Origin of the sequence: Paenibacillus sp. FSL R7-277 (assembly GCF_000517965.1) — a bacterium.
In the GTDB taxonomy this organism is placed as follows: domain Bacteria; phylum Bacillota; class Bacilli; order Paenibacillales; family Paenibacillaceae; genus Paenibacillus_AQ; species Paenibacillus_AQ silagei.
Window position 1 is genome coordinate 1 of the sequence record NZ_ASPX01000021.1, and the last position, 57,671, is coordinate 57,671.

Genomic DNA, 57,671 nt, shown 5'->3' on the forward strand with positions numbered 1-57,671 from the left:
TGCTCCGGTCTCTCCTGTAAGCCCTGTTGCACCAGTCTCACCTGTAAGCCCAGTTGCTCCGGTCTCTCCTGTAAGCCCCGTCGCTCCAGTCTCGCCAGTCAGCCCCGTCGCACCAGTCTCTCCGGTGAGCCCTGTCGCTCCGGTCTCGCCCGTGAGCCCTGTCGCTCCGGTCTCGCCCGTGAGTCCTGTCGCTCCCGTTTCTCCCGTAAGCCCCGTTGCTCCAGTCTCACCCGTAAGCCCCGTTGCTCCGGTCTCGCCAGTCAGCCCCGTCGCTCCGGTCTCGCCAGTCAGCCCCGTCGCTCCGGTCTCTCCCGTCAGCCCTGTCGCACCAGTCTCTCCCGTCAGCCCTGTCGCACCAGTCTCGCCAGTCAGCCCCGTCGCACCAGTCTCGCCAGTCAGCCCCGTCGCTCCGGTCTCTCCAGTCAGCCCTGTCGCCCCGGTCTCGCCAGTCAGCCCTGTCGCCCCGGTTTCTCCAGTCAGCCCTGTCGCTCCGGTCTCGCCAGTCAGCCCTGTCGCTCCGGTCTCGCCAGTCAGCCCTGTCGCCCCGGTTTCTCCCGTGAGCCCCGTTGCTCCAGTCTCTCCCGTAAGCCCCGTTGCTCCAGTCTCTCCCGTGAGCCCCGTCGCCCCGGTCTCTCCCGTAAGCCCTGTTGCACCAGTCTCTCCCGTGAGTCCTGTCGCTCCAGTCTCTCCTGTAAGCCCCGTTGCTCCGGTCTCTCCCGTCAGCCCCGTTGCTCCAGTCTCACCAGTCAGCCCTGTTGCTCCAGTCTCGCCAGTCAGCCCCGTTGCACCAGTCTCTCCGGTGAGCCCTGTCGCTCCGGTCTCGCCCGTGAGTCCTGTCGCTCCCGTTTCTCCTGTGAGCCCTGTCGCACCAGTCTCACCTGTAAGCCCCGTCGCACCAGTCTCACCCGTGAGCCCAGTCGCTCCAGTCTCACCTGTAAGCCCCGTTGCTCCGGTCTCTCCTGTAAGCCCTGTCGCTCCGGTCTCTCCCGTCAGCCCCGTTTCTCCTGTGAGCCCCGTCGCTCCAGTCTCTCCCGTCAGCCCAGTACGACCGGTTTGCCCTGTGAAGCCTGTCGATCCAACGTTACCTCTTGTACCTTGACTTCCGCTCCTGCCTTGAATGCCGGTTGTGCCTGTTGGTCCGGTTGGTCCTGTTACTCCGGTTGGTCCTGTAGCCATTAGTTGTCAACTCCTCGCTGTCATTAATTTCCAATTATTTCAAAAAAAAAAAAAATCTTAACCTTATTTCTAATTCCCAAGATAGTAAGAAACGGGTACACATCCTTAGATAAGGATGGTATCCGTTTCAAATTTTATTTACTTGAGAGGAAAGTACATTCCGCAATTACATTAAGGCCAAAATAGTCACAGAAGCAGCTACAAAACCATTCGGAGAATTAATAATATCCGTTGATATTCTTGTACCAGCTTCAATGAGTACTACCTGCATACTTTTTTCTCCGTCTAAGGCATCTATAATTACCACCATAGTCACCGGAGTGACAGGTCTGGGACTTCCTGGAACTTCAGCTCCTGAATAAACTATATGAAAAGGATCAATATTACCATCCACTGATATTCCAATACCTGGCGACACAGTAGACGTATACTGAACAGAGGCTTGAACGGAGACATGATACATATGCCCTCCAGGCAATACAAAAGTATCGCCGCCCTGCAACCCAATTGACTCTGCAGGATCAGTTACTAGGGCATTAAAAAATCCAATAGGAGTATTAGCGGTACTCGCAACAGTGTACCCATTAACTACATATGTTCCAAAAATAGAAGTGATTGAACCTGTAATCCCGGTCATCCCCGTTTGTCCTGTAACTCCAGTTAACCCGGTTAATCCCGTAACTCCAGTAAAACCGGTTAATCCCGTTAATCCCGTTAATCCCGTGTTTCCTGCTCCCGTTGCTCCAGTCATTCCCGTGTTCCCTGCTCCCGTTGCTCCGGTCATCCCCGTGTTCCCTGCTCCCGTTGCTCCGGTCATCCCCGTGTTCCCTGCTCCCGTTGCTCCGGTCATTCCCGTGTTCCCTGCTCCTGTTGCTCCGGTCATTCCCGTGTTCCCTGCTCCCGTTGCTCCGGTCATTCCCGTGTTCCCTGCTCCCGTTGCTCCGGTCATTCCCGTGTTCCCTGCTCCCGTTGCTCCGGTATGACCCGTCACTCCAGTTACTCCGGTGTTTCCATCGCTACCTTTTGAACCAGGGCCTCCATTTATTCCACCCTTACCATCTTTCCCCGTAGTCCCTGTTGGTCCTGTTGGTCCTGTAACTCCTATAGGCATAATCTGTAATCCCCTTTCAAATTTCTTGGTTTAAATATCTGTTCTTTCTTGAAGGCTGTCTGTTCTTAAGTATAATAGTACTACTCCGGCTGACATCTCCAGGTAATGCTATAAGCTCTCCAATGATCGGATTGCAGCCAAGAACAGCCTCCCGTACCGCAAGACGATTCCTCTCTACCACCCAGTGTTCCTGTTCTACTTCACCAGCCTGCAAGCATAGATTAAGAGAGAACATGGAATACGGACTGGCTTGTGAAGTCTTCATTGCAGATAGTGCTTCCCTCTCCTCTTCCCTCACTTCTTCGTAGGGATTCAGCCATAGTACGTGGGAAGAGGTAAGGAGCCCTTCCAATCTTCCCCATAGCTGTGACTGTTCTTCCTCGGAGGGGAGAGGAAGAACATGTGCACTTAGTACACTGGCAAGCTTATCAGCGTCTGCGCCTATTCCACCGTCGAGCACGATCCATTGATCGGCGAACGGCTGCCACTTGGCTGCCCATTCCCGCAGAGCAGAGAACGGACCATCTCCCTTGCAGAGCATTACGATTACTGACCAGGCATTAGCAGGAGTCGTATTACAACGAAGGGAATTTTTCCGATGAGAAGGTACAGAGAAGCTGCGCACACCCGAAGGAACCTCTTCCACCGCTTGCAGATCATCTTCCAGATGAGCTAGCTTCTCCGCCGCTTCCTTGAATGAGGGGGAATACTCCAGCGCTCTGCGGTACCAGACTCTGGATTCACCAGACATACCCCTTAGCTCATAACAGTTCCCGATATAATAACAGGGGTAAAAGGTTCCCGCACCCTTGAGAACCATATAATGAAGAGCATTCTCTCCAAGCGTCAGACAATGCTCGAAAGCGGAAGTCGCAGCCTCTACCTGGTCGGTATGCATAAGAATGCAGCCCTTATACAGATGCAGGTCCACATAATCCGGGTAGAGACTGATGGCCTTCTCAATGCCGGGCCAGCCTTCTCTGAAGCTGCCCATCGCCAACAGACAGCCATACTTGAGCTTGTAAAAAAGCGATGGCGGCAATCTTCTCTGCCCCAGCGAAGCGGCAATGGCCTGATTAACCTGCTCGAAAGCAAGTGCATACTTCCCCACCCGCTGATACTCACTTGCTATATGGTAAAGACTCCACGGATCGGGGTTCGGATTGTCTGTTACAGCTTCCTGCAGCAGCTTCAAATTGCGTTCATGTTTCGATTTAAGAGTAGTCACGGACTGGAGATATCCATAATGAAATAGCCGGACTGGAAGCTGGAACGGAGTGCTGGTATCCTCCCGGGTATAGGTGTCGGGCCAGCTCAATTGTTCATGAATGCCTCCAGTGAAATGAACCCCCTCTCCGTTACGGAACAAGCGGCACTGAGCCAGCCGGTAAGCTTCATGCGCCTGAGGCCGGAACAGACCATTGAAATGGATCGTTTCCACAGAGGCCAGTTTGTGTTCCTGAAGAGTGCTCACCATTCGAAGCTTCAGCGCATCATTCACAGCGAGCTCTTCGTCGGCATCCATCCATAGTATCCATTCCCCTCTTGCATGAATGAGGCTATAATTGCGGGCTTCCCCGAAGCTCTCCTTCCAGGGAAATTGAAGAATGGTTGCGCCGAAGCCGCGGGCAATGTCCATCGTCCTGTCACGGGAGCCCGTATCCACAATAATGATCTCATCTACCCCTGCGCGTACGCTTGACAGACAGCGTGCAATCCAGGGCTCTTCATCCTTGACGATCATGCACAGGGAGATTAGTGGGACGGTCGCCCTCGCTGTGTTCTGCCATAACGGGACTGCCTCCTTCCATAATGGATTTACCGGACTATGCGGACGAATCCGGTCAGGTGATACACATTGATTGACATCACCTCTTAACCTTATGACGGTTTCTGCCCGCATAGAACATTGTCGGATAAAGTCGGACAATCTAAATATGAAATCCTTGGGCGTTACCGGCATCAATCGCCGGGAATGTATTCCTTCCGTTTTTCCTGGTCCGATGCTGGAAGCAAATGCTTCAGATGATCTGCTGCATCTTTACGGGCAACCAGAATACCCCCGGGACCCGCCGCTACGATCACATCATCCAGCCCGACAAGTATGACCGGAATATCCAGCTCGTTGACAATCTGGCAATTCAAGGAGTCCGCACTGATGTGGCCCCATCCCAGAACGGAGGAGGCCAATTCTTCAGAGAGCGTGTTCCAGGTCCCCAAGTCCTTCCATCCGTCGTGATAGGGCACACAGATCAGACGGTTGTTGCCTTCCAACACCTCAACATCGAAGCTGCTCTTGGGAAGGAGGTGGTATTGCCTCTGCAGCTCTGCATAATCCCTTGGGAAGCCTGCTGCTTCCAGCCGGTTGAGCTGATCGCATAACCGGAAAGCGAAGATGCCGCAATTCCACATCGCCTGCTGCTCTAGCAGTGCCTCTGCCGCCTGCCTGTCTGGCTTCTCCACGAAGCAATCGACCTGCACATAGGCCGGATTCTCCTGCTTCCCTGCTGAAGAGACAGCGGATAGGGCTGGAACAATGTAACCATATTTCCCTGACGGGCCTTCTGGCCTCGCACCAAGCAAAGCAATTTCCGCACCGGAGTGGCGCAGCGCCTCATCCAGTTCTGTCAGCTTGAAGAAGAATTCGTCGCTCACGTAAGCATCTACCGGCAGCACAATAACCGTCTCCTCGGGTGATATCTTCTCCACCGAGTATAGATAGGCTGAGGCAAGACTGACTGCAGGAAAGGTATCCCTGCGCCGCGGTTCAATAATGACCTTCGGAGCTGTGCGAAGTTGCTTGCGGATCAATGTCTCTTGTCCGCTTGACGTTGCAATATAGACTTCATGGCCGAGGCCTGCAGCCGACAACTGCCGCCAGATCCGCTGAAGCATGGACTCGCGCCCGCCTCCCGGAGCAGGCAGCACCTGAAGGAACTGCTTGCTCCGGATACTGCTGGAGAGCGGCCATAAGCGTGTGCCGGAACCACCGGATAGAAGCACTAGCTTCATGGTTCATTCCTCCTTCCCCTACTGGAAGTCATCTGCAGTCAGATTAACTGCGCTGAACTGCTCTTCGGTATCCCAAAAGGTCAGCATTCCGTACTTTTTGCGGTTATCCAGGTATTGGGGAATTCCCGCCTTTCTCAAACCGTCGCTCATAATGACATATTCGTAGCGGTTGGTGCCGTCACCGTACCGGACATGCTCCAGAATGTCACGGCGCATCACATAGGTGCAATGGATGACGTCAACCTGCACAAGACCTTTCACGTTCTGATATAAGTAATAGAAATACAAGTCGTTGCTCTTGAAGTAACCATCTTCATCCACCATATTATGATAGTTGGAATATAGACTTAACGGAGCCTCAGCCACAGTAAGCAGTGGCCCGACCACCGGCAGATTCGTAGAGAGCAGGCTCTCCAGCGTATCCGGGGCAATGAAATTATCGCAATCTGCTACAAAATAATGGGTATTTCTCGATTTAGCCCATTCAATTGACTCTTGGCGCAGCCTGCCGATTACTCTTAAGCGTTCATAAGTCCATTCATGCGGAGCATAGTCCTGTACAGGCTCTTCCACATCACTGGTATCCAAATGCACCTCATGGTATCTCTCGCCCACCCGTTCGACCCATTCTCTAAGGATCTCTTCAGTCCGGTCATTGTTGTTGTTGGTCCGAATGTACAGTTTGATCCTTGAGGCAGGATACGTCTGCCGCTCTATAAGTTCCAGATAGAGCGGCAGTACATGCGCCTTGTCCTTAGCTAATATAGCAACCGTTACCAGATCTTGTTCCATGATTGCCCTCCTGTTAAAATATTCTTCACCTTCTTATATTTCTATTGCCTGGACGCGGCAGTCTCTCGGTCTGCAGCAGTTAACCGGGTGCTGATGGTAGCATGGCTGACGATACCAAAGAATGGACTCTGCCTTGGCTGCTCAATATCCTCTGGATAGAGCTTGCCGCTATCCTGTCTGATCATATACCGGGCACCTTCCGCACAGCGGAGGGAGACCACTTGATATTGGTGAAAGAGGGACAGCTTAAGACCAATGAATCTCCGGCGCTCATCTGCAGTGAGCACATCACCCTCCTGCAGCCAGAGAATGTAAGGCTCCGTTGCCATATGGACGATCCATTCCCGCAACATCCGCATGTCCAGCTCCCCCTTCACAGTGTAGACCTGCCGTGTATAGCGGGCAGCGGTTTGCGCGATGCGTTCATTGCCGGAAGGGTCCACGACAATTATTTGTTCTGTTACCTCTGCAAACGAAGCGAGTGTCTCTTCCAGTGCGGCTTCATTGCCGGATGCAATAATTCCCACGCATACGCGCACGGGTGGACTATAGATCAGGCTGTGAATATCCGCACCCCATTTCTGAAAAGCCTTCTTCTTGTTCTGCTGCAAAAGCGTTTGAAGATCGAAAGAAGAGGTCTGCCCCATACTGGCATGGCCGATATGGTGGATGAATGAATCCTCCGCAATCAGGAGCTTATACCCATGCTGGATCGCCCGCAGGCACAGGTCGTCATCCTCGTAATTCCCCAGACCGTATCGTTCATCGAACCAGCCAATCTCATCCAGAACACTGCGCTTGACCAACAGACAGAAGCCGATCAGGCGGCGGACCTCCTGTACCTGCCCACGCTTTGCTTCACAGTACTCTGCCGCGAATGTCTCCATATCCTTAAGTTCACTGTAAGTCACCGGAATACGCTGATGTCCGCTGATATAATTCGTAACAGGTCCTGACATGCCGACCGCACTGTCACTGTTCAATGCATGGAGCATGGGAGCCAGCCACCCTGGGGGAACAACAGTATCATTGTTAATGAACAGAACTGCTTCGCCTTCTGACGCTTCTCCCCCTTGATTGCAGCCTTTGGCAAATCCCAGGTTCTCCTTGTTCTCAATCAGCTTCAGTTCAGGATAATGACTGTTCAGGAATGGCACGGTTTCGTCACTTGAGCCATTGTCAACAATAATAATCTCATGTTCTTCGGGAGTATTTCGCTTGATGCTCTCCAGACATTGAACTGTTAAAGACAACTGATTAAGGGTAAGAATGATAATGCTCGTCTTCACTGGAACAACTCCTTTTGTTCTTTTTGTACAGGGCAATTAAACTCTACATGCTTGCCTCCGAGCAGGTTCGTATAATAATCGCGGTTGTATATCGCACTGGGATTTGACGGATAGTGTGCGAAAGAAACCTCATTGCAATAGTCAGCGTATTGGTGGTCTCCCAGTTTATCGTAGCAGACACAGAGCTGCAGATTCGGGAGCCATGTACCGGCGGAATAAGCCTCCGTTCCCGGTTCACTGACCTTAGGGAGGGACGCTGCCATCTTGAACCAGTACACCGCCTGTTCATATTGTTGTAATTCCATGAAATAAAAGCCTATCTTACAGCAGGTTTCCGGACGCGGGAGATCATAGTCGAAAGTACGGCACATGGATAGCAGTTGCTCCTGTTTTTGCCCCAGCGCCGCATGGCTGTCCGCCAACCTCAAGCATGCCTGAATATTATCCTCGACCCAGCCTTCACCTTCTGACAAGAAACGCTCATAGTTCTCCAGCGCCTCATGGTAGTAGCCATGATCGTATAGCTCATTAGAGTAATAGATCCGGTCTCTGGCGGTAAACGGCTTGCCCTTGGCTATCATTTTGCGGAAGATATCAAGGTTACGCTGCGTATATTCCTTGTCTTTCTTATGCGTAACGCATACGTCGCTCTCAAGCACAGGCGGGGTGACTTCAATATATTCATGAACAGCCCCGGTCCACCTGAACCCGCAATCGCGTCTGATCAGACGGTTGCGTCTGAAGCTGTAGAGCGATTTCCCATGTTCATCCGTTATGAGAATATAAGACATAGATACCGCATGATATTCGGAAGTCATTGTAGCCTTCAGAGTCTTGAACCGCTCCCGGTCGATCTCCTCAATGACATCATCTGCATCCAGCCACATGATATACTCACAGGTCGCTTGGGCGAATGCATAATTGCGGGCGGCTGCGAAATCATCGATCCACTCAAAATCATAGATTGTGGCGCCATATACGGCCGCAATCTCTTTGGTACGGTCTGTTGAGCCGGTGTCCACGATGACGATCTCATCCATAATATCCGCGACCGATGACAGGCATCGTCCCAGGCTCTTCTCTTCATTGCGTACAATCATACACAAGCTGATCGTCGGCAAGTCTTCTCCTCCTTCTTGCAGATTCTGAATATCCGGACTTACCGGATTTCTCGTATATGTATATGCCGGCCCTGACGGATCATTCGGCCGGATTTGCCTGCATGAATTCCATTCCGGTTCATAAGCTAGTACAGACACCCCTGCAATGATCTTCTCACCCCAATTGAAGGAGGAGCATATGCATACGATTTCCCCCTCGCTCTACTATCGTTTATATCGTTACGGCACAGGCTCCAGGATTGCCTCGGACGGTGTGTTATCGTTACCAGAACAGACGGCAATCGGTACTAGTGTGCTGGTGCGTGAGGGTTACCGTTGGGATATCCCCTCTCCCGCCAAGAATGGCTCACCCCGTATCGTGATCGGGGACCGTTGTGAATGCAGCCGGTTCCTGACGATCACGGCAACAGGTAGAGTAGAATTGAAGGCCGATGTGATCACAGGTCCGCATGTGTATATTAATGACGCCAGGCAAGATTGGGAGAAGGGAGGTAACCCTTCTGACACGTTAATAATCGGTGAAGGCTCATGGATCGGAGCACACTCCTCTATTCTGGGCCCTGTGAAGATTGGCAAAGGCTGTGTAGTCGGTGCAGGCAGCGTAGTTCTTCGGGATGTGCCGGATTACTGTGTTGTTGCCGGCAACCCTGCTGAATTCCGCCGCATCTATGAGCCGTCTAGCGGAGAGTGGATCAGGGTAGATAGCGAGGCGGAGGCTCGTAGGGTATTGGACCGCAGAAGCAGGGAACCTCTGCTATCCATTTGCATACCCGTACGTAAACAGGCTGTAGAGCTAAGACGCTGTCTGGAGTCAATTTATGCTCAGGTGGATGATGATGGATTAATGGAGGTCTGCGTCCTGGACGACGCTTCGTCCGAGGAGACCGCAGAGGTGGGGCACCACTATGGGCAACTGTACCGCAGCTTCCGGTATCACAGCGACCCAGATCTTGCAGCAGGAGGTTCTCTTGCAAGTCAGGCTGCGGATAGGGGGCACGGGAAATTCATTATGCTGCATGAGCCGGGAGACTCCTTCATGCCTAACTCTCTTCTTCCTTTTCTGAACGTGCTGCATACCCATCCTGACTGTGCGATCATCCTGATTCAGCCCGTGTTCATCCGCAGCACTCCACAGCCTGAACAGCTGAAGGGACTATCTGAATTTGTCAGGCTTACAGCGTCCTCCTCGTCCCCTCCTCTCCCTGTTGTTCTGAACCGAAAGGATTGGGAGCGTACTGCCGATTCTGTACAAGCCACAAATTTTCTGGACCCATGGGTATCCCGGCAACATGCATTATTGCAATTGAATCCGCAGTTCTGCCTGTGCCGGTATACCATGACCGAAGCCAGGCGGCACATCGGATCAGCTCCGTAATTACGGCTATTGCCAAAAAAAAATGATCTTTGACCATTAACCGAATATATATAGACAATGAACAGGCAGAGATCTTAAGGCGTAAACTTCGGGTCCATGAAGTCCGGTAAATGACAGGGATGCCTGGTACTGAGGACAAAGGAGAGGATGTCAGCGACATGGATGAACGTAAAATTTGTTTTATCATGTGTGTGAATAATGAGGAATTAGCGGAACGCAGCCAGAAAAATCTTAAGCAATTACTCAAACCGGATGGATTCACCGTAGATCTGCAAATCGTCAGGAATGCCTCCGGCCTGGCAGCGGGGTACGATCAGGCCATGCGCCAGTCAGATGCCAAGTATAAGGTGTATATTCATCAGGATGTCCATATCCTGAATCCCCAATTTCTTGAAGACATCGTCCGGCTGTTCTCCCGTTATCCGTCACTCGGCATGTTAGGAACCGTCGGCGCTAAGACGCTTCCGTCTTCCGGTATATGGCAGGACGCATCACAGAAGTTCGGTAAAGTGATTGATAGCTATACAGGCGCACTTCAGCCTCTTGAATTGATGCAGCCGGTGGATGAATATGAAGCGGTGGAGACGCTCAGCGGACTGCTGATGGCAACACAGTACGACCTCCCCTGGCGCAAGGATTTGTTCACCGGCTCACACTTCTATGACGCTTCACACAGTCAGGAATTCATCAGCAGCGGCTATGAAGTAGGTGTTCCCAAGCAGCTTCTGCCCTGGTGTCTGCATAACTGCGGTATCCCTGACCGAAGCACTGCTATGGAGAAGGCCCGGCACATTTTCCTTGAATATTACGGCTATGGCAAACACCATGGCCAGCACCGGTTCCACCGGCTCGGCAGCGGCTGCAGCATTCATCCATCCTGCGAATTGTCAGGTACGGCCGGAATTGCTCTGGGCAATGAAGTCAAGCTGCAGGCAGATTGTTCTCTTTCGCTCCCCTATAATAATATTGTCAGCGAACCGCGTATCCAGATTGGTGCAGGAAGCGAGATCGGACGCCGGTGCAGCCTGTCGGCAGTCAACCGGTTAATTATTGGCGCCCAGGTCGCCATATCACCTAATGTGCATATATCCGATCACAATCCTGCTTATGAGAATATTCATCTCCCCGTCATGAAGCAGGGGGTGACTTCCTGGAGCCATACCGTAACCATCGGTGCTGGGAGCTGGATTGGCGCCAACACCGTTATAGCCGGGGAGGTATCCATCGGTAAGGGCTGTGTCATAGGCGCGGGGTCAGTCGTTGTATCCGGCACGGTAATTCCTGACTACTGCGTAGCTGCGGGTACACCTGCCAGAGTAATCAAGCAATTTGATCCCGACTCCAGGAAGTGGCTGAAGACTAACGGATTGCCCAGCGAGGAAGCTGAGCGTCACGCAATAGAGACTGTTCCGCAACCGCTTATAAGTATTTGTATCCCTGCCTATAACTGCGAACAAGAGCTCGACCTTTGCCTGAAGAGTATTTACAGTCAGAATGCCAGACAGGAAGATTTCGAAATCATCGTATCAGATGATGGCTCCACAGATCACACGGAAGAGCTGGTGCGGAAGTATCAGGCCAGCTATCCTAACCTTCACTACTACCGCAATGAACTTAATGAAGGAACTGACCGCAATACCCTGAAATGTGCAGGCTATGCCAAGGGCGAATTCATCAAGCTTCACGGCGGCGATGATTACTGGCTCCCCGGCTCCGTCGAAGCCTTGTATAACCTGATCGAACAGAACCGGAACTGTAGCCTGCTCTTCCTAGATATCCTTAGTAACACCGGAGTGATGAACCGGGGCTCGGGGATCAGCAAGTATGTTGAGCAGGTCTCGATCTATAGTACATTTCTGTCGGGAATCATTATGCGCAGGAAGGAATTCGAACAGATTGCCACGCCTGAGCTTTTCATCGATTCGAATCTTATCCAGGTCTATCTGGAGCTCTCTATTCTAGAGATTTCTCCGGATTATTGTGTGTATCACCGCAAGCTGCTGACCAGCAGCGACAAGATTGCAGGAGGTTACAGCTTCGCACGGACATTCATTCAATCATACCTTGGGATTCTTCATTACTTCCTGGATAACGGATTGGATGCAGCCGTATTGGCAGCCGAGAAGAAGCAAATCTCCCATACCTTCTTGCTCTGGTGGTACAACTACATGCTGGAGAAGAATCTTCAGCAGTTGCAGCCCGAAGATTTCCCGCAGATTTTTGTTGCAGCTTACCAGGATGAATCCTATTATCCAGAACTGCATGAACGGCTGCACAAGATTCAGGTTAAGCATCTAAATATCTGAGGCTACATAGCCGCCGGGCAGGCCGCAGCAGCAGGCTTGTCCGGTCCATTATAAGGAGGCATCAGTGCATGGAAGGTATCAGCCCGGAATTTCAACAACGCTTCAGTACCTTCGGACCCGGCAGTCTGATTGTGCTTAAGACCGATATCAACTGTCCGGAGAAAGTCGCTATCGGTCGCAATGTGCTTATTCAGGAGAATAGCTGGTTCACGGTAGTTCATCCCGGTAAGGAAGAACCGCCGGCCATTTCGATCGGAGACGGCTGCAGCTGCAGCCGCAATCTGATCATTACCGCTGCGAACAGCGTGACTCTGGAAGATAATGTCATCGTCGGGCCAGATGTCTATATTGCCGACACTAACCATCAGTACCGCCAGATCGGCATTCCCATTCGCGACCAGTGGATCACCACTGCCAGCCATCAGGTGAGGATCGGTGCAGGCAGCGAGCTTGGTGCCCACTGCGTCGTTGTGGGTAACGTAACGATTGGCAAGGGCTGCCGGGTTACACCTAACAGTGTGGTAACCCGGGATTTGCCGGATTACTGCATCGCGGCGGGCAATCCCGCCAGAGTGGTGAATGTCTATGATCCCGAAGCGGGAGTATGGCAGCTGCCCGGCGAGGGCTGATGTTGATCGTAGAATAAAAAGCACCTTATAGGGAGTACTTCAGGTTGGACGAGATTCTGATCCCCTGATAGTCAACGGACGGCTGGCTATTCATAGATTGCGTACTCTTCGGCTGCTGCCGTTCCACCGACTTCTTCGGCTGCTGCCGTTCCGCCGTCTTCTTCGGCTGCTGCCGCTCCGACGCTTTCTTCGGCTGCTGCCACTCCGCTGCCTTCTTTGGCTGCTGCCACTCCGCTGCCTTCTTCGGCTGCTGCGGCTCCACTACCCTCTTTGGCTGCTGCGGCTGGATAGCAGGCTTCAGCTGTTGCCGCTGCTGCCGCTTGCGTTCGCTGGCTGCGCGCACTCCTACTGTCCGTCCTCGCTTCTTATGGGACGTCCGCTTGCGCGTGGCCTGCGCGGAGCGCCGCTGGATGAACCGGACGGACTTACCCGTATTATAGAGATATTTGCCCCCGGATACATAGGCATCTGCAGGACGGATTGTCTGCTTGATAACGGTGGATACCTGCTCCCGATGCTCCGGTTCTTGCCTCTCAGCCTCCCGGCCTGTGGACTGAGCTCGTTCAAGCAGCCGTTCTGTCTCGCGCATGAACAGCGCCAGCTCGTCATCCGCATTGACCGAGAGCCGCAGACAAGCCTGCTTCAGCTGCTCCATCTGTCCCATTGTTTTATGAATCGCCTCTACCAATAGCTCATCCTCCGATTTCCGGGCTTCAGCCTTCATACCCATTTACCTCTCGCACCAGCCGTCTGCTGGTTTCCAGCGTCCGGCAGATCATGGCCTGATGCTGGGCCAGGGCCGTGATGATTCTGGCCACCGCCTCCTGCAGGGCGTCAAGCCCCCCCATCTCTAATTCTTCTTCCCAGCCGTATTCATCATCATACATATATTCCAGCTTGCGGATTTCAACCGCGATCAGAGCCGAGACCGCTTCTTCCTCCAGCGCCGCAGCCAGAATAATCGCTTTGATCAACCGTTCCCGCTGTAGCATCGCTTCATCCCCCCCGCTGCCTGCTTTGATTTAGTTACTGTTATATATATGTGCTTTTGACTTGTCCCTATCACCATTTGTCCCAGGTATATCGGATTTGGCGGATTTCAGAGAATAACAGGAATAGGACAATCTGTGCCTGAAGTATACATAGCTATGACTAGATAATTAAGCGCAAAGCAACCTTTCACGTTTTGGAGGAGATCTGCATGTCAATGCCCCACATCCCCAATATAACTCCCGATATCTCGCTTACGCGGGAGGAAAGCATCTCTCTCCTGCTCACCTCTATCGCAATCAACGAGATGTCTTTGTCTCACATTATCAATGCAGAAGCAGAAGCGATGCAGGCCTTCGTGCTGTCTAATCCCGGAAATATGAACTTTGTCAACATGATCCAGTTGAATAATACAACCGCCAGATTGCTCGAAGAGATTACCAAGGGCCAGTGGCTTAGTCTCAGCAAGATGGACCGGATTCTGCGTTTGCTGAGTGACTCTGGTGCCTTGTCGGCGCGATTGCTGGAAGAAGAACTAACTACTGAAATTGAGGAAGATGAAGAATAGCGGGCAACCGTCATTCTTTCTCGCGGCTAGAAATGGACAAGCCCTGATCATGAAGGGAGCCGCTCGCAGAATTCTCCCAAGTTTGTGCAGCCTATTGAACCTTCCAGTGATTGAGATGATCCGCAATCCGGATCAGCTCATTGGCCAGGGAGGAGAGCGAGGCCACAAGCTGCTGCTGTCTGTCCGGCTCCGGGGCCTCGTCCATACGGTTTTCCGTTCGCTCTGGTACGGGAAGCTCTTGTTCACTTTTACTGTACATCGGGAATCCCTCCTCGATCAGCAGGCGCACAATGGTGCTTAGATGATAGCGTTCCATGCGCAGCTCACTGATTCGTTTTAACAGTTTCAGAGTTTCATAGGGATAGAGCACCTGATCTCCTTGGCGGGTCCCCGGGACGAAGTAAGAGAAATATTCCAGCCATCTCTTCACTGTGGTCGGAGGCAATTTCGATAAATTAATGATTTCCAGTTGGGTGTAATGGCGTACCATAACATCACTCCTTTATTTTAGGTGGACTTATTTACTTTAATGGTATTCATGTGCCTCGCAATAAATGTGTAAAAATACCTATTTATCTAATTATCGTCCTGCAAAATAAATAGACAGGCCCGTTCCGGAGAACGTTGCCTGTCTATTATGCAGCCTTGGAAGCAGCAGATTACCTGCTTAAGAGACTTTAAATAATTCGCTGAAGGAATCACCCAGGAGTTCTTTATAATATTTCCGGTTATGCAGCATACTTGGGTGTGTAGGATAATAGAATAGTGCTGTCTCATTATGATAATTAGCCTTCATGTACTGACCCAGGCGGTCATAGCATACGCACAATTGCAGATGTGGCACCCAGGTGGTAGAGGTCATATCCTGAAGTCCCAGGGTAGATCTTCGCGGCAGCGTAATCGCCTGTTCGAACCAGTAGATCGCCCGCCCGAACTCTCCAGCTTCTACGAATTCACTTCCCAGGCGGCAGCAGAATTCGGAACGGGGGATATCATAGTTCAGGGTACGATACAGCGCGCTCATTTTCCCGGACTTGTTGTTCAGATGCCCGTGGCATTCCGCCATCTTCAGGCAGGCCTGATAGTTATCCTCAACCCAGCCCTGGCCGGTCTGCAGGAACTTCTCGTAATATTCCAGCGCTTCTTCATGGATCGCATGATCTCGGAGCTCGTTCGCGAAGTAGTAGAGATCACGCGGCGAGAACTCCTCGCCCTTGGCCAGACGCCCACGGTAGATTCGCAGGTTGCGGTCCGTATGAACCTTATCCTTCTTATGAGTAATACAGACATCGCTATCTATGGTATTGCCGGCAACCGCCAAATACTCATGCACCGGTCCGATCCACTGGAAGCCGCAGTCCCGGCGGACCAGCCGGTTGCGTCTCAGGCTTGAGGTTACTTTGCCCTCGCTGTCGAAGGCCAGATTGTAGGGCATAGTCACAGACTGGTACTGCGGAGATAATGTCTCCTTCAGCTTTTTGAAGCGCACCCGGTCGATTTCCTCAATGGTATCATCTGCATCCAGCCACAGAATATAATCCTTAGTCGCCTTGCTGAAGGCTTCGTTGCGTGCTGCCGCGAAATCGTCAATCCATTCAAAATCATAAATCACTGCACCATATTCCGCAGCAATCTCCTTGGTCCGGTCCGTGGAGCCTGTGTCGACAATGACGATTTCGTCCGCAATATCCTTCACACCATCCAGGCACCGGCCCAGGCCGTTCTCTTCATCGCGCACAATCATACATAGACTGATAGTAATCATTAGTGCCCTCCTATAGGTTCTGTGTCATATATTCGCGAATCTGCTGCTCGCTGATGTTCCGCATATCCTGCCCTGCATCCAGCGCTCTCTGCCATTCCACCGTCTTCTGCAGAGCCTGCTCAACACTCCAGCGGGAGCGCCAGCCCAGCAGGCGGCGGGCCTTGGTGCTGTCAAGCTGCAGTTCACCAGCCTCATGCAGCCCGGAGATACCAGTGATATCAATACCCGCTCCCTCTCCCCAGAGCGCTGCGAGCCGGACGGCCACCTTCTCGACACTGTGAACGCTCTGCTCCTCAGGGCCGAAATTCCAGGCGGCAGCATACTCCGCCCCCTCCTGCACCAGCTTCTCGGCCAGCAGCAGATAGCCGCTAAGCGGCTCAAGCACATGCTGCCAGGGTCGCGTCGCCGCCGGGCTGCGCAGCAGCGGCCTCAAGCCAGCGGCGAATGACCGCAGGCAGTCCGGCACCAGCCGGTCCTGGGAATCATCGCCGCCCCCGATGACATTCCCCGCCCTGGCGGTAGCGACAGCCACGCCATGCTCGGCATAACGCGCCGGATGGAAGTAGCTGTTGCGGTAAGCCTGCGTCACCAGCTCGGAACACGCCTTGCTGGAAGAGTAAGGGTCATAGCCGCCCAGCGGATCGGTCTCGCGGTAACCCCAGATCCATTCACGGTTGTCATAGCACTTATCCGTCGTAACGTTAACGACAGCTTTAACAGGGATCCCGGAATCAACCGAGCTTGCGACCGCCTCCAGCAGATTCACTGTTCCCATCACATTCACCTCGAAGGTATCGGCCGGGAACTGGTAAGAGGTGCGGACCAGCGGCTGGGCAGCCAGATGGAATACCACCTCCGGGGCCGCTTCCCGCAGCGCTGCATCCAGGCGCTGCCGGTTCCGTACATCCCCCCAGACCGTATGGACCTCAGGCGCAGCTCCGATCAGCGGGAAGAGCTTATACTCATCCCGGTCCCAGGCATAACCGCTGACGCTTGCGCCCAGCATCGTCAGCCACCGGGTGAGCCAGCTTCCCTTGAAGCCGGTGTGTCCGGTTACGAAGACACGCCGCCCCTTCCAGAATCTCGCCGCTGTCAGTTCGTTCTCATCCACGGGAGTCCTCCCTCCCGCCACAGCTCCTCCAGATAACGCTTGTCGCGGAGTGTATCCATCGGCTGCCAGAACCCGTGATGCTTGTAAGCCCTTAGCTCATCCCGCGCTGCCAGCTCCCGGAGCGGCTCCTGCTCCCAGACGGTGCTGTCACTTTCGATTAGAGAGAATACCTCGGGCTCTAGTACGAAGAAGCCGCCGTTCACCCATCCTTCGTCCCCTTTGGGCTTCTCTACGAATCCGGTTACCTTGGTATCCTCTGCTAGGTCCAGCGCACCGAAACGGCCCGACGGCTGAACAGCAGTCACAGTCGCCAGCTTCCCGTGAGAGCGATGGAAGTCCAGTAACTGCTGTATATTAATATCCGCAACACCATCCCCATAGGTCAGCATGAACGGTTCATTTCCGATGTATTTCTGGACTTGCCGGATTCTTCCGCCAGTCATCGCTTCTTTGCCTGTGTCCGCGAGCGTTACCTTCCAGTTTCGCAGCTGACGGTTATGGCGGGTGATCTGGTTGCCATTACCGAAATCGAAAGAAATATCCGAGCTCTGGAGATAGAAGTCGGAGAAATATTGTTTAATGACATGCCCCAAATATCCCAGGCAAATGACAAAATCATCGAAGCCGTAAGCAGCATAATTCTCCATAATATGCACCAGCAGCGGCTTGTCGCCGATCTCAATCATCGGCTTGGGCTTCACATCGGTCTCTTCACTGATCCGGGTCCCGTAGCCCCCGGCCAGAATGACTACCTTCATCTTGTTACCTCCTTACCTTTCAGCAAGCCCAGCAATACCTCGGCAGTATAATCCAGCATCTCTGTCGAAAGTCCCGGATAGATTCCCACCCAGAACGTATCGTTCATGATCCTGTCCGTCTGAATGAGCGGCGCGGCGACACGGTGCGCCACACCGGAGTAGGCAGGCTGCTTGAGCAGATTCCCGGCGAACAAGAGCCGGGTGCCAACCCGCGCCTTCTCCAGCCTGCGCACGATTTCATTGCGCGTGAGGGGCGCATCCTCCCTCACGGTCAGCGGGAAGCCGAACCAGCTCGGATCACTGCGCGGCGTCGCCTGTGGAAGAATAAGCCATTCCTCCGCAGGCTTCAGCGCTGCCTTCATATAGTCAAAGTTACGTCTGCGTGCAGCATGGAACCCTTCCAGCTTCTCCAGTTGGGAGACTCCGATGGCGGCCTGCATATCTGTAGCCTTCAGATTGTAGCCAATGTGGCTATACGTATATTTGTGGTCGTATCCGGCAGGCAGGTCTCCCTTAGTCCAGTCAAACCGCTTGCCGCAGGTATTGTCGGTTCCCGGCTGGCACCAGCAGTCCCTGCCCCAGTCACGGAGCGATTCGACAATTTTTTTGAGCCTGGCACCGGAGGTGAGTACCGCTCCGCCCTCGCCCATGGTCAAATGATGGGCAGGGAAGAAGCTGACCGTGGCCAGATCGCCGAAGGAACCTGCCGGCCGGCCTTCATACAGTGATCCGACAGCATCGCAGGTATCCTCAATCAGCCACAGTCCATGCCGGTCCGTGAATGCCTTAACACTGGCCAGATCGAAGGGATTGCCCAGTGTGTGCGCCAGCATGACCGCTTTGGTACGGGGGCTGAGCGCGGCGTCCAGCTGAGCTGTATTTATATTGTAGGTGGGCAGCTCAACATCGACGAATACTGGAATAAGTCCATGCTGTATCAGCGGATTGACCGTGGTTGGAAATCCGGCGGCAACGGTGATCACCTCATCGCCCGGCCGCAGCCGGCGTTCGCCGAGCAGCGGCGAGGTAAGTGCTGCGACAGCAAGCAGATTCGCGCTCGAACCCGAGTTAACCAGCAGGGTATGCTTTCTCTCCATAATCTGGGAGAACCTGCGCTCGAATTCGCCAGTATACCTGCCCGCTGTCAGGTGGAAATCAAGTGAAGCATCCACCAGACTCATCAATTCTTCGCCATCGAACACCTTGCCGCTTACCGGCACGTAATCGCGTCCAGGTACGAAGGACCGGCCGGGCCAACGAATGTCGTAATATTCTCCTGTCAGCTTCAGAATTTGCTCACGTAAGGTTGCAGCTTCTGTGGGCAAAAGCTCCCCTCCTTTAACTAATGGTTTTCATTTAGTGGTTTTGTCGGACTTGGTACATCATTTATATGCAGACCGGAGGTTAAATACGATTAGAATTAACTGGAATTTTAATTCCATTTTTGTTCAGTTCTTGTCTATGAGGGTTCTCTATAATGGGCTTGACTTGAAACGATACCGTTATGGAGGGATGCATACATGGGAAGACTCAGAGCCATCAATGAAAGAAAATGTACGAAAGAGGACTGCAACAGAAGACACTATGCGAAAGGGCTGTGCAAGCAGCACTATTGGCCTGCCTGGAAAGCAGGACAAAAGAACGAGTCTGATTCTGACATAAACCGCCAGGATCATTCACAGAAGCCCCTCCGGATTGTCACAGAATTTATTTAATTTTTTTAGAGGTTCTGCCTTTGCTTTGTCGAATTCTTACTGAATGATGAATAAAAATTCCAAATATTACATGAAGCATCTGACGTTAATCGTGATATATATGACTCTGTTATTGGGGATGCAAAGGGCGTGGCAGCAGATTTTTGCCTTGCCGGAGCAGCCCAGTGCGGATGCAGGCGTGCTTGATTTACGCGGCTGGACCTTCAAGGATGCCCATTCGCTTGTCCTCGACGGGACATGGGAATTTTATCCTAACCGTCTGGTCAGCGAAAGCGATATCCGCTCAGGCGCCGCCGGAGCCGCTGTCCCTGTAGAGGTACCCGGCAACTGGAAGGATTCCCTGTCCGGTTCCTCTCTGGGCTATGGCACATTTGCCCTCCGCATTCTGGTCGATCAGCCGCTGGATGAGCCCTACAGCTTCTGGGTCCAGCAGATCCAGGCTTCTTCCCGGATTGAGATTAACGGCCGCCCCCTTCAGGCTATGGGTCAACCCGCAGCGCGCAAGGAGCTGTACCATCCCATGGCCATTCCCTATGCCGTTCACTATCTCCCCCCGGAAGGGACGAAGGACATGCTTGTCCTGATCCAGACTGCCAATTATGAGCATGGGGAGAAGGCAGGCATTTCCTATTCCATCCGTTTCGGCGCCCAGTCTATGGTTCAGAAGGAGCGCTGGTACTCTACCTCTTTTCAGTTAGCTACGATCATCATCCTTCTTCTGCACGCGCTGTATGTCTGTATTCTGTACCTGCTTGACAAAGAACACCCGTCTCTGCTCTTATTTGCGCTTATGTTGATCATCATAGCCGTCTCCATCGCAGCGGATAATGACGTCCTGCTGTTCCTTGTGCTGCCGCTGAACTATACCTGGGGAATCAAGGTCAAGCTGCTGTCTTATGTATGGATGGTCTTTTTCATGCTGCTGCTTACCTACAAATTCTACAGTGCCCAGGCAGTCAGCCGGGCCTTCAAGGTGTACAGCTTGCTTCTTCTGCTCTATACACTTTGCCTTTGCTTCCTTCCGATTCATATCGTTCTGTCCAATGCCACTATTTATTTCAGCCTCCTGTATATGATCCCCCCCTGCTGGATGTTTGTGCTATTCGGAATTATGGTCTATAAGCAAAAAAAAGACGTCGGGTTCCTTACCTTCATCGGCTCCTCGATTCTATCCGGGGTGATTTGGGGAACCACGGTGAATAGTTACCGGAAGAATCTTCCGTTCTACTCCATAGATATCCTGGCTGCTATCGCCGGTTTCTCTGCCTATGCCCTGAAGCAGTATATCCGGCGGTCCAATGAGAACAGGCAGCTCTATGAACAGCTGCTGCAAGCGGACAAGCAGAAGGACCGGTTCCTGATGAATACCTCGCATGAGTTGCGGACACCGCTGCACGGCATGATGAGCATTGCCCAGTCGGAATACGACAAGAAGCGGGCAGCCTCCCCGGATGAAGAAGCCGGAGACCTGGAGCTGCTGGTACGCATCGGACGGCAAATGTCACAGCTGCTGGATGATCTGCTGGATCTCACCCTGCTGCGGGAGAACCGGATGGTCCTTCATCCGGTGCCGTTATCTGTCTATACTACAGCGGCAGGAGTTGCGGATATGCTCCGTTACTTAACGGACGGCAAGAACCTGACGCTTCATGTAAGCGTATCCGCTTCGCTGCCGCGTGTATGGGCCGATGAGAAGCGGCTGATCCAGATTCTCTTCAACCTGATACATAATGCCGTGAAATGGACCGAGCAGGGAAGTATCCTTGTGACTGCCGAAGAAGCGGACGGGAAGCTGCTGATCAGCGTGGCTGACACAGGTGCGGGGATGGAGGAAGAAGCGCTCGCGCGTATCTTCCTTCCTTATGAACAGGCAGGCGGACAGGACCGTGGTGGCCTGGGTCTGGGCCTCGGCATTACCCGGCAGCTGGTGGAGCTGCACGGGGGAAGGCTGACCGTGGAGTCCAGGCTTGGGGAAGGCTCGGTCTTCCGCTTCACCCTGCAGCTGGCTGACGAAGCCTTTTTCACGGATGAGCAGTTCGGCAGGATGGAAGCAGTGGAAGCGCCGGGCGCTGCATACACCGGCCGGAGTGTCCATGTGCGCAATAAGGACGAAGAGCCATTCCTTGCGGGAGTGCCTCCGTCCCCCTCCGGCTTGGATACGGAGGGAGCCGAACTGAAGATACTGGCTGTTGACGATGACCCGGTTAATCTCCGGGTGCTCGCGACCATTTTGCATGAGGATATCTATCAGTTGACCTCTGTGTTAAGCGGGGAGGAAGCCCTGATCCGGCTGGAGGAGGAATCATGGGATCTGCTGATTACCGATGTGATGATGCCCGGCATGTCCGGCTATGAGCTTACCCGCCGGGTAAGGGAGCGTTATCCGGTGTCAGAGTTACCGGTGCTGCTGCTGACGGCACGTGCTATGCGTGAGGAGATCTACTACGGATTTCAGCAGGGGGCTAATGATTATGTGACTAAGCCGGTAGACAGCCTGGAATTGAAATACCGGGTTACCGGGCTGGCGCGGCTGAAGCAGACCGTCGCTCACAGCCTGCGGCTGGAGATGGCTTACCTCCAGGCGCAGATCCGCCCTCATTTCCTGTTCAATGCCCTGAACTCCATCGCCACGCTCAGTACCATTGATCTCTGCCAGATGCAGCAGCTGATTGAGGCCTTCTCCTCCTACCTGCGCTCAAGCTTCGACCTGATGAATACCGGTACACTGATTCATTTGAAGCAGGAGCTATCGTTAGTGGAGGCCTATTTATATATTGAGAAGGTGCGGTTCGGCGAACGGCTGGAGGTCAAGTGGGAACGGAATTATACCGGACTGCTGCGGGTTCCCCCGCTGATCTTGCAGCCGCTGGTAGAGAATGCTGTCCGTCACGGGCTGCTCAGTCTTATAGAGGGAGGCCTACTTACTATCCGCATTGAAGAGGAGGAGGAGCATGTCCGGCTTGCGGTGCAAGACAATGGCAGAGGCATGGAGCAGGCGCACATTAACCGCCTGCTGATGAAGCATAAAGACAAGAGCTCCGGTATCGGGATATGGAATACGAACCGGAGGCTGATTGAACGCTACGGGCAAGGCTTGTCCATTCAGAGCCGTCCCGGCTTTGGAACCACCGTCTCCTTTATGATTCCACTCCGGCGTATCGAGTGAACCATTCTCCATCCGCTATATCCTGTACAAGGAGGTGCTACAATGCTTAGGGTAGTGCTGATCGATGATGAACGACTCGCCCTGATTCAGCTGGAATCGACGCTCAGGGCGCTGGGATCGACCATTGTAACGGCAACCTATACCAACCCCCAGCTGGCTATGAGCGAAGCGGCCGGCTGGGAGGCAGATATTATCTTTCTTGATATTGATATGCCGGGGCTGAACGGCATGGAGGCTGCGAAGCAGCTGGAGGAGAGCTGTCCCGGCTCAGCCATTGTATTCGTCTCCGCCCATAACAGCTTCGCGCTGGAAGCCTTCGAGGTCAGCGCGCAGGATTATCTGCTCAAGCCGGTCTCCAGGGAACGGCTGAGCCGGACCCTCCAGCGAATCAGGAGCCGGAAGATCAACCAGCTTCACACGGACAAGCCGGACTCGCTGCTGATCCGCTGCTTCAATGCCATCCAGTTCGAACGGGGAGGTGTTCCTATCCGGGATTTCCGCTGGCGGACTTCCAAAGCCCAGGAGCTGTTCGCCTTCCTGCTGTATCATCATGACCGGATTATCGTCAAGGACAAGCTGGTCGAGCTGCTCTGGCCCGAGGCATCATTCAAGCGTGCCTCCACTCATCTGTATACGGCCATCTACCAGATCAGGCAATCGCTGAAACGGGCCGACATCGGCCTTGTGATCAGCAATGCGAGCGTAGGCGAGGGGTATATGCTGGAGAGCGGCGACGCGCAGATCGATGCGGTGCTGTGGGAGGAAGGTGTCGTCTCCCTGGACCCGGTGGATGATTATAACGCCGCGGAGCATGAGGAGCTACTGAAACTCTATACCGGCGATTACCTGGGGGATTATGAGTATCTGTGGGCCGAGAGTGAACGGCAGCGGCTGAGAAACCTCTCCCTGCAGCATGCCACAGAGCTGGCTGACTATTATACCGTCAAGGATAATATCACCAAGGCGGTCAACACCTATCAGCGGATTGTGGAGCTGCATCCCTACCACGAGCCAGGTTACCTGGCACTCATGGAATTCTATAACCGGCTGGGCGAGCTGAGCTTCGTACAGGAGCAATATGAGAAGCTCCGCAGCCTGCTCTGGCGGGACCTGAAGCTCACTCCATCCGCCAAGGTCGAGCGCTGGTATGCCAACTGGAAGCGTCTATATACTTGATTCCGTGCCGGAACTTCGGCGATTACAGAATCCATACAAAAACGGTATGCCGCCCCCCGGTCAGGGGTTAGGCATACCGTTTCTTGTTGCACCCGCAGCTTCCATTATAGCGGCAGGACCTGCGCATGCGCGCTGTCCCGTCCTTTCAGTGAAAAGCTGCAGGACATGCGAATCCGCTGACATCACCGGTGTACACTAATTCTTGTGCAGTAGCTACCCATGCCAGTCGGACCCTCACTTTTTCAATGTACCCGTTATGGGGAACTTAAAACGCTCTGGCGCAAGATTTAGAAATTCATGTAGACCACCGTATAATCGGGAAAACCCTCCATCCATTTCACAATCGTCTTCGGCAGCTTGCTGGTGCCAGGAACATTCGTATAGAACCGCACGAAGGTCTCGGGAATCTCCTCTGAATCAGAGGCTTCATCCGAATCGAGCGCAGCTGCCCAGAAATGCCCCTGCTTATCATACATGATGATGGCTTCCGTAAGGGTGAACAGCCCTCTCACGCCGCCCTCTACCACCTTTGCCCCCTTGCCGTCCAGATCCTTCGGTTCATCCAGCAGCTGCATACTGTACAGGAACAAATCATAATCTTCTCCTACCAGCTTACGGAAGGCTTTATCATCTGCGGCCGTCTTGAAGACACCGGTATCCCGCAGCGTGTAGACGGTCTCTTGCGGGTCTCTTGTATAGTGGCCGGTGTAGGTTACATTCGCCCCGGCAGAATACACCGGCGAAGGGCTGGTGACATACAGATTGCCATTCAGCAGATAGAAAAAGACTACGGAACCGTCCTCTTCCTTGTAGACAGCCATCCGTTTGCGGATTACTGCCGATTCTTCATACAGCTGACCGGAATGGGCGCCATCGTAAGCATCCAACGAGAAGATCAGCTTATCACTCTTCACATTGCTGAATTCAACATAAGATCCGAAGAAGGGCGAATAAGTCTCCATATACCACTCTCCGCTCCAGTCCGCTGCTGCCGGCACCTTGGCGCTGGCTGCGGCGGCAGCCGTCAAAGCTTCTACCGGCAGCTGGCGGGTGCCGTCCGGGTTGCTCCATACTCCGGCGAAGCCGGTGCCGGGAATCCACCAGCCTTCGAAATGGCCTGTTTCCTTGCCCTTCGCATCGTATTCATACATATTCGCGTATTTGCCGCTGACTGTACCAGTGAGTCTGATTGTCTTCTTGTATTTATCATAATAATAACTTCCGGTCAGCTTCCCGCCGCTCTCCACCTTAATGGACATATGAATCGGCAGATTTCCGTTGATCGCGCCGGTCAGCGGCACCAGCCCGTTCGTGGCCAGACTCTGGGCGGGTGAAGCGGCAGCGGCCACCGTCCCGGCCGGTGCAGCCTTCGCCTCGGCGGGAGCAGCCTTTGCCCCCGGCGGCACCAGAATGGCAGGCAGCAGCAGCGCGGCCGCCAGCAGGGTACTGATTTTACGGATAATTCTCACTATAACCCCTCCCTTTCGCAACCATCTATAACAGCTACGTTACACTGTATGCCATCAATTACCCTTTTACAAGCAGGTAGAAAATAGCCCCGCTATATTAATTGCACTTATAATTTCACCAATCACAGGCTGAGGACAATCGAATGTTGAATAAAGGCCAGTTTTCATCCAGAACACAACATTCCACTGTATGAAATACAATAGAATCCCATTTTGCGGTCAGTTATGCATTTTCTATTGCAGGAAATACAATCAACTACTTAAATTTATGAGTAGAAGTCAGCTACGGGTGCGGTATCAGCCTAATGTTAGCTCAACGTTCATGCTCAGCCTTTAACGCCCCTGAGGTTCATTCTTACAGTTTTAAAGCTGATGTTGTACCATCAATACCTGGGATTCTCACCTTTTAACGAAATTTATTTTCAGAAGTTACATTACCAACCTTAGGGTAATTCTATATACATATACCAAAATTCACGTAGGAGATGATCCGTATGTCAGAACATAACTCTACAGGCCGGGAGCAGGACGAATCTATAATTAAGCTCAGCTTCGAGCCGGATGGACTGCTGCCTAATAATCCTCAGCTTCCTGCTGTGCTGTATAAAGGGGTTCTCCGGGACCACCCGGAAGACACTGAACAGGTCTTCAATAACAACGGCTGGCTGAATAGCTGGGTGAATGGCGTCTTCCCCTACCACCACTATCACAGCAACGCGCATGAGGTGCTTGGGGTGATCTCCGGCAACGCCAAGCTCCAGCTTGGCGGAGATGCCGGATACACAGCCAACGTGGAGGCCGGTGACGTTGTGGTGCTGCCTGCCGGGACGGCACACAAGAAGCTCACGGCCACGCCGGACTTCCGTATTGCAGGCGCATATCCCGGCGGCATGGACTATAACACCCGCCAGGCGGGTCCGGATGACTTCGCTGCGGCGCTCCCCGAGATCCGCGAAGTCCCGCTGCCGGAGCGTGATCCCGTATACGGCGAAGCAGGGCCGCTGTTGCGGCTGTGGAAGTGACAACTGTTCCTGGGGCTTACGCTCAAACAGCGGAGCGGGCGGAACGCCCCGCGTAAAAGCGAAGCGTTCGCCTTGATCTCCGGATTTTCACCGCTCCCCTACCGCAGTCCAGGGATTAACTTATGCGTTTGGCCCCCTGATCTGCTCATTCCCCTGGACAATACTATATAATGTTGTGTACAAATATCTGCTTAGGCATTGAGCCGGAAGTGAAAGGGGGCCTTTGGATGTATCGGGTAGCGATATGTGAGGATGAAGAACAGCAGCGGGAGCGGGTGAAGAGGATTCTGGTCGGGTTATCCGTCAAGACGGATACCGAATTTGAAATCGAGCTGTTTTCTTCGGGAGAAGACCTAATCTCCCACTATGAACGGGGCGGAGCCCCCTTCCATATCCTGATTCTGGATGTGGAGATGGGCGGCATGAACGGGATTATGGCGGCGCGCCGCTTGAGAAGCCAGAAGCATTTTGACGAACAGATCATATTCCTGACCAGCTATCCAGAATATATGGTGGAGAGCTTCGACGTGATTACCTTCCAGTATCTGATCAAGCCGGTCGCCCCGCAGCTCCTGGAGGAGAAGATCCTTAAGCTGTGTGATTACTTCCAGGCCCAGGATAAGAAATTCATGGTCATCAAGTCCGGGTATGAGGAGGTCGTCTTGCGGCATGATGATATTATCGGGATTGAGGCGGCCAAGAGTCTAACGGTCAAGAGCAAGCTGCATGTGATTACCACCACAGGAATCTATGAGACTAGAGGAATTATTGCCGAGTACGCTTCAGCCTTACGGGACAGCCATTTTCTGCATATCCACCGTTCGATTATCATCAACCTGCTGCATGTCCACAAGTTCGCGGGCGGCTCCGCATTGATGTCGGGCGGGCAGGAGTTCCCCATCGGCCGGTCCAAAATCAAAGAGGTTAAGGACTTCTACACCAAATTCATGATCATGAAGGGTAGCTCGTATGACTCACTATAATCTGACCCTTATCGTCTGTGTGCTGCTGGTGATGTGTTTTCAGACCCAGTTCTTCTTCGCCTCGGTATTTGACAAAGCTGCCAGGAAGCCCAACCGGATCATATACTTCCTGATCTACGGGGTACTCTGCTTCCTCTACCTGGTCACCCCGCTGTCCCCTCTATTCTCCTCCGGCGTAGCTTTGCTGATGATCTTCAGTATGGCGCAAGCCTATAAGGTGGAGGTGAAGACCCAGGCGATCTTTTCCCTGCTCTACGCTGTGCTGATGACAGTGGTCAGCTTTATCTCGCTGTATATTTTCTCAATGATAGATTCGGTTGACTATACCAGCATGAACTCGGGTGCGGGGATTGACCGGTCGGCCTTCATCAAGGGGCTGATCCTTAGCTGCATTATTATGTTCCCGGTGATTCAGATCATCCGGCTGATCTCCAAGCGGCGAAGCGTCTCCCTGCCCTACCTGTATTATGTGATGTTCCTGCTCGTCCCGCTTATCAGCACCTATCAGATCAATGTCCTCACCGAAGACTCGAAGAAGGATATCTATTATTTCATTGCGATTCTCGGCTTCCTGTTCCTGAATGTGATGATCGTCTATATCTTCGATACCATTACCGACAAGTTCCAGTTCATGCATGAGAACGCCCAGCTCCAGCACCAGATGAACTATCAGGACGCCAACTATGAGAAGACGGTCCACAGCTTCAAGTCGATCAAAAGAATTATCCACGACACCCATCAGCAGTTCCTCTACATTGAAGAGTGTATCCGGCGGGATGATCCGGCGGCGGCTCTCGAACATATCAAGCTTACGCTGAATAAAGTGGAGGATGCCTACCAGCGGGTCAACACCGGCCATCTGGCGGTGGATGCGCTGGTCACGAACACGCTGAATATCGGACAAGCCAACGGCATCCGAATCGATACCCGGCTTAAGCTGCTGCCTGGTGAGCTTCATATCGACCGTTATGACCTGTGCGTCGTGCTGGGCAATATGCTGGACAATGCCATTGAAGCCTCCAAAAAAGTACGGCTCGCCGAGGACCGCTACATTCTGATCCAGATGCACTCCAGCGAATCCGCGTTGTTCATCCGCATCCTGAATCATACCGCCCCGGAGACCACCTCTTTGCGGAGCCGGAAGCCCGACCCGGAATACCACGGCATCGGCCTGACCAATATCTCCAGAATCTGCGAGAAGTACGGCGGCAATATGACGATTGAAGCCGGGCATCGGGAATTCAACAATATGGTGGTCCTCCCCTTCTCACGCGAAGCTTCTATATAAAGTGCACTTTAGGGATCGTTATTAACGTTTCAGGGTTATTCGGCCACGCTCCTCTCTTCTGCCTGTATGATAACTTCAGGAAGATTATCTAAGAGACACAAGAGGAGGAGTTCAAGATGAACAAGTTAACTTCAGTCGTACTGGCGGCCATGCTGGTGATCCCCGCAGCCCAGGCGTCTGCGCAGGAAAAGGAGAGCCCAGTGCAAGAAACGGCCCGCCTGCTGGGCTCGAAGATCGTATCCGACTACGGGGTAAGCGGCATGCAGTATGCTATCAGGGATCAAGGTAAAATTACGGTGTCCGGCGGCTACGGTCTGTCCGATAAGGCAGCCGGGACCCCCGTCACGAAGGATACCATGTTCGGCATCGGCTCTGTTAGCAAAATGCATGTCTCCGCAGCCACAATGATGCTTGCCGAAGATAAGGTGATTGACATTGATCAGCCGCTGACTACGTATCTGCCGCAGTTCAAGATGGCCGATGAGCGCTACAAGAAGATCACGCCGCGCATGTTAATGAACCATTCCTCGGGCCTGTACGGCAGCCACTACGGGAACAGCATTCTGATGGACGATAGCGATACACAGAATCATGATGACCTGCTGACCAGGCTTCAGTCCGAACGGCTGAAATCCGATCCGGGAGCCTATTCCGTATACTGCAATGACGGCTTTCAACTGCTGGAACTGATGATTGAGCAGGTAACCGGCAGCAGCTATACAGAGTTCCTGGACCAGCATATGAGCAGCCCGCTGAAGTTAAGCTCTACCAAAACGCCGCTGGATACCTTTAACCGGCAGCAGCTTGCCAAGACCTACTTCCCTGGCCTTAAGCAGGCAACGCCCGCCGAGAACGCCAATATCCTCGGAGCAGGCGGCCTCTATTCCACAGCCGAAGATCTGACCACATTCGCCGAGATGCTGAACGGCAAGCACCCGGACATTCTGTCGGAAGCCTCCGCCGAAGCGATGCGTAAGCCGGAATATAAGAATGGACTCTGGGTACCCGAGGAGACCAACTCTTTCAATTACGGTCTGGGCTGGGATGCCGTAGATCTGGCACCATTCGGTGATTACGGAATCAAGGCCTTATCCAAAGGCGGAGATACCATCATGTATCACGCTGACCTGATTACCCTGCCGGAATCCGATATATCCATCGCAGTGCTCTCGTCGGGGGGAAGCTCCATCTATAACACCATTTTTGCCTCCAATGTGCTGCTGGCCTACCTGAAGGACACCGGGAAGATTAATAAGATTCTGCCGGACGCCACCTTCACTCCTCCAGTCAAAGCGGCGATGCCTGCCGAGTTGGAAGCCTATTCTGGATTATACGGGACTGTCGGCGCAACCACTGCCATAGCCATTAAGGACGGAGCGCTCAACCTGCCTGAGCTGGAGGGCGGACTCATTCCAGCGCAGAAGTATATTTATACCGGCAAGGGACACTTCACAAGCCCGGACGGCAGTGCAGCCGTGAGCTTCGATCAGCAGAAGAACGGCAAGACTTATCTGAAGCTGAACACCCATGTGACTATCCCCGGTATCGGTCAAATGCTGATGGTCACTTACGAGTACCAGAAGCTGGACGCTAATCCGCTGAATGCTTCTACGAAGCAGGCCTGGGCGCAGAGAGACGGGAAGCATTATTACGCTGTGGATGAGAAAATCAATTCCTTTTTCTACCTCTCCCCTTCCATCTTGACGAAGACTATTGAGGTTGAACAAGGCTACGCCACCGGGACGCGGATTGTGGACGAGAACACCGCCGTCAATGCGCCTGAAATCCCGGTCATGAACGGCAGAGACGCCTTCGATCTGACCTTCTCCAAGCAGAACGGTGCAGAATATCTAACCATCGACGGCAATGCGTATATCAGCGGCGATGCGGTGAAGCCGATCTACGGAGGCCCGGCCTCAACCAGCACCGTTCCTGCGGGCGGCCAGAGCGTATGGTTCAAGATTGACAAGAAAGCTGCCGGCAAAACCATGACCGTGACAGCTCCTCCAAGCGGCGGATTCGTTGTATATGATGCCGACGGGATGATCGTAAGCCACTCCAGAGTGAGCAAAGATCCTTCAGTCCGGTTGCCGCAGGGCGGAATGGCCGTCTTCGGCGGGCAGGCGGGCGATGTGTTTAAGATTGAGCTGAAATAACGCTTTCATATTTTCATCCAAAATTTCTCCCTTCTCCCAAACTTGCTTAATGGTATATAGGTGTGTTTTAATGTTATCAAATTGAATAATACTCTTATCCAGAGTTCGGTGGAGGGCTTCGCCCGATGATACCGCTGTGACCGGCATGCTATAAGCAGAACGGGCACAGCACTAGAGGCATCCCGGATGCCTTGCAAAGATGAGAGGGTGCTGACAGTTGATGAGACTGCCCCCTTTAATTAGGGGGCTTTTTGTTTGAGAAGGGAGAGAAATGCATGACAGAATGGATCACAGAATTTATACTCTTTTTCAAAGATTTGTCGTATGCAGGCATCGTTATCGCCTTGTCGTTTGAATTCGTACCTGCCGAAATCGTGCTGCCGCTTGCCGGCTATTGGGTGTATCTGGGGGACATGAAGCTCATTCTTACGATTCTGGCCGGGACTGTTGGAGGCACCTTCGGTCCGCTGACATTGTACGCGCTGGGCCGGTTCGGGGGCAGACCTGCGATTGCTAAGTACGGGAAGTATTTTTTCATCCGTCCGCATCATCTGGAGGCCTCCGACCGTTTCTTTGATAAATACGGCAGCGGTGTAGCCTTCTACGGGCGCTTCATCCCCGGTGTGAGAACGCTGATCTCCATCCCTTGCGGGATTGCCAAGATGAATGTGTTCAAATTCAGTCTGTACACTTTCCTTGCCATGCTTCCGATCACTTCGATCTATGTCTATCTGGGCTATAAGCTGGGCTCGCAATGGGAGCATGTGGACGAAATCGTCAAGCCTTACATTCTTCCGGCGGCCACCCTGTTCCTGCTCGGCTTCGGGTTGTACGTCTTTTCCAAGCGGCTAAGAAGAAGACAGGCTTAACGAAATTGCAGTTTATATTTAGGAGGAACTCATGGAGAATTGGTTCGATTGGCTAAAATACTTATTGTTAGGGCTCGTACAGGGAGTGACGGAACCGATCCCCGTCTCTTCCAGCGGGCATTTGATCATCGTACAACGTCTGCTCGGCATGGAGCAGAACGGGCTATCCTTTGAAATTTTGACGAACACGGCCTCATTGATTGCCATCTGCTTCATCTTCCGCAAAGACATCCTGGATCTGATTACAGGCTTCTTCCGTTACCTGCAGACGCGCGAACCCAAGTACCGGTCAGAGTTCATGTTCTGCATCTATATTGTAATCGGTACGATTCCTGCTGCCGTGGCCGCCGTGTTCTTCAAGGATACGATCGAACGCGTCTTCACCTCTGTACATACCGTATCCATCAGCCTACTTATTACCGGGGTAGCCCTCTGGCTGATCCGCAACCTGCGCGGCCAGAAAAGAGACGGCAACCTCACCGTAAGAGACGCGATCATCGTCGGGCTGGCTCAGGCGGTGGCGCTGATTCCCGGCATCAGCCGTTCCGGTTCTACTGTGATTGCCTCCATTGCCGTCGGCATGAAGCAGGAGACCGCTTTGAAGTTCTCGTTCATGCTCTACATCCCGATCAGCATCGGGGGACTAATCCTGGGTGCATCCGATATCGTGCATGACCCTAACCGCTCCGCGCTGGCGATGCCCTACCTGATCGCTTTCCTCACCACGCTCGTCGCAACCTACTATGCCATGAGATGGTTCATCGGCATTATGGCGAAGGGGAATCTGATTTACTTTTCGTACTACTGCTTCGTGGTGGGTACGCTACTGCTGATCTTCCTGTAACAGAAACGGATGCCCTTACTATTCACTCCAAGGCAACAGACGGGGATGCTCGTCAAGGATGGATTGATATTGCTCCTTCCAGCCGTACTTGCCATCCGGGTCCAGTTGCATATAACGTATATACTTTTCCAGCCGAAATTCCTGCTTCGACCAACCGAGATGCTTAATCCGCAGGTTGCTCAATTGATGAGGCAATTCCCAAATATTCTCTGGCAACCGCCCGGAGTGTTGCGGTAGATCATTCCAGAGATAGGTAAAGTCTTGGCGGTAGCGGACCAGGAACGGCCGGTATCTCAGGTGGGCCCGCCAGTACTTATCCTCGCGGTAATGGTTGTCATCCCAGAAATCGTAGAGGCGGAAGCAGAATAAGTCGCAGTCTTCCGTTCTCAGCAGGGAGTCCACTTCTTCGGCAAAACCGGATTCAAACATCTCATCCCCGTCCAGATTAAGAATCCATTCCGGTCCGGTCTCAACCACCGCTTCCCACTGCTGCTTGCGCAGCTCGGATTCATTGTTGAAGCGGGAGACCGGATTATGAATCAACTTAAGCGGAATTCCCCCAAGAACCTCCTTAACTAATTCTGCTGTCCCATCTGTGCTGCCATCATCGATAATAACGGCCTCGTCGATATATTTGCGGTGCTCTTCCAGAATCTGCTGCAGGAACCTTGAGGCTTCATTCTTAACGATCATCGTGAGAGTCAGCTTGGGTCGGCGTTGTGCCGCTGCCGGGGTGGTGGCATGCGCCGCATCAGCCGCTTGCAGCTTAATCAGATTAGCTTCTTCGCTCCGCTCCAGCTCTTCATCATTCCGTTTCCCGTCATGCTCGCTTGGCTCCGTCCCAGGAGTTGCTGTTGACTGCCGTACGAACTCCTCCACTTTGTCAAGATCACTGTCTCTATAGAGATGTAGTGCCGGATAGTGAGTATCGACGAAAAGAGGAATATCAAGTGCTGCTGCACGGATACAGAAATGACGATCCTCTCCCCAATAGGAGAGATTTCGGACCTTCTTGTAACTGACACCGGACTTAATGGCCTGTGTGCTGATCAGAGTGCAGGCCCCAAGTCCGCCGACTTCATAGATTCCCGGTTGTCTCATCTTAAGCAGAAAAGCATGCAGGCGGCGCTTGATCTCCTCAGGTGAAAGCTTTTCTCCCGGCAACGCTTCCCATTGGTTGTATTCGTCATGCATCCACACCTGCGGCTGTTCCAGCTTGCCCGGCTGCCACTGGGTCCAGAACACTTCAGCGATAATGTCCTTGCCTGAACTGATCAGCTGTTCCAGCGTACTTGGATGAAGAATAAGATCAGAATCAACCAGAAACAGATAATCATAGCCGAAAGCTTCCGCACGCCGGATCATCTGATTTTTGAACTCGGCCACCTTCCAGACAAGGCTGATACGCCAGGCATGAGCATTGTCATCGCGTATATAGTCATCATGGTAACCAGAGGATTCCAGGAAGACTGTTCTCCCGCTTTGGGCGAACTGCTGCAGAAGTTCACTGGAAGCTGTATCCCCATTATCATCAATCAGATAGTAATGCAGCTCAATATTGTTAAGGTTGAGCCGCTGCAGCGACTTCAGAAAATGCTCCAGAATCTCCGGTTTCTGATGGATCGGGCTGCCAAGCAGCACTCGTTTTATCTTCTGATTCATATGAGCCCACTCCAGAGTAAAGTCATCATTAATACAACACTCCTTAGATTTGAACAAAAGTGATATAGCATAGTATATTAAGAGTAGTATCCAGATAAGCCTATTTTCCTGAAATAACAATCTTAGGACCAGCCGGGTAAATCGACAAACACCCCTTAGAACGAATTTGTTCTAAGGGGTGTTTGCTAGTGGGGATCTATTGTTGTCCCATCAGTATCTTCGCATAAGGCGAATCGATCGGGATCATGATGACCGGCTCATTCTTCAGCGTGGTCACATAACTCTGCAGCGTGCGGTAAAAGCTATAGAACTGGGGAGATTTTCCATAGGCCAAGTTATAGATCTTGGCGGCTTCTCCTTCACCTTCGGCGATGATCTTCTTGGAGTCGGCTTCGGCCTGGGCCATCAGCTCTCTGGAGGCGCGGTCCGCCTTGGAGGTGATCTTCCTGGACTCCTCATCCCCTTCGGACAGATAACGCGCAGCAATGGACTGGCGGTCCGAGATCATCCGGTTGTACACACTCTGCTTGTTCTCTTCCGGCAGGTCGGTACGCTTGATCCGTACGTCAATGACTTCTATGCCGTAGTTATCACGGGTCAACGCAGCTACTACGTCCTTAGTAATCTCATCATTAATATTGCCCCGTCCGGTGTCCTCACTAATAATATTCTCATAATTGACCTCCGACAGCTTGCGGCGTACCGAGTTATATACCGCTTCATCAATACGCTGCACCCCGCCGCTTACCGATTGAACGGTTCTCAGAAACTGTGAGGCGTTGGTAATTCTCCAGACGGTATAATTATCGACCACAATCGGCTTCTGGTCCTTGGTCAGAATGCTGGTCGGCGAGCTCTCGTACGTCATCTGATACTTGGGAAGCTCCGAGACATTCTCGACAAAAGGAAGCTTGAACTTCAGCCCCGGCTCCTCCACCGCACGCATCGCTTCACCGAAACGGAGAACGACCTTATATTCCCCTTCCTTCACAATATACATAGAGCCGGCCAGCAAAATAATCAGGACGATAGATGATATCAATAGGATAATCGGGTTTCTTTTCACTTGGCATCTCCTCCTTGCGGTGCGGCTGAAGGTGCCGGATTCACAGCGGCAGGAGCAGAGGGGCTATCCTTGGTGCTGCGCATCAGCTCATTCAGCGGCAGATAGTTCACAGTGTCACTGTTCGAGTTCGTAATGAATATTTTGGCGTTAGGCAGGATCGTCTCCAGTGTCTCCAGGACCAGCCGGCTCTCGGTGACGCTCTGATTATTGGCATATTCGGCAAAAATCGCATTGAAACGCGCCACATCCCCCTGCGCATTCAGGATACGTGACTTCTTCTCGCCTTCGGCACGCTCCAGCAGGGCCTGTGCTTCACCGCGCGCCTTTGGAATGATATCGTTCTCATACTTCTTGGCGTTGTTGATCTTCGTATTCTTCTCTTCACGGGCGTTCGTCACCTCGCGGAAGGCTTCCTCCACCTGGCCGCTTGGCGGCTCAATATCCTGGAACTTGATATCGATGATCTGAATGCCGGTGTTGTATTTCTTCTGCAGATCCACCAGCAGCACGCGGACCTTATCCTGAATGACCGTCTTCCCGTCGGTAATCGCATAATCCAGCTTCTCGGAACCAATGACCGCACGGATCGAGGAGCTGGCCGAGTTACGCAGGAATTTGTCCGGGTCATCAATGTTATACAGGTAATCACGGATATTGCTGATTTTCCATTGGACTACAGCATCGGCAGAGACAATGTTCTCGTCACCTGTAATCATCATCGCTTCATCATCTACCGGGACAGCCCCGTCAGCCTCCTGGCGGTATCCGATATGAATCCGCTGGGTCAGCTCGGCAGGCACAGTAATGACATCCTGGATGGGATAAGGCCATTTGAAATGGAGTCCGGCCGAGCTCTCATTCGTATACTTGCCGAAGGTCAGAATTGCTGCACGTTCCTGCTCCTGCACCGTATAAAATGAGGTGGCGCCGATATACAGCAATACAGCCGCAGCGGCTACCCCCACCCCTATCCTTTTGTACATGCCCGGCTTCAACTTCGGCAGCTTGAACCCTGGGATATTATCGCCATTCTGGTTCATGAAATTCAAGATGCATCGCTCCTTTTGGCGTATTTTAGTCGTATTAAAGGTTTATATACGTGAATAAATCAAAAAAGTCGCAACTAATTCAGCTTTGTTCAAGCTTTCTGCATTTTGCTGCGATTCTCGCGGATTCGGCTGGATAGTTACTAATTCATCCTGATAAGTGAGTCACGCTGGTGCGTCCTTTATGCGGCACCCGGGTAATCAGAGATGTGATCGGTTTTTCGACTACATTCCACTCACACAAAAACCCCCGGAAAAGCGCAAACCTGCGCCCTCTCCGGGGGTTCTACTATAGTGCTCTTAAATACTCGATTTATTACGGAAATAATTCTGAAGGAATTCCTTGGCGCGCTCGGACTTCGGATGATTGAACACCTCGTCCGGCGTCCCCTCCTCGACGATTTTACCTTTGTCCAAGAACAGCACCTTGTTGGCCACCTCATACACAAAGCTCATCTCATGGGACACGAGAATCATCGTCTGACCGGTAGACGCGGTCTTCTTGATCGTCTGCAGCACCTCGCCCACCAGCTCAGGGTCAAGCGCTGAGGTAGGCTCGTCCAGCAGCAGCAGCTTCGGATTCATCGCCAGCGCGCGGGCAATGCCTACCCGCTGCTGCTGGCCGCCAGACAGATGCTTCGGATAATAATGAGCACGCTCAGCAAGACCTACCTGCTCTAGCTGTTTCTGTGCAATCTGCGCGGCCTCGCGGTCGTTCATCCGCTTCACAATCTTCAGGCCTTCCTTCACATTATCCAGCGCCGTCCGGTGCTGGAACAGATTGAACTGCTGGAAGACCATCGCCGTCTGCTTCCGCAGCTCCAGCCGCTGCTTGTTCGTGATCGTGCTGAAATCGACCTTGAAGCCTTCGAGATCCAGCATTCCCTGATCTGCCTGCTCCAGGCAGTTAAGCGCCCGCAGGAAGGTGGACTTGCCTGCACCGGACGAACCGATCAAAGCAACGACATCGCCCTTCTCAATTTCCACCGACAGATCGTCCAGAATCAGATTACCGTGAAATGACTTGGATAAATGGCTTACCTTTATCATCAGATTTCTCTCCTTCCCCAAGAGAACCAGCCGCGGTTCATGGCCCCGGCAGCGGAGTCCGGAATGGAGAAGCGCTTCTCCAGGAATCTCAGAATCTGCTCAATCAGAATTGTCATGATCCAGTAGATGATCGCCAGCGCTAGATAGACCTCGAAGAACCGGAAGTTGCTGCCGGAGATGATTTTCCCCTTGGCGGTCATTTCGATCACACCCGCAACGAAGGCCAGAGAGGTCCCCTTGAGCAGCCCGATCAGGGCATTGCCCAGCGGCGGAATCGCCACCACCAGCGCCTGCGGAACGATGACTCTTCTGAGCACCTGAAGATACGTCATCCCCAGGGATTCAGCGGCCTCGATCTGGCCCTTGTTCACCGATTGCAACGCAGCGCGGATCGTCTCCGAGTTGTACGCCGCTTCATTGAACGCGAAGGTGACCAGCACGAAGATCATCGCCGGAATGGCATTGATATTATAATCCGTCCCATACTGCTGATTAATGAATTTGAGTAACAACGGAATTCCGTTATAAGTCAGGTATAGCTGCACAATGATCGGCGTTCCACGGATGAACGAGATGAAGACTGTGACCAGCTGGCTTAACACAGGAATTCGGCGCATACGGATAATGGCAAATAACAGAGCAAACACAAGGCCGACGATCATCGAGATGACCGTAATCTGCAGACTCACAGGAAGGACCTCTAACAGGCGAGGAATCGCTGAGAACACCGCGTTGATATCAAAAATCTCTCCCATACCGATTGACTTCCTTCCACGTTCAATTTACAGGGCGACAGCCTAACACGGTCTCACGATTAACCGTCTGCCCTCATAGATAATTTCAGTATGATACCGTTCGTTGCTTACCCCGTTCAGCCGCTCCACCAGGGAGGCCGCCGCTTCATCGGATGCCAGTACAGGCAAGCCACGCTTGGTCACTGTCTCATGGGTAAGCCTGAGATCAATCGGAATCAGCTCATAGCTGAACCGCTTGTCCTCCACACTCAGATCAAACATGACCAGGAAGTTCTCCGAGAACTTGCGGTCGCTGTAGAAGCCCTGCCAGTTCCCTTCGCTGTCCTTGGTTCTGTTCTTGTGCAGGGTAGAAGGAGCTTCATTCTCGGCATATCCGTAGGCGGTGAACATCTCTGGAGATACAATTGACTCCCCTGCCTCGAACTCCATGAACAGACTGCCTATGTTATAAAAAATAGGTTGGCCCTTGTACAGCTCCACCCCTCTGGTGAAGTGGGCGCCATGTCCGAAGACACAGCTCGCCCCGGCATCCACCGCCCCCCGCGCGAAGGTCTCGATGAACTCTGCGGGATAATCGGAGTACCAGTTCTCATTCTCCCCTTCATGCGTGTGCAGACTGACAAAAACATAGTCACTGCGCTCTGCGGCATCCTGGATGCTGCGGTAGATTTCCTGCTGATCCTGTTCATGCGCTGCTGTCTTGACGCGGGACTGTTCACCCTTCTCGAAGGTTAAATAGCCTTCAAAAAATGAACCGAATTCATAGTAATTCTCCGATTTACTCTTGAAGGTCTCAATCCGCTTGCCTTCCTCCATGCTGGAAGCGATGCCGATGCGTTCACTGATCTCCTTCAAGGTGCTGAAGTCCTGATCATTCACGACATACGTACGCGACCAGCGCAGCGGGTTGACCCCCGGACGGGCCGGAACGCCGTTCCCCGGATTCGAGGCAGCGAACACCTCGCTTCTCGTCACATCGATAGTGATGATGGCAATCCGGCCGTCTGCCGTATCGACGAACACCGGCTTGCGCGCTTCATGCAGGCTCATGCCCACTCCAAGCGGGGTCAGACCACGGGCTTCTGCCTCTTCGATCGTATCCACAAGACCCTGGGTTCCGTAGTCCCCCGTATGATTATTCGCAAAGCTCACATAACGGATATTGAGCTTCCCGAATTCGTCCAGCGCCTTGGGGCGCACACTGGTCTGGTAGCCGCGGCCTGCCGCCGGAGCGGTATTCAAGCGCGGGGTCACGAACTCTGCATTGGTAAAAGCTTCATCGGCCCCTTGCAGCAAAGCCAGCAGCTCCGGGTCCATCGTCTTATCTAAATTACTGCTGGAGAATAAGGCATCTCCCGAGACTAGAAATTTCATGCGATCACCTTCCTCCGGTTACTCCATTAGTTCTTTTTTAGGCAAATAGTCGCCGCCAAGCTGCTCTTGGCTAATCTTCAGCAGGGTGCCGTCCGCATACATTTCCTTGATTCTCTTGTTGACGGTATCCAGCAGGGTGCTGTCCGCAGACTTGGAGAGCAGGATATAGGATCCTGGATCGCTATTCTCTGTAGAGAAAGCAACCACCTTCAGGTTGGTCAACCCATGCTCCTTGATTGCCTTCTCAGCAGAGACACGGGAAATGATGCGCACATCGTATTTGCCGGCTTCAATACCTTCGAACTGCTTCACGAAATTCTCGTCGGTGTAGATAATCTCTGCTTTTGCATCCGGGTTCGCTTCATTATAATTCTCCAGCAGTGTGGCACCGGAGTTGCCTACTTCTGTTACGGCTTTATAGCCCTTCAGGTCTTCTACCGCCTTAAGGGTATTATCGTCCTTGCGGACTACGAATACATTCGCATTCTCAATAATCGGGAGTGAGAAATTGTACTTGCCGCGTCTCTCGGGGTTGGAGCTGAAATTGTTCGCCCCCAGCTGGAAACGTCCATTGTCCAGACCGGTCAGAATCCCTTCGAATTCAATCGCTTGAACCTCTAGCTTATATTCCGGAAGGTCTTTGAAGATCGCCTTCATTACTTCCACATCGTAACCTGTCAACTGCCCGTCCTTCTCGTAGCTAAAAGGGTTACTGACCCCGCTCGTAGCAGCAATAATGGTCTTCGTACCTGCTCCAGCACCATTTGTCTCAGCTGAGCCTGCGTTATTCTTATTTCCATTACCGCAGCCTGCAAGGACCAACCCGAGCAACACAATCAGAACGCCTGGCACAAATTTCTTCTTCATTATAACTTCCCCCTCATCTAGTAAAAGCTCTCTCTCGTTGTCCTATGATGTCCAACTTATCATAGTCATTTAGTCTGGAATTATTATGTCATGGGGTATACAGTGTGTCAAGGTAAACGGGTAAAGGATTGACGAATGCTGACGAACGAAGTCGATTGATGGCTGGGGTGTGCTTGGTTGGTTACCTAATATAGGTATCCCCCCAGCTGATGGGGAGTATTCCCCTGGCTGCTAAGAAGACCGCACCACTCTCTTCCGGCGCGCCGGAACCTTGACGCCCTCCTTCTGAAGCTTGCTCCAGTTGCCGGGATTGGTCAGGTCCGGGATACGTTGCTCCAGAATAGCCTGATATTGAAGGGCCTTCTCTTCCAGATGGGCAACACGCTGCTTGGCCTCTTCCAGCTGAAGGAGCGCCGCTTCCCTGTATTCCATCATCATAGCAAAGCGCTGTTCAATCGTCGAATCCCCTTCGAGGCAGAGATCGACGTAGGTTTTGATGCTTTCAATGGGGAGGCCGGTCTGCTTGAGGCACCTAATCCCGTACAGCCAGTTGATCGATTCATCGTCGAACAGTCGGATGTTGTTCTTATCACGCTGAATGCTCGGCACCAGCCCTTTATCCGTATAATAACGCACAGCATGTTCAGTTAGTCCCGTCATGGAAGCCGCTTCTTTGACTGTATACATGTTAATCCTCCTTAAAAAAAGATAATTTAGCTCCGATATCTTCACGGAAACAACTGACTATCTGGAAAATCCACAATGTCCAGCAAATCCGGTATTTTTCAGTATACTCATCATACTTTAGGAACCGGCCCCATATGAATTAGAAGACAGAGCAGCGGGTACGAATCCAGATTTGAAGTATGGAAGGAGAATCAGCCTTGGCCTTATACATTCCGCTTGAATTCTCTGAGCGATTTGCGCATTTCGGAAGCAACACCTTTGTTCAGCAGGGAGGCATATTTGAGTCTCCAGAGCTAATTTCTATAGGAAACAACGTCTCTATTCAAGCTCCATATGCTATCCAGCCGAATGATGTGAATCACGGAATTTCTGGCGATAGTCCAGTTATCTCTATAGGAGACGGTTGTCAAATCAACAGAAGTGTCCAGATCACAGCTCACCCCAGGATTATCTTAGAGCCAAATGTTCTGATCCATTCCAACGTTCTAATGGAAGGGGATATTACCATTGGAGAAGGCTCCTGGATCGGAGCAAACTGCCGCCTATCCGGGAATATACGTATTGGAGCTGGGAGCGTAGTTAAGGCAAACAGCATGGTTTTGGACAATGTTCCCGACTATTGCGTGGTTTCAGGTAATCCCGCATCAATTGTGCAGATTTATGAGACTTCCTCCGGGAGCTGGGTGGATGTGTCTGCTCATGATCAGGCCCAGGCTATTCTTACTGCCCGAAGCCGCCTTCCCCTGTTATCAATCTGTATCCCAACTTACAACCGCGCGCCTTATCTTGACGCTTGCCTCCAGTCGATTTATGCTCAGATCGGAAATAATGAGCTGATCGAAGTGGTAGTATCCGATAACGCCTCCACAGATGCCACGCCAGCGATCATAGACAAGTATATGGCCCTGTACTCCAATATGAAGTCAGTACGCAATGACACGAACATTGGCGGAGATCCTAATATTCTTCATGTATTACAGCTGGGGAGAGGGAAATTTGTAAAAATGCAAGGCGATGATGATTATTTTCTGCCCGGCAAGCTTATGCCCCTGCTTCATGTACTGCACAGCCATCCGGAATGTGGAGTCTTCCATATTAGTCTAATTAACGGAAATAGGCCTCCCCGCCTGGAATCCGGCATGAGTAATTTCCTGGCCGCAACCACCCTTTATGCGGCTTTTATCAGTTCTGTTGTTCTAAGACGTGAGGATTTGGAGAAGATCGAGAACCCGGCGCTATTCATGACCTCTAAATTCAATCAGTTATATCTTCAATATTCTATATTAAAGGATAACCCGAACTTCTGCATCATGTACGATAGTATCTTCGGTTATGGTGGTGCTTACAATCCTAAATACAGTTTTGCTGAAGTTTTTTTTAACGGGTATCCGTCTATCCTTAGCCATTTCTTGGGCACTGGTTTGACTGCTGAAGAAATTTCCAGAGAGAAAAAACAAACATTTTATCACTATACCATTCCATGGTTTCGGAATAATAAGGCAACTGTGACTACTGATGAGTTTGAAGAGATCTACAAAAAATACTATCAAGATGAACCCTATTATGAGGATGGCCTTGCCATCATGAAAGCAATACGCCAATCCTAATTTAGGAAGGAAGTTAATGGGTTATGTCGCACTCTTTAGAGCCTAAACCAGTTTCTAGTTTCTTTTACTGTGGCAAAAGCACAGATATCTCTCCCATCGGACAATTTCATCATCCCGAGTTCGTTCTCATTGGCGACAGGGTAACAATCAAAGATGATTACTGCATACAGTCCACATTACAAGATTCTTTGCCTGTACCCAAAATTATTATAGGAGATGATTGCAGATGTGAGCAAGGACTCACTCTTCAAGCCCTAAACCGTATTGAAATCAAGCCTCGTGTCACTATTGGCAGTAAAGTTAGTATATCAGACGCAAGGCATGAGTATCGTCAGGTAGGATTGCCGGTGTTAGCACAAGGATGGATGGACAGCACTGGAGAAGTTATCATCGGAGAAGGCACACAAATAGGTGATGGAACTGTTATTGCAGGTAATATCCGAATAGGCAAGCACTGTGTAATCCAGCCTGGAAGTGTTGTTGAGCAAGATCTTCCGGATTACTGTGTGGCAGGCGGATCCCCGGCACAAATTCTGCAGCAGGAGACGGCTAAGCTCCAACCGCGAACTGCGGGCTTGAGTTCCGGCACACCGGAATCTACTCCGCTTCTCTCCATTTGCATTCCGACTTATAACCGCGCAATCTACCTTGATCTCTGTCTTTCTTGCATATTCAGTCAATTACAGAACGATAGCCGGGTAGAAGTAATTGTCTGTGACAATGCCTCCACCGACGCTACTCCACAAGTGATTGCACGTTATGCCAGCCGTTATCCTAGCCTCAAATCCTTCAGAAACAGCACGAACATAGGGGGCGACCGCAATATATATCTTGTAGCCCAACTGGCAAGGGGCAAGTTTATAAAATGGCAGGGTGATGATGATTATTTTGTGGAGGATTCAATCCCTTCTCTACTTGATGTCATCCATGATCATATGCAGTGCGGAATTATATATTTGAATGTGCATAACCATGATGGCCAGGTTTATACTGCAGAAGGTGCACCCGCCTATCTTCGAACCTCAGGTATTATGTGTACCTTTATTTCCGGCATCATTCTACGAAGGGAAGATTTTGAACAAATTGAAAAGCCCTTCCGTTATATCGATTTATCGCTAAATCAAGCTTATATGCAGTACGAAATTTTAACCAGAAACCCTAGCTTTTGCGTGGTGAACCGGAGAATGTTTAATTTTTCCGGAAATCCTCCTTCAGGATACAATCTCGGGGAAGTCGTCTTCCGTAGTTATCAGACTATTTTGCATCATTTCATTGGTAAAGGATTAAGCGAGGTAGATGTGCAGCAAGAGAAACTAGCTGCTCTCTACAATTACATTCTCCCTTGGTACACAGGAATCATGCGTGATCACGCCCCTGTTTTTACCGATGACTTTGAGGACCTCTTTAGAGAATTTTATGGAGAAGAGTCCTATTTCGAAGATGTCCTGCTGCGAATTGCAAGTATAAAAGCTCTGGCACAAAGCTAAGGAGGGATTTAGTATGCATAAACCGGACACACTTCAGGCAAACCATCAGCCAGATTCACAGGAATCTCAGATGTCCAATTTAATGAATTATGCCAACTTTCTATATAACCAGAAAAATTATGAGAACGCCGCTGTGTTCTATGAAAAGTTTCTTTTGGAAGCAAAGACGTTGAATGAAGAAACCTATGAGGCCTATGGGAGACTCTCGGATTGTTACATTGCTGCTGGGGATGTAAATAAAGCCTTGTTAGCAGCATTCCAATCCTTTGCTTATGGAATTCCCCATCCCGTGATCTGTTACAAAATCGGCACTGCATTCATGCAGAAAAGCCAATTGAATATGGCTATTTTCTGGTTTGATATGGCTACCCAAGAAACCATTGCACATGAACACATAAACTATGATGCCTCTTTTGCCAACTGGCTCCCCCATTTACAATTATGTGTCTGTTATGAATCATCAGGCGAACACGAGAAGGCCTTTCACCATCATAAAATAGCCCAAAAATATAATCCCGATCATCCAAGTATAGTATACAATCAAAAGTATTTTGAATCTTTGTTCCGCAGAATCGAAGCTCCCTCTTCGAAGGCTCACCCCGAGGCTGAAGTATTGGGGGGACACGACACAAATTCCATAGATATCAACTCCGAAATACTGAATACTGAACAAAACGATGTAATTTTCACAGGAGAACGGGTTGTCATTAACGATGCCGTCAAAAAGAATCACGGAGATGTGCTGGAAGAACATTTGAACAGATACAAATTAGCCCAAAAGTTCGTCAAAGATAAAAGGGTGCTGGATGCTGCCTGTGGGGCAGGGTATGGGAGTAAAATGCTGCAGGTGGCCGGTGCAAGTCATGTCCTTGGCGTAGATATCGATGAAGCCAGCTTATCTAATGCGCGCAAAACATATGGTCATGATCAGATTGATTATGCTTACGGAAATGTCAACAAGCTTGAACTTGAAGACAATAGCTTTGATGTCGTTGTTTCCTTTGAGACCATTGAGCACATCGATGATGGCAGTGTATGGATTAAAGAATCCGCCAGACTTCTCAAGGATGACGGAATCTTTATTGTCTCTACACCTAACCGCAGCATAGCGAACCCTGCTGGCTACTTCGTGGAACAGCCAAGAAATCATTATCACAAATATGAATATACGATTACTGAGCTTGTGGGGGAGTTACTGAAAGAATATGATATCCTGGAGTTGTACGGTCAAACCTTCGTCTCCGATTATTCAGCCTTCCAAGCCCAAGTTGTCAGAAATGCGAGAGCAATGCCTCCTACAACCACGCCTTATGACAATCCCGTCATTAACGGATACGAGCTAATGGATCTCGGAAGAGTTAAGGATATGAATCCTTTGTATGTGGTGGTCGTGTGCAGAAAAAAACGCCCCGTTTCCTTAGAATAGACAGATTAAAGATGGGCACAAATACAGGACCGGCCACTGGGGCTGGTCCTGTATTTGTTTTTGTATTTATTTGATGATGTTACTGCTCCCTGAAAAATATAATAACCCCTGCTTGACTTCGTGTTACACGAAGGCGTTAGGCTCATCATATCACTAAATCATCCTTAGGAGGACAAGACCATGCAGACTGTAACCTTGAATAATGGAGTAAAAATGCCGATCCTCGGCTTTGGTGTCTATCAGATTCCAGATGCTGAAGAATGTGAGAATGCGGTGTATGAAGCACTGAGCGCAGGCTATCGCCTGATCGATACCGCCTCCGGTTACTTGAATGAAGAGGCGGTAGGCCGCGCCATCAAGCGCAGCGGCATACCGCGCGAAGAGCTGTTCATCACCACCAAGCTCTGGATTCAGGATGCCGGATACGAGAGCGCCAAGCTCTCCTTCGCCAAGTCCCTGAAGAAGCTGGGGCTGGACTACTTAGATCTGTACCTCATTCACCAGCCGTTCGGCGACTACTATGGAGCCTGGCGTGCAATGGAAGAGCTGTACCACGAAGGCAAAATCAGAGCGATCGGGGTCAGCAACTTCCTCCCGGACCGCCTGATGGACCTCATCGTCCATAACAAGGTCGTTCCTGCTGTCAATCAGGTGGAGACACATCCGTTCCTTCAGCAGACGGATAACGCTGCTTTTATGAAGGAACAAGGTGTACAGATTGAATCATGGGGACCGTTTGCCGAAGGGCGCAACAACCTGTTCAGCAATGAAGTGTTAACCGGGATTGCCGCTAAGCATAACAAATCCGTCGCCCAGGTTGTGCTGCGCTGGCTGATCCAGCGTGATATCGTGGCGATTCCGAAGTCCGTGCGCAAAGAGCGGATTGTGGAGAACTTTGATATTTTCAACTTTGAGCTGAGTGCAGACGATATGACTCAGATTGCCCTACTCGATACGGGCGAGAGCCTGTTCTTCTCCCACCGGGACCCGGAAATCGCCAAACGGCTGGGGAATTGGCGGGTTGAGCTGTAAGCCGGAGGCGAACTTGCAAGTGAATGTCGAAGAAAGGCCCATGCACATTGCATGGGCCTCTTTGTCTGCTAAGGATTCCGCACCCACCTCACCGCATCGGCCGCGACATATCCGGTCGTTCCACTGTTACGGATGGTTACACTCCCGGAGGTTCCTGCCGTGAAGGAATAGGTGCCGATCAGATTCCAGATTCCGCCGTTCGCGGTCTGGTCTATATTCAGCGTTGCCGTCCCTCCGGCATGAACGACTTCGATTGGTACCGCAGTCGCCCGGTTGAAATGCTGCGGCCACATCATATAGACGCTATAGGTAGCAGTAGCAGGCAAGTCAGGGGTGAACGTTACACTTTTGTTGCCCTTGCCGCTGTTGTCATCATGCAGATAATTGATCCCGTACCGGTCGGTCTGCACCGCCGCTGTCTTCCAGCTTCCCGTCTTCAGCACTCCTGTGCTGTCGTTATTATCCACGATCACCTCTTCTCCAGGCAGAGTCGGCGGCGTACCGCTGCCCAATTCGAAGGAAGCCTTGAACGTCTTGCCCTTGGCTGCGCTGACATTCACCGTTAACTGGATGGTCGGGCTGAGCCGGGTTACTGTAACCTCTGAATCTGCCGCATACCCGCTTGCTGAACGGTCCAACTCCACTTCAATCACGCCGGTGCCCGCCTGTGTCGGATCGCTGACAGACAGCTCCAGGGTATCCTCTGTTTCTTTGGTCATGACTGACGCTTTCTTGTTGACGGTAATCAGATCAGCAGAACTTGTTCCATCCTCCCAGAAGTTCGCGCCGATAATGCCCAGCTCCCGCTCATGTACCGCTTGCACACCGGGGGTATTCGCCAGCACTTCAATATCTGGAGCCGCAGCATAAGCGTCCACTTGGGCAGCGGGTTTACCCGGAAGCAGCACATACTGATATTCCCCGCCCGCCGGATTAAACCCATGATTCAGCCATAAAGTCATATAATTGCGGGTAACCGGAGTGGAAGGTGTGACCGGACGGGGGTTGATCTGCTTCCAGTTGCCTGTTCTGGCTTCTCTCTTAGCAGCAAGCGATACCGTCTGCGGAAAATAATATCCCGTATCCGCACCGGCGGTGCTTCCCGACAAATGAGCCCACTCCACCTGATCCAGGGTCGATGCACCGCCCAAAGTGGCAGGCTGCACTTCACCGTTCACAGTAAGCGTATTGCTGCCCGCCGCATTCAGCTTTCGGTTCTCGACGATCGTCTCCACGGGGATATTGTCCGAGCTGCTGATGCCTGCACCAAGAGCCACGATTTCATCGTCGAACATGAACCATGATTTTCTCGCGCCAAGCGTATGGTCCGCATATTTCAGCTCCATGCCGGAGATTCCGTAGAGGTTCTGGATATCGGTGCCGCCGGTCCACAGCTTGGTGCTGGTGTGGCTGCCGGAAGAGGTCTGGGACAGCACCGTTGTTCCAGGCAGACGGTAATTATCCACAGTCGGCCAGTAGTCATCGCTGTATTGTCCAAGATCACTGTTATATATGCTGGTCATACCGGCTGAGGTATACCAGGCTTTGGCGTTCTCACTGTTAATCGCTTCATAGCTGCTGATCCGGCTGGAATACATCGCAAGGCCGAAGCTGTAGCCCGGCCGGTGCTGGACGGCCCGGTCCATCGCTGCGAACTGCTTGTAGACAAGAAGCTCTGCCGAAGGCACTACCGCCGGGTCACTATTAATACTTTTAGCCAGAGCAATAGCTGGAACGGGTGCATCTTCATAAAAAGACTTGAAGGTGTCTGAAAGCATCCAGCCTTTCAGCATCTGCTTAAAGTCCGCTGCTTGCGCGGGTGGCGCAATTCGGGATAAGTTCAAAATGCCCTGCATCACCCGATGACCTGCATCGTGATCCTGGCTGTAATTTCTAGAGATCTCCCTGCCGCGGACCATGTCCATGATAGCGCCCTTGTACATCACCGGCTGGTAAGCGTTATACACCCACTCCCATACATTGGACTGCTTGGGATCACTCACCTGCCAGGAAGAGCCGTGAAGCATCCCCATCAGATCACTGACGGCCAACAGCAAGTCAATGCCATAACCTCCGGTGTAGGGAATGTTGTTATGCTGAATGAATGAACCGTCCCGGTAGAAGCCGTCTCCGCTGAGCGTATAATTGAAGACGGAGGACAGTCCGTCGCGGGCGGCGGCGATCTTGCTCCCGTCTTTGACCAGGATGCCCCGCTCGCCCACCACCATCGCCTTCCAGGTGCGGTTAGCTCCTGTCAAAGTAACGGCGGGCGAGAAGCGCTCCACGGCTGTCATATAATTCGTAACCTGAGCCGGACTTAAAGAGTCATACATCAGCACTGTTATATCGTTAAGCTGCAATGGAATGCCAATTTTCCAATCCCACCAGTTGCTTGTTCCGCTGGCGGTTGGCGTTACCCCCTCATGGTATCTGGTGGCGTACATATAATCGAGGGCAGCCACGATATCGCTCCCGAGCTGGCTATCCTCATACAGCGCCGTACCAGCCGTGGCATACGCGAGCGCCATCGTCTTCAGCCGTTCATAGGTCACCCGGATATGAATCGAGTTCCCGATGCCCGGGTTATCGCTCCACAGATAGGTGCGGGCGGGCGAGGTATTCATTGTCTGCCAATAGCCGCTGGCTTCATTCCCCAGCTTGGTAAGGGCTGCGGCAATATCAGCATCCGCCGTATTCAGGGAGAGCCCTCCTGTGAGCATTACCTTCCGGTTCTCCCGCATCCCGTCGAATTCATCCGCAGCACGGGCACGTTCCGCTACTCCTCCCAAGCCGCTGACCAGCAGCAGTAGCACTAACGCCATCAAACCGCTTTTCATGAGTAACCTTCTCGTTAACGTTCCTCTCATTAGCAACCTTCTCATCCATAATCCCCCTTGTCGCCGTATTCAACAATTTCACGTACAGGTAGTCTGGCTTTCTGGCATACATAGGCTTGCTGTTGCTGCGCTCATGTTGCAGCATTCCTTCACACAAACTTGCTTTGCCCATACTCATAGTTTAGCTTTTGTATCACACAACAAACTTGCTGTTCCTACACTCATAGATCAGCTTTCCTTCACACACATACTTGCTTTCTGCACCCATGCTCAAGCATTCCCCACCCATAAAGTCACTCGTTATGAAGCGCTTACATTTAATAGTATAGATATGGTCCGGTAGTAAAAGAAACTACGTGTATTCGAGAAAAGCCGCAAAACCTTGCGGCCTGCGGCGTGCAGCTTGCGACATACCGCCTACAGCTTGCGGTTACGGTTTACAGCCTACTCCTTGCGCGTTGCAGCCCGCGGGTTACAGCCTGCGGCTTACCACCCACAGCTTACCAGCTTAGTACATTTCATAACTAAGCTGGTCGGCCAGCTCACCTTCATGGTCAAATGCTGCATAGATGCAGAGTTGACCAGCCGGTGTATCCCCGGCATCGTAGCCGATACGGAAGGAGTGGTCTTCGGCAAACGTCAAGTCGGCCAGTACCAGCTCATTCACATCTTCATCAGGATGAGTGTCCGCAATTAGCTGCAATACCCGGTCAAGCAGCCCCTCCAGCCCGGCCCACACCTTTTGAATCTGTGAAGTCAAGCCGCTCATTGCGACCTTGGTGGGAACTTCCGCTGTAACGGCAAGCTCACTCCCCCTGATTTGAAGCTGCGCCTTATAACAGGTAAAGGTAGTATCATATTGAAAAATCCCTACTCCCTCTACCCTATGATCCGGCTGCGTAATGAGGTTATTGGCATAATCCAGTTGTACAAGCTGCGAATGAAGACTCGTATCCAGTACCGTAAGTTTGTTCTCAGAGCAATACAGTTCGGTCAACTGCAGATTGTGACTGAGGTCCAGACTCGTGAGATGATTATTGAAGCATCGCAGACTCGTAAGTGAAGGATTGCCACTGGTGTCCAGACGGGTTAAATGATTATGGTTACAGCGGATTTCCGTCAGCTCTGTACAGCTTGCCATATCCAGCTCAATGATATAGTTGCTGCCGCAATCGACCCGCTCCAGCGCAGTATTGTCACTAAGCTTCAATTCATGCAGCGAGTTATAACTGCAATTCAGTACCTTGAGCCGGGGATTGCTGCTTAACTCTAAGTTGGACAACATATTCTCATGACACTCCAGCGTCTCCAGCGCATGATTCTGGCTAAGGTCCAGAGTACGGATATGATTCCTGCTACAGTCCAGTTCCTTCAACAGCCGATTAGGCTGAGTATTCAGCTCAATCAGCCGGTTGCTCCGGCAGTTCACAGTAACGAGTTCCTCATTCTGGCTAAGGTTAAGCACGGTTAACTCATTATACGAACAATCCAGCTCCTGAAGCGCCGTAAAGTGTTCGATCCCCTGTAGACTTGAGAACTTGCAGCCCTCAAGCTTCAGCGTAGTCACCGTGTCAAGATCGCTCCTGAAGACGGATTCACGGCCACCGCAGAAGTGATTCCTTACGAACTGCAGGAAACGTTCATCTGCGAAATCATCGGTAATTGAAATCTGCATGGTACTCCCCCTCTAAAATCATTGGGATTATTCTACCATACTCCGCAGAGTCATTCACTTGAAGTGCATTTTCATAGATTCGCCTCAGGCCCCCAGCTCCACATGGAACGAATCGCCCCCGGCACCGTCAGGGTCGAACACCAGTCTAACCTTTCTGGGGTTTCCAGGGGCCCCGGTGTCTCCAGAATCACTAGGTTCACCTGAATCACCTGCGTCACTTGGGTCACCCGGGCCACTTAGTTCACCAGATCCCCCCAGGTCAACCGTGATCCGCTCAGACTTGTGGATCACCCTAGTAACAGGCCGATCCACTTCAATCTCCACTTCAATTGCACGACGCTGCTGTTGTGTAGGATCGGCAATAGCGAGACTCCAGCCAGCCGGATTCCTTTGCAGAACAATAGAGGCTGGACTGCTGCAAGCAATCCCCCCGCTTCTATACCAGCCCGGCTGCCAGAAATGCACAGTGAACAGCCCCGCTTCCGTATCTTCCACCGCGTGCACCCGGTCATTCAATTCCACAATTCGTATACTTGACGCCCCGGCGAACCCGGCCGTTGCTTCTTCACTCCAGCCAGGCAGCAGCACATAGGCATAGGTATCCCCCTGCGGCGCTGTTCCATGATCGAACCAGAGTGTCTGATAGAATCGCTCGATTACCGCAGAGGAACCGGCGTCGTTGATTGCCCTCCAGCTCCCTTGCCGGGCCTCGCGCAAGGCATGGACGCAGCAGCGTTCAGGCAAATAAATCCCCACATCCGCGCCCCCGGTACTTCCCGCCATATGAATCCACTTAGGCTGAAGGGTATCTGTGAGTCCCAGCGTCCGGCAAATCTCTGTTCCGTCTGCTGTAATCGTATGGTCTCCTGCCGGGTTCCATTGCCGGTTTTCTATAATCGTTTCCACTCTGGAGGAAGTACAGCTCTTAATATCCGAACCTAAGGCAACAATACGGTTACCGAACAAAAACCAGCTTTTGAGCGCGGTCAGTCCATCGGCTTCGTTAACAACATCCTGAAGCTCCATCGCAATGGCGCCGTATTGGTTATGAAGCACAGCCCCGCCAACATAAGCCCTGTTGCTTAATTGGCCCTGCCCGGCTCCATCCTCTTGCAATGTCTTCGTTACCGTGGTTCCAGGCAGGCGGTATGGATCAACGGTCGGCCAGTAGGCATCCGCATATTGCCCCAAGTCACTATTGTACAGGTGGCTCATGCCATACGCTGTATACCAGCCCTTCAGATGCTCTCTGTTGATAGATTCATAGGTGAAGGTCCGGCTGGAGAACATACTGATCGAGTAGGCAAAACCCGGACCTTGCAGCACCACCCTGTCCATATGGGCAAACAGCTTGCAGCAACTCGCTTCCGGAGCGGGCTGCACAAGTTCATCGTCCAGCAGCGCTCCAGTCTCAGCTGCGGTATCCGGCGGCGCTTCGGCGATGTACGATTTATACGTATCTGCCAACACCCACCCCTTCACCCTGGAGAGCAGCCGTGCCTGATCCGCCTCACCCAGTATGCGCGAGAAACGCAGGCAGGCCGTGATCACGGAATGTCCACTCTCATGATTCTGCGAATCCTCCCGTGAGACTTCTCTGCCGCTCACCATATCCAGCATAGATCCCCTGAACATAAGAGGCACGAATGAATCCTTAATCCACCCGGCCGTCAAACCCCGAGCTTCATCAGGCAATTCCCAGGGGGTACCGTGAAGCCATACCATCAGGCGGACCACATCATGCAGCAGTGAAACCCCATATCCCCCGGTGTAGGCATACTTGTCATGCTGAATAAAGGAGCCGTCTTCATAGAAGCCGTCCCCTTCACTGGCATTCCTGAACAGCGGAAGCAGCGCATTCCGGGCTGCAAGGAGCTTCTGCCAGTCGCCCCGGATAACGGCCGTCAGGGCAGCCGCCGTAGATTTCCAGACCAGATTCGCTCCCGTTGAAGGCGGAGCCTGAGCCACGAACCACTGCGCATGAAACGCCGGATCGCCCACATATTTGTCTACGGGAAGAAGCAGAGACTCTATGAACTCCTTATCCAGCAGTTCCTCCATGAGCAGAAGGGTCTCCACCAGCGCGATTGGCACGCCAATCTCCCAATACCACCAGTTGCCATAGGGCTGACAGGTTTCGTTGTATCTATGCTCAGACAGCCATTCTAATCCATAAATGATCCTTAGCCTTAATGAATAGTCCATATAATAGGTACATTTGGGAGACTTCAGCGCGATGGCCATCTCCTTCAAACGGAGAATGATCTGAAATACATCCGCCGCATTCTCCTGAAACGGGATATCCGCCCAAAGCAGCTCCTGATGATAAAGCATCTTATCCCGGGCATCGCGGACCCGTTTCAGCGATTCCGGACGAAGCGTATCTCCCACGAGATATTGCAGCCATTTGTTTTTTAAACTCTGCATGGACATTCTCTCCTTGAGCCTACTGCCCTACCTTGACAGTTGTTTGCCTTGCTCCCGCTCCGCGAGCGGAGAAGGTGGAATAAGGCTTCCCCACTCCCCGGGTTTAGCGCCCAGCTCCAGAACAAGCGTGCCTCCTCCGGCGATTTCTTCATGGCGGACCCATGCACGGTCCAGCTCCTGACCGTTGAGCGAAGCGGACAAAATATAACTTTTGCCGGACCCGCTGCCTGCTCCTTGTGTCTCAATCGTCAGAGGAACCGGATTCGCCTGTGCGCCCAGCAGCAGCGTCACCTTATTGAAAACCGGAGGAACGAGGAAATAGAGGTCCTGACCCATCAACGGATACAAGCCCATCGCTGAACAGATGTAAAAGGCACTCTGGCAGCCCATATCCTCGTTATCCCCCAACCCGTCACGCTCAGCCCGGAAGTATTGCTCCAGGCATTCCCGTACCCGGTCAGCCGCCCGGTCCGGCCTGCCCGCATAGATATATAGATAAGGAATATGCAGCATCGTTTCCTTGGAGTTATAGAAGCCCCCGTCAAAAAAATAATCTAAATGACGGACAAAGGCCTCCGCTCCCCCATGCCGTTCAACAAGTCCATGAAAATCATGCTGGGTGCTGAACGACCATTGCAGACTGGTGCCCTCGTAGAAATACGGATCATTCCATGAATCCGGCAGACAGGATTCCGGGTCAAATGACGTTACCCATTCCCCGCCGGACAGCCGGGGCGCAAAACACTTCAGATCCTCGCGCCACAGATTCCATAGCTTCTCCGAGCTTGTATAATAGTCCTCTGCCGTCTCCTCCTGCCCAAGCTCCTCGGCCAGACGGCCGATGCACCAGTCCTGATAAGCATATTCCATATGGCGTGACACACAGTTCTTCTTCACATCCGTGGACAAGTAGCCTAAGGAATGGTAATCCTGCAGATGACGGCCATAGAGCCAGGTATCCGGGGACTGCACCTCATTATTCTTACGCATCTGCTTGAGGGCCTTCGCGTAGTCGATGCCCTCAAGCTTCTTCAGCGCCGCTTCACAGAACAGAATATCGGCAGAGCTTCCGCCTTGAATCATGGCGCTATGCCCCATGATCCAGGCGTCCGGCAGCCAGCCGGTATGGTCCGCGATGTCCAGCAGACAATTCAGGATATCCGCTTCAAGCTGCGGGTCGAGCAGTGTAATCAACGAATTGGCATTCCGCACACTGTCCCAGAGCGCGTACAGGTCGGTATAATGCCGGACCCCTGATTCCCAGGCGAAGTTCTCATCATCTACTCCGAGGTCACTCGGCATACAGAACAGACGGGTCATCAGGGTATAGAACAGCCGGGTATGCTCCACGCTGCCCCCTTTCACTGTGACCCGGCTGAGCTTATCCTCCCAGATGTCGCTGGCCGCCTGGCGGATGTCATCGAATCCGGCGGACGCTTCCCGGTCTACACTGGCCCTGGCCTTGCCGACACTAACATATGAGATGCCAGTCTTCGCCACCAGGACTCTGCAATCGCCGAAGCTAAGGGAAGCCTTGCAGTTCGCGCCATCTACAGACGGCCCTTGGCGTACTCCGCCTGCATCCATCAGCATATGGCTCTGTATTGGCTGATCGAAGCGGATATAGAAGTACACGGAATAAGGGAATTCGTGTCCCCAGCCCCCGCGCAGGTCGCAGCGGCCTGCCAGCTCATATTCGGACAGAACTTCAATATATCCCCCGGTCGATACTCCGGTGGTCTTCCCCGGTTCATCCCCGCCCACCTGAATGACCGCTCCGGCATCAATCAGCAGACCCGCCAATTCATTCCCCGGATAGGTGTAACGGTGGACTCCGGTCCGCATCGTGCTGGTCAATTCAGCCTGGATGGCGGCAGGCAGCAGCTTCACGCTGTAATATCCGGCTTCGGCATGTTCATCCCCCTTCTCATAAGGGTCCAACTGAAACCTCGGCATTCCGGTATAGGGGGTGAAGCCGACATTGCCATAACGCCCGCCGCCCCCGGTTCCGCTGACATGCGTATGACTGAACCGGATAATCGGCCGCGAGCTGTCGTAACCGTGGGATAGCTGCGGCGGCAGGGTATCCGGTCCAAGCCTTACGATACTGTTCGGCAGATAAGGCCCGCACAGGCAGTTATTCTCCCCGTCCACGCCGATGAACGGATCGACATGGTCCACTCTTCTTTTACTCAAATCAGGTCCTCCTTCCTTGCCATGAATCTGTTCCCTCTACCAAAAGATTTCATTCTCGCCCTTGAGCTTCAGCAAGGCTTCCAGGAAGAAATAGTCGCCGTAAATGATCGGCACCTCGACTTCGGCACCAGCCGGGAAGCTGCCGGTTCCCTTGGTAATGAGCGCCTCTTCCGCCGGATCTTCCGGCGCGTAGTGGCGGAACAGCGATTCTGTAATGGCACTTCCGAGCTTCCGGTACCGGTCGGCTTCTTCGCCCTCCAGCAGGTAAGCTATCTCCAGCATTCCGCTGGCCGCGCAGGCAGCAGCCGTTGAATCTTTGGCCCATAGCTGATCGGTAGGCGCGCGGAAATCCCAGGGAGGCACCAGATCCTCCGGCAGCGCAGCAACGAAGTAATCCGCTGCCGCTCTAGCGGCATTCATGAACCGGATATCACCTGTATACCGGTACCCGATCGCGAATCCGTAGATCGCCCAGGCTGATCCGCGCGACCAGGCGGAATCCGGACTATACCCTTGTCCACCCAGCGCCTCAATCCGCTCTCCCGTCTCGGGATCGAAGCGGACGATATGATGCACCGAGCCGTCCTCCCGGATGAATTCCCGCAGCGCCATCTCCGAATGGGCGACAGCGATGTGACGATACCGCGGGTCCTGTAGTTCCCCGCTGGCCCAGTACAGCAGTCCAAGGTTCATCATGCAGTCGATGATCGCCAGACCTTCACTGCCTTCATGCAGCCAGGCACGGATGAAATTCCCCTTGAGATTGAACCGGCTGGCCAGATGACTGGCAGCGATCAGCCCTCTTCTCCGGGACAGCATGTTACCGGTGAGCTTATAATCGGCAACCGCTGACAGACTCCAGAGGAAGCCGTTATCGTGATGGAGCTGTTCATATTCCTGAAGCGGCGTGTCCAGTTGCTCCTCGCAGCTCTCGGCAATGCGCCGGTATTCCTCATCGCCTGTGTTCCGGTAAGCCAGCCACAGAATGCCTGGCCAGAATCCGTTGGTCCAGCAATCGGGGTCACGCGCATCATATTGTCCTCCGTAGGTGGCATTCGGGAAGGTGGCTCCGATCCGGCTCCGTGTACGGCTTAATTTGTGCTGGGCATAGTCCCAGGCTTCGTTGATCCAAGTCTCCATAATCTCCAGGTCTTCCTTTCTCGTCTACAAATTAGAGGGCAGGACGCCCGGAAATAACGGACCTCCTGCCATCTTTTCCACTTGTCAGTTATTGCGCGGCTTTCCAGGCATCAATCTGGGTCTGCAGTTCAGTCTTGACCTTCTCAATGCCAGCTTTCTTCAATTTTTCATTGCGTTCCGCAAGCATTTTGGCAGGGTCAGGAATAGCACCCGTGCTTGCGGCCCGGTATTCACCGATGACCGAGGTAAGCTGGGTAATCTCGTTCTTCACCGGCGATTCGTCGAAGACGAAGCCCAACAATGGCGAACGTTTAGCCTCATCATTGAATTGCTTCCAGCTTGTATACAGATCATCCGGCTGGCCCGGCTTCAGATAATTGATCAGCTGATTGCCGACCACCCAGAACAGGGCAGAGCTGCCATACCCGGAATCGGCAATCGGCTCGATCCGGTTCTCGCTGATCTTCTTGTAATGGGTGCCTTCGATGCCGTTAACGAACAGGTTCACAGCATACGGATCAGTATGCAGCGCATTCAAGACCATCATAGCCCGCTCGGGGTCCTTGGAGGTGCGGGAGATGGAGAACATGGATCCGGCCGCAAGATCCGTAGTGACGATAGGCTCCTCAATTACCTTGGATACGAA

At 52.3% G+C, this 57,671-nt stretch carries 46 protein-coding genes (1 of these 46 running past the window's edge); 17 read left to right on the plus strand and 29 right to left on the minus strand.

Annotation, left to right across the window (positions count from 1 at the left end; genetic code table 11):
* Both C173_RS35485 and C173_RS35630 read right to left on the minus strand, forming a co-directional pair.
* Positions 1-1,176 (minus strand): beta strand repeat-containing protein (locus C173_RS35485; protein ID WP_162174677.1); only part of this gene is annotated, 1,176 nt, incomplete at its 3' end.
* Between the two features lie 166 nt (positions 1,177-1,342).
* Positions 1,343-1,927, minus strand: a complete 585-nt coding sequence (locus C173_RS35630) for a hypothetical protein (protein ID WP_442792624.1) — start codon at positions 1,925-1,927, stop codon at positions 1,343-1,345.
* A 4-nt stretch (positions 1,928-1,931) separates the two neighbouring features.
* Here C173_RS35630 and C173_RS35635 point away from each other — a divergent pair, with 4 nt between their 5' ends.
* Complete coding sequence (locus C173_RS35635) at positions 1,932-2,159, plus strand: hypothetical protein (RefSeq protein WP_442792625.1); 228 nt, start codon at positions 1,932-1,934, stop codon at positions 2,157-2,159.
* Positions 2,160-2,303: 144 nt separating this feature from the next.
* Here the strand turns inward: C173_RS35635 and C173_RS32755 are convergent, their stop codons facing one another.
* The 5 genes from C173_RS32755 to C173_RS08375 all read right to left on the minus strand — a co-directional run bounded on the left by C173_RS32755 (position 2,304) and on the right by C173_RS08375 (position 8,501).
* Positions 2,304-4,031, minus strand: a complete 1,728-nt coding sequence (locus tag C173_RS32755; protein ID WP_051477911.1) for a glycosyltransferase — start codon at positions 4,029-4,031, stop codon at positions 2,304-2,306.
* A 218-nt stretch (positions 4,032-4,249) separates the two neighbouring features.
* Positions 4,250-5,299, minus strand: a complete 1,050-nt coding sequence (locus tag C173_RS08360; RefSeq protein ID WP_051477912.1) for a sugar phosphate nucleotidyltransferase — start codon at positions 5,297-5,299, stop codon at positions 4,250-4,252.
* Positions 5,300-5,317: 18 nt separating this feature from the next.
* Positions 5,318-6,091 (minus strand): glycosyltransferase family 2 protein, encoded by a 774-nt coding sequence (locus C173_RS08365; RefSeq protein ID WP_051477913.1) that lies wholly within the window; start codon positions 6,089-6,091, stop codon positions 5,318-5,320.
* Between the two features lie 41 nt (positions 6,092-6,132).
* Positions 6,133-7,380 (minus strand): glycosyltransferase family 2 protein, encoded by a 1,248-nt coding sequence (locus tag C173_RS32760; protein WP_051477914.1) that lies wholly within the window; start codon positions 7,378-7,380, stop codon positions 6,133-6,135.
* Entirely contained in the window at positions 7,377-8,501 is a 1,125-nt protein-coding gene (locus C173_RS08375) for a glycosyltransferase family 2 protein (protein ID WP_200869524.1), read from the minus strand. The genes C173_RS32760 and C173_RS08375 overlap by 4 nt, the downstream gene beginning before the upstream one ends.
* A gap of 178 nt (positions 8,502-8,679) precedes the next feature.
* Between C173_RS08375 and C173_RS35490 the strand changes: the two genes are divergently transcribed.
* From C173_RS35490 to C173_RS08390, 3 genes are all read left to right on the plus strand, one after another.
* Positions 8,680-9,876, plus strand: a complete 1,197-nt coding sequence (locus C173_RS35490; RefSeq protein ID WP_036723998.1) for a glycosyltransferase — start codon at positions 8,680-8,682, stop codon at positions 9,874-9,876.
* Between the two features lie 158 nt (positions 9,877-10,034).
* Positions 10,035-12,182, plus strand: coding sequence for a glycosyltransferase (locus tag C173_RS35495; protein WP_162174679.1), 2,148 nt, complete (start codon positions 10,035-10,037; stop codon positions 12,180-12,182).
* A gap of 68 nt (positions 12,183-12,250) precedes the next feature.
* The gene (locus C173_RS08390) at positions 12,251-12,811 is read left to right on the plus strand and encodes an acyltransferase (RefSeq protein WP_051477916.1); all 561 of its coding nucleotides are present in this window, start codon (positions 12,251-12,253) and stop codon (positions 12,809-12,811) included.
* A gap of 25 nt (positions 12,812-12,836) precedes the next feature.
* Here C173_RS08390 and C173_RS08395 read toward each other — a convergent pair whose 3' ends face one another.
* Positions 12,837-13,535, minus strand: coding sequence for a hypothetical protein (locus C173_RS08395; RefSeq protein WP_036723999.1), 699 nt, complete (start codon positions 13,533-13,535; stop codon positions 12,837-12,839).
* A complete protein-coding gene (locus tag C173_RS08400; protein WP_036724000.1) occupies positions 13,525-13,803 on the minus strand; it encodes a hypothetical protein in 279 nt (92 codons plus the stop codon). Before C173_RS08400 ends, C173_RS08395 begins: the two co-directional genes overlap by 11 nt.
* Before the next feature lie 209 nt (positions 13,804-14,012).
* Here C173_RS08400 and C173_RS08405 point away from each other — a divergent pair, with 209 nt between their 5' ends.
* The gene (locus C173_RS08405) at positions 14,013-14,369 is read left to right on the plus strand and encodes a hypothetical protein (RefSeq protein ID WP_036724002.1); all 357 of its coding nucleotides are present in this window, start codon (positions 14,013-14,015) and stop codon (positions 14,367-14,369) included.
* 91 nt (positions 14,370-14,460) lie between these two features.
* Here C173_RS08405 and C173_RS08410 read toward each other — a convergent pair whose 3' ends face one another.
* The 5 genes from C173_RS08410 to rfbH all read right to left on the minus strand — a co-directional run bounded on the left by C173_RS08410 (position 14,461) and on the right by rfbH (position 19,328).
* Positions 14,461-14,859: a MerR family transcriptional regulator gene (locus C173_RS08410; protein WP_036724004.1), complete on the minus strand. Its 399-nt coding sequence runs from the start codon at positions 14,857-14,859 to the stop codon at positions 14,461-14,463.
* 177 nt (positions 14,860-15,036) lie between these two features.
* The gene (locus tag C173_RS08415; RefSeq protein ID WP_036724005.1) at positions 15,037-16,134 is read right to left on the minus strand and encodes a glycosyltransferase family 2 protein; all 1,098 of its coding nucleotides are present in this window, start codon (positions 16,132-16,134) and stop codon (positions 15,037-15,039) included.
* 10 nt (positions 16,135-16,144) lie between these two features.
* Positions 16,145-17,245 (minus strand): CDP-glucose 4,6-dehydratase, encoded by a 1,101-nt coding sequence (rfbG, locus tag C173_RS08420; RefSeq protein WP_235191821.1) that lies wholly within the window; start codon positions 17,243-17,245, stop codon positions 16,145-16,147.
* Entirely contained in the window at positions 17,227-18,003 is a 777-nt protein-coding gene (rfbF, locus tag C173_RS08425; protein WP_036724006.1) for a glucose-1-phosphate cytidylyltransferase, read from the minus strand. Before rfbF ends, rfbG begins: the two co-directional genes overlap by 19 nt.
* Positions 18,000-19,328 (minus strand): lipopolysaccharide biosynthesis protein RfbH, encoded by a 1,329-nt coding sequence (gene rfbH, locus C173_RS08430; protein WP_036724007.1) that lies wholly within the window; start codon positions 19,326-19,328, stop codon positions 18,000-18,002. The genes rfbF and rfbH overlap by 4 nt, the downstream gene beginning before the upstream one ends.
* A gap of 436 nt (positions 19,329-19,764) precedes the next feature.
* Here rfbH and C173_RS08440 point away from each other — a divergent pair, with 436 nt between their 5' ends.
* Both C173_RS08440 and C173_RS08445 read left to right on the plus strand, forming a co-directional pair.
* Entirely contained in the window at positions 19,765-22,884 is a 3,120-nt protein-coding gene (locus C173_RS08440; protein WP_235191822.1) for a hybrid sensor histidine kinase/response regulator, read from the plus strand.
* 42 nt (positions 22,885-22,926) lie between these two features.
* Entirely contained in the window at positions 22,927-24,060 is a 1,134-nt protein-coding gene (locus C173_RS08445) for a response regulator (RefSeq protein ID WP_036724012.1), read from the plus strand.
* A 287-nt stretch (positions 24,061-24,347) separates the two neighbouring features.
* Here C173_RS08445 and C173_RS32770 read toward each other — a convergent pair whose 3' ends face one another.
* Positions 24,348-25,529, minus strand: coding sequence for a hypothetical protein (locus tag C173_RS32770; protein WP_051477917.1), 1,182 nt, complete (start codon positions 25,527-25,529; stop codon positions 24,348-24,350).
* Positions 25,530-26,023: 494 nt separating this feature from the next.
* On the opposite strand from C173_RS32770, the gene C173_RS08455 reads away from it, so the two are divergent.
* From C173_RS08455 to C173_RS08480, 6 genes are all read left to right on the plus strand, one after another.
* Positions 26,024-26,551: a cupin domain-containing protein gene (locus C173_RS08455; RefSeq protein WP_081751084.1), complete on the plus strand. Its 528-nt coding sequence runs from the start codon at positions 26,024-26,026 to the stop codon at positions 26,549-26,551.
* Between the two features lie 227 nt (positions 26,552-26,778).
* Positions 26,779-27,534 carry a LytR/AlgR family response regulator transcription factor gene (locus C173_RS08460; protein ID WP_036724014.1) on the plus strand — a complete coding sequence of 252 codons (756 nt, stop codon included), beginning with the start codon at positions 26,779-26,781 and terminating at the stop codon, positions 27,532-27,534.
* Complete coding sequence (locus tag C173_RS08465) at positions 27,521-28,822, plus strand: ATP-binding protein (RefSeq protein WP_036724015.1); 1,302 nt, start codon at positions 27,521-27,523, stop codon at positions 28,820-28,822. The genes C173_RS08460 and C173_RS08465 overlap by 14 nt, the downstream gene beginning before the upstream one ends.
* 116 nt (positions 28,823-28,938) lie before the next feature.
* A complete protein-coding gene (locus C173_RS08470) occupies positions 28,939-30,978 on the plus strand; it encodes a serine hydrolase domain-containing protein (RefSeq protein ID WP_036724016.1) in 2,040 nt (679 codons plus the stop codon).
* Positions 30,979-31,253: 275 nt separating this feature from the next.
* Positions 31,254-31,847 carry a DedA family protein gene (locus tag C173_RS08475; protein WP_036724017.1) on the plus strand — a complete coding sequence of 198 codons (594 nt, stop codon included), beginning with the start codon at positions 31,254-31,256 and terminating at the stop codon, positions 31,845-31,847.
* Between the two features lie 31 nt (positions 31,848-31,878).
* Positions 31,879-32,691 (plus strand): undecaprenyl-diphosphate phosphatase, encoded by an 813-nt coding sequence (locus C173_RS08480; RefSeq protein ID WP_036724019.1) that lies wholly within the window; start codon positions 31,879-31,881, stop codon positions 32,689-32,691.
* An 18-nt stretch (positions 32,692-32,709) separates the two neighbouring features.
* Here C173_RS08480 and C173_RS08485 read toward each other — a convergent pair whose 3' ends face one another.
* The 8 genes from C173_RS08485 to C173_RS08520 all read right to left on the minus strand — a co-directional run bounded on the left by C173_RS08485 (position 32,710) and on the right by C173_RS08520 (position 41,198).
* Entirely contained in the window at positions 32,710-34,353 is a 1,644-nt protein-coding gene (locus C173_RS08485; protein WP_036724020.1) for a glycosyltransferase family 2 protein, read from the minus strand.
* Between the two features lie 196 nt (positions 34,354-34,549).
* The gene (gene hflC, locus C173_RS08490) at positions 34,550-35,419 is read right to left on the minus strand and encodes a protease modulator HflC (protein WP_036699631.1); all 870 of its coding nucleotides are present in this window, start codon (positions 35,417-35,419) and stop codon (positions 34,550-34,552) included.
* Entirely contained in the window at positions 35,416-36,459 is a 1,044-nt protein-coding gene (gene hflK, locus C173_RS08495; protein ID WP_081751095.1) for an FtsH protease activity modulator HflK, read from the minus strand. Before hflK ends, hflC begins: the two co-directional genes overlap by 4 nt.
* 306 nt (positions 36,460-36,765) lie before the next feature.
* Positions 36,766-37,515: an amino acid ABC transporter ATP-binding protein gene (locus C173_RS08500; protein WP_036724021.1), complete on the minus strand. Its 750-nt coding sequence runs from the start codon at positions 37,513-37,515 to the stop codon at positions 36,766-36,768.
* Positions 37,515-38,270, minus strand: a complete 756-nt coding sequence (locus C173_RS08505; RefSeq protein ID WP_036724022.1) for an amino acid ABC transporter permease — start codon at positions 38,268-38,270, stop codon at positions 37,515-37,517. Before C173_RS08505 ends, C173_RS08500 begins: the two co-directional genes overlap by 1 nt.
* A gap of 42 nt (positions 38,271-38,312) precedes the next feature.
* A complete protein-coding gene (locus C173_RS08510; RefSeq protein ID WP_036724024.1) occupies positions 38,313-39,644 on the minus strand; it encodes a CapA family protein in 1,332 nt (443 codons plus the stop codon).
* Between the two features lie 18 nt (positions 39,645-39,662).
* Positions 39,663-40,511: a transporter substrate-binding domain-containing protein gene (locus C173_RS08515; RefSeq protein WP_036724026.1), complete on the minus strand. Its 849-nt coding sequence runs from the start codon at positions 40,509-40,511 to the stop codon at positions 39,663-39,665.
* 231 nt (positions 40,512-40,742) lie between these two features.
* Positions 40,743-41,198 (minus strand): MerR family transcriptional regulator, encoded by a 456-nt coding sequence (locus C173_RS08520; RefSeq protein WP_051477919.1) that lies wholly within the window; start codon positions 41,196-41,198, stop codon positions 40,743-40,745.
* A 179-nt stretch (positions 41,199-41,377) separates the two neighbouring features.
* Here C173_RS08520 and C173_RS08525 point away from each other — a divergent pair, with 179 nt between their 5' ends.
* The 4 genes from C173_RS08525 (at position 41,378) to C173_RS08540 (ending at position 46,750) form a co-directional block, all read left to right on the plus strand.
* On the plus strand, positions 41,378-42,805 hold the full coding sequence (locus C173_RS08525) for a glycosyltransferase (RefSeq protein ID WP_081751085.1): 1,428 nt from the start codon (positions 41,378-41,380) through the stop codon (positions 42,803-42,805).
* A gap of 23 nt (positions 42,806-42,828) precedes the next feature.
* A complete protein-coding gene (locus tag C173_RS08530; protein ID WP_036724030.1) occupies positions 42,829-44,292 on the plus strand; it encodes a glycosyltransferase in 1,464 nt (487 codons plus the stop codon).
* A 13-nt stretch (positions 44,293-44,305) separates the two neighbouring features.
* Entirely contained in the window at positions 44,306-45,718 is a 1,413-nt protein-coding gene (locus C173_RS32775; protein ID WP_051477920.1) for a class I SAM-dependent methyltransferase, read from the plus strand.
* Positions 45,719-45,898: 180 nt separating this feature from the next.
* Positions 45,899-46,750, plus strand: coding sequence for an aldo/keto reductase (locus C173_RS08540; protein ID WP_036724031.1), 852 nt, complete (start codon positions 45,899-45,901; stop codon positions 46,748-46,750).
* A 68-nt stretch (positions 46,751-46,818) separates the two neighbouring features.
* On the opposite strand, the gene C173_RS08545 is transcribed toward C173_RS08540, so the two are convergent.
* From C173_RS08545 to C173_RS08570, 6 genes are all read right to left on the minus strand, one after another.
* The gene (locus tag C173_RS08545) at positions 46,819-49,572 is read right to left on the minus strand and encodes a polysaccharide lyase family 8 super-sandwich domain-containing protein (RefSeq protein ID WP_235191823.1); all 2,754 of its coding nucleotides are present in this window, start codon (positions 49,570-49,572) and stop codon (positions 46,819-46,821) included.
* Between the two features lie 523 nt (positions 49,573-50,095).
* Positions 50,096-51,262 carry a leucine-rich repeat domain-containing protein gene (locus tag C173_RS08550; RefSeq protein ID WP_235191824.1) on the minus strand — a complete coding sequence of 389 codons (1,167 nt, stop codon included), beginning with the start codon at positions 51,260-51,262 and terminating at the stop codon, positions 50,096-50,098.
* A gap of 84 nt (positions 51,263-51,346) precedes the next feature.
* Complete coding sequence (locus C173_RS08555; protein ID WP_051477922.1) at positions 51,347-53,689, minus strand: polysaccharide lyase 8 family protein; 2,343 nt, start codon at positions 53,687-53,689, stop codon at positions 51,347-51,349.
* 27 nt (positions 53,690-53,716) lie between these two features.
* The gene (locus tag C173_RS08560) at positions 53,717-55,885 is read right to left on the minus strand and encodes a GH92 family glycosyl hydrolase (RefSeq protein WP_036724033.1); all 2,169 of its coding nucleotides are present in this window, start codon (positions 55,883-55,885) and stop codon (positions 53,717-53,719) included.
* Positions 55,886-55,921: 36 nt separating this feature from the next.
* Positions 55,922-57,025, minus strand: a complete 1,104-nt coding sequence (locus C173_RS08565; protein WP_036724035.1) for a glycoside hydrolase family 88 protein — start codon at positions 57,023-57,025, stop codon at positions 55,922-55,924.
* 88 nt (positions 57,026-57,113) lie between these two features.
* Positions 57,114-57,671, minus strand: partial view of an ABC transporter substrate-binding protein gene (locus C173_RS08570; RefSeq protein ID WP_036724036.1) — the end only. 1,023 nt of this gene lie beyond the right edge of the window; the window shows 558 of its 1,581 coding nt (coding positions 1,024-1,581); its start codon lies beyond the right edge, outside the window; it ends in the stop codon at positions 57,114-57,116.

What these genes read in the sequence shown, in the direction of transcription:
- C173_RS35630 (WP_442792624.1), bottom strand. Translation starts at nt 1,927, where the DNA reads ATGACTGGAGCAACGGGAGCAGGAAACACGGGATTAACGGGATTAACG.
- C173_RS32755 (WP_051477911.1), bottom strand. Translation starts at nt 4,031, where the DNA reads ATGATCGTCAAGGATGAAGAGCCCTGGATTGCACGCTGTCTGTCAAGC.
- C173_RS08360 (WP_051477912.1), bottom strand. Translation starts at nt 5,299, where the DNA reads ATGAAGCTAGTGCTTCTATCCGGTGGTTCCGGCACACGCTTATGGCCG.
- C173_RS08365 (WP_051477913.1), bottom strand. Translation starts at nt 6,091, where the DNA reads ATGGAACAAGATCTGGTAACGGTTGCTATATTAGCTAAGGACAAGGCG.
- C173_RS35490 (WP_036723998.1), top strand. Translation starts at nt 8,680, where the DNA reads ATGCATACGATTTCCCCCTCGCTCTACTATCGTTTATATCGTTACGGC.
- C173_RS35495 (WP_162174679.1), top strand. Translation starts at nt 10,035, where the DNA reads ATGGATGAACGTAAAATTTGTTTTATCATGTGTGTGAATAATGAGGAA.
- C173_RS08390 (WP_051477916.1), top strand. Translation starts at nt 12,251, where the DNA reads ATGGAAGGTATCAGCCCGGAATTTCAACAACGCTTCAGTACCTTCGGA.
- C173_RS08395 (WP_036723999.1), bottom strand. Translation starts at nt 13,535, where the DNA reads ATGAAGGCTGAAGCCCGGAAATCGGAGGATGAGCTATTGGTAGAGGCG.
- C173_RS08400 (WP_036724000.1), bottom strand. Translation starts at nt 13,803, where the DNA reads ATGCTACAGCGGGAACGGTTGATCAAAGCGATTATTCTGGCTGCGGCG.
- C173_RS08405 (WP_036724002.1), top strand. Translation starts at nt 14,013, where the DNA reads ATGTCAATGCCCCACATCCCCAATATAACTCCCGATATCTCGCTTACG.
- C173_RS08410 (WP_036724004.1), bottom strand. Translation starts at nt 14,859, where the DNA reads ATGGTACGCCATTACACCCAACTGGAAATCATTAATTTATCGAAATTG.
- C173_RS08415 (WP_036724005.1), bottom strand. Translation starts at nt 16,134, where the DNA reads ATGATTACTATCAGTCTATGTATGATTGTGCGCGATGAAGAGAACGGC.
- rfbF (WP_036724006.1), bottom strand. Translation starts at nt 18,003, where the DNA reads ATGAAGGTAGTCATTCTGGCCGGGGGCTACGGGACCCGGATCAGTGAA.
- C173_RS08440 (WP_235191822.1), top strand. Translation starts at nt 19,765, where the DNA reads ATGAATAAAAATTCCAAATATTACATGAAGCATCTGACGTTAATCGTG.
- C173_RS08445 (WP_036724012.1), top strand. Translation starts at nt 22,927, where the DNA reads ATGCTTAGGGTAGTGCTGATCGATGATGAACGACTCGCCCTGATTCAG.
- C173_RS08455 (WP_081751084.1), top strand. Translation starts at nt 26,024, where the DNA reads ATGTCAGAACATAACTCTACAGGCCGGGAGCAGGACGAATCTATAATT.
- C173_RS08460 (WP_036724014.1), top strand. Translation starts at nt 26,779, where the DNA reads ATGTATCGGGTAGCGATATGTGAGGATGAAGAACAGCAGCGGGAGCGG.
- C173_RS08465 (WP_036724015.1), top strand. Translation starts at nt 27,521, where the DNA reads ATGACTCACTATAATCTGACCCTTATCGTCTGTGTGCTGCTGGTGATG.
- C173_RS08470 (WP_036724016.1), top strand. Translation starts at nt 28,939, where the DNA reads ATGAACAAGTTAACTTCAGTCGTACTGGCGGCCATGCTGGTGATCCCC.
- C173_RS08475 (WP_036724017.1), top strand. Translation starts at nt 31,254, where the DNA reads ATGACAGAATGGATCACAGAATTTATACTCTTTTTCAAAGATTTGTCG.
- C173_RS08480 (WP_036724019.1), top strand. Translation starts at nt 31,879, where the DNA reads ATGGAGAATTGGTTCGATTGGCTAAAATACTTATTGTTAGGGCTCGTA.
- C173_RS08485 (WP_036724020.1), bottom strand. Translation starts at nt 34,353, where the DNA reads ATGAATCAGAAGATAAAACGAGTGCTGCTTGGCAGCCCGATCCATCAG.
- hflK (WP_081751095.1), bottom strand. Translation starts at nt 36,459, where the DNA reads ATGAACCAGAATGGCGATAATATCCCAGGGTTCAAGCTGCCGAAGTTG.
- C173_RS08500 (WP_036724021.1), bottom strand. Translation starts at nt 37,515, where the DNA reads ATGATAAAGGTAAGCCATTTATCCAAGTCATTTCACGGTAATCTGATT.
- C173_RS08505 (WP_036724022.1), bottom strand. Translation starts at nt 38,270, where the DNA reads ATGGGAGAGATTTTTGATATCAACGCGGTGTTCTCAGCGATTCCTCGC.
- C173_RS08510 (WP_036724024.1), bottom strand. Translation starts at nt 39,644, where the DNA reads ATGAAATTTCTAGTCTCGGGAGATGCCTTATTCTCCAGCAGTAATTTA.
- C173_RS08515 (WP_036724026.1), bottom strand. Translation starts at nt 40,511, where the DNA reads ATGAAGAAGAAATTTGTGCCAGGCGTTCTGATTGTGTTGCTCGGGTTG.
- C173_RS08520 (WP_051477919.1), bottom strand. Translation starts at nt 41,198, where the DNA reads ATGTATACAGTCAAAGAAGCGGCTTCCATGACGGGACTAACTGAACAT.
- C173_RS08525 (WP_081751085.1), top strand. Translation starts at nt 41,378, where the DNA reads ATGGAAGGAGAATCAGCCTTGGCCTTATACATTCCGCTTGAATTCTCT.
- C173_RS08530 (WP_036724030.1), top strand. Translation starts at nt 42,829, where the DNA reads ATGTCGCACTCTTTAGAGCCTAAACCAGTTTCTAGTTTCTTTTACTGT.
- C173_RS32775 (WP_051477920.1), top strand. Translation starts at nt 44,306, where the DNA reads ATGCATAAACCGGACACACTTCAGGCAAACCATCAGCCAGATTCACAG.
- C173_RS08540 (WP_036724031.1), top strand. Translation starts at nt 45,899, where the DNA reads ATGCAGACTGTAACCTTGAATAATGGAGTAAAAATGCCGATCCTCGGC.
- C173_RS08545 (WP_235191823.1), bottom strand. Translation starts at nt 49,572, where the DNA reads ATGGCGTTAGTGCTACTGCTGCTGGTCAGCGGCTTGGGAGGAGTAGCG.
- C173_RS08550 (WP_235191824.1), bottom strand. Translation starts at nt 51,262, where the DNA reads ATGCAGATTTCAATTACCGATGATTTCGCAGATGAACGTTTCCTGCAG.
- C173_RS08555 (WP_051477922.1), bottom strand. Translation starts at nt 53,689, where the DNA reads ATGCAGAGTTTAAAAAACAAATGGCTGCAATATCTCGTGGGAGATACG.
- C173_RS08565 (WP_036724035.1), bottom strand. Translation starts at nt 57,025, where the DNA reads ATGGAGACTTGGATCAACGAAGCCTGGGACTATGCCCAGCACAAATTA.